Annotated in this window: 52 protein-coding genes (1 of these 52 only partly in view); 27 read left to right on the top strand and 25 right to left on the bottom strand. The window is 67.3% G+C overall.

What is annotated here, in order from left to right; genetic code table 11:
* The 5 genes from AC3WOB_RS23635 to AC3WOB_RS23615 form a co-directional block, all read left to right on the top strand.
* On the top strand, positions 1-1,692 hold the 3' portion of the coding sequence (locus AC3WOB_RS23635) for an ABC-F family ATP-binding cassette domain-containing protein (RefSeq protein WP_085947807.1). It extends 243 nt beyond the left edge of the window; only the last 1,692 of its 1,935 coding nucleotides appear in the window; its start codon lies off the left edge, out of view; the stop codon is at positions 1,690-1,692.
* Between the two features lie 123 nt (positions 1,693-1,815).
* Positions 1,816-2,304, top strand: a complete 489-nt coding sequence (locus AC3WOB_RS23630) for an RNA polymerase sigma factor (protein WP_013394701.1) — start codon at positions 1,816-1,818, stop codon at positions 2,302-2,304.
* 2 nt (positions 2,305-2,306) lie between these two features.
* Complete coding sequence (locus AC3WOB_RS23625; RefSeq protein ID WP_013394702.1) at positions 2,307-3,224, top strand: FecR family protein; 918 nt, start codon at positions 2,307-2,309, stop codon at positions 3,222-3,224.
* 117 nt (positions 3,225-3,341) lie between these two features.
* Positions 3,342-5,975 carry a TonB-dependent receptor plug domain-containing protein gene (locus tag AC3WOB_RS23620; RefSeq protein WP_492276350.1) on the top strand — a complete coding sequence of 878 codons (2,634 nt, stop codon included), beginning with the start codon at positions 3,342-3,344 and terminating at the stop codon, positions 5,973-5,975.
* The gene (locus AC3WOB_RS23615; protein ID WP_013394704.1) at positions 5,948-7,141 is read left to right on the top strand and encodes a cytochrome-c peroxidase; all 1,194 of its coding nucleotides are present in this window, start codon (positions 5,948-5,950) and stop codon (positions 7,139-7,141) included. Before AC3WOB_RS23620 ends, AC3WOB_RS23615 begins: the two co-directional genes overlap by 28 nt.
* Before the next feature lie 66 nt (positions 7,142-7,207).
* Here the strand turns inward: AC3WOB_RS23615 and AC3WOB_RS23610 are convergent, their stop codons facing one another.
* The 3 genes from AC3WOB_RS23610 to AC3WOB_RS23600 are packed head-to-tail and all read right to left on the bottom strand — an operon-like array spanning position 7,208 to position 11,018.
* Entirely contained in the window at positions 7,208-7,513 is a 306-nt protein-coding gene (locus AC3WOB_RS23610; RefSeq protein ID WP_013394705.1) for a chorismate mutase, read from the bottom strand.
* 5 nt (positions 7,514-7,518) lie between these two features.
* Entirely contained in the window at positions 7,519-9,813 is a 2,295-nt protein-coding gene (locus AC3WOB_RS23605; RefSeq protein WP_013394706.1) for a UvrD-helicase domain-containing protein, read from the bottom strand.
* Positions 9,810-11,018, bottom strand: a complete 1,209-nt coding sequence (locus AC3WOB_RS23600; protein WP_013394707.1) for a DesA family fatty acid desaturase — start codon at positions 11,016-11,018, stop codon at positions 9,810-9,812. Before AC3WOB_RS23600 ends, AC3WOB_RS23605 begins: the two co-directional genes overlap by 4 nt.
* 355 nt (positions 11,019-11,373) lie before the next feature.
* Here AC3WOB_RS23600 and AC3WOB_RS23595 point away from each other — a divergent pair, with 355 nt between their 5' ends.
* Positions 11,374-11,769: a hypothetical protein gene (locus tag AC3WOB_RS23595; protein ID WP_013394708.1), complete on the top strand. Its 396-nt coding sequence runs from the start codon at positions 11,374-11,376 to the stop codon at positions 11,767-11,769.
* Positions 11,770-11,783: 14 nt separating this feature from the next.
* Here AC3WOB_RS23595 and AC3WOB_RS23590 read toward each other — a convergent pair whose 3' ends face one another.
* Positions 11,784-13,154 carry an RsmB/NOP family class I SAM-dependent RNA methyltransferase gene (locus AC3WOB_RS23590; RefSeq protein WP_041655791.1) on the bottom strand — a complete coding sequence of 457 codons (1,371 nt, stop codon included), beginning with the start codon at positions 13,152-13,154 and terminating at the stop codon, positions 11,784-11,786.
* A gap of 1,117 nt (positions 13,155-14,271) precedes the next feature.
* The gene (purN, locus tag AC3WOB_RS23585; protein WP_085947881.1) at positions 14,272-14,928 is read right to left on the bottom strand and encodes a phosphoribosylglycinamide formyltransferase; all 657 of its coding nucleotides are present in this window, start codon (positions 14,926-14,928) and stop codon (positions 14,272-14,274) included.
* 134 nt (positions 14,929-15,062) lie between these two features.
* Here purN and AC3WOB_RS23580 point away from each other — a divergent pair, with 134 nt between their 5' ends.
* The 4 genes from AC3WOB_RS23580 to coaBC all read left to right on the top strand — a co-directional run bounded on the left by AC3WOB_RS23580 (position 15,063) and on the right by coaBC (position 20,789).
* Positions 15,063-16,028, top strand: a complete 966-nt coding sequence (locus AC3WOB_RS23580; RefSeq protein WP_013394711.1) for a bifunctional riboflavin kinase/FAD synthetase — start codon at positions 15,063-15,065, stop codon at positions 16,026-16,028.
* The gene (gene ileS, locus AC3WOB_RS23575) at positions 16,018-18,879 is read left to right on the top strand and encodes an isoleucine--tRNA ligase (protein WP_492276349.1); all 2,862 of its coding nucleotides are present in this window, start codon (positions 16,018-16,020) and stop codon (positions 18,877-18,879) included. The genes AC3WOB_RS23580 and ileS overlap by 11 nt, the downstream gene beginning before the upstream one ends.
* 2 nt (positions 18,880-18,881) lie before the next feature.
* A complete protein-coding gene (gene lspA, locus AC3WOB_RS23570; protein ID WP_013394713.1) occupies positions 18,882-19,421 on the top strand; it encodes a signal peptidase II in 540 nt (179 codons plus the stop codon).
* A 168-nt stretch (positions 19,422-19,589) separates the two neighbouring features.
* Entirely contained in the window at positions 19,590-20,789 is a 1,200-nt protein-coding gene (gene coaBC / locus AC3WOB_RS23565) for a bifunctional phosphopantothenoylcysteine decarboxylase/phosphopantothenate--cysteine ligase CoaBC (protein WP_492276348.1), read from the top strand.
* Between the two features lie 98 nt (positions 20,790-20,887).
* Here coaBC and AC3WOB_RS23560 read toward each other — a convergent pair whose 3' ends face one another.
* The 8 genes from AC3WOB_RS23560 to AC3WOB_RS23525 all read right to left on the bottom strand — a co-directional run bounded on the left by AC3WOB_RS23560 (position 20,888) and on the right by AC3WOB_RS23525 (position 27,614).
* Positions 20,888-21,781, bottom strand: a complete 894-nt coding sequence (locus tag AC3WOB_RS23560; protein ID WP_492276347.1) for a cation diffusion facilitator family transporter — start codon at positions 21,779-21,781, stop codon at positions 20,888-20,890.
* A 24-nt stretch (positions 21,782-21,805) separates the two neighbouring features.
* Positions 21,806-22,108 (bottom strand): double zinc ribbon domain-containing protein, encoded by a 303-nt coding sequence (locus AC3WOB_RS23555; protein WP_041654015.1) that lies wholly within the window; start codon positions 22,106-22,108, stop codon positions 21,806-21,808.
* A 136-nt stretch (positions 22,109-22,244) separates the two neighbouring features.
* Positions 22,245-23,234 carry a Bug family tripartite tricarboxylate transporter substrate binding protein gene (locus AC3WOB_RS23550; RefSeq protein ID WP_492276346.1) on the bottom strand — a complete coding sequence of 330 codons (990 nt, stop codon included), beginning with the start codon at positions 23,232-23,234 and terminating at the stop codon, positions 22,245-22,247.
* A 119-nt stretch (positions 23,235-23,353) separates the two neighbouring features.
* Positions 23,354-24,040 carry an AroM family protein gene (locus AC3WOB_RS23545; protein WP_492276345.1) on the bottom strand — a complete coding sequence of 229 codons (687 nt, stop codon included), beginning with the start codon at positions 24,038-24,040 and terminating at the stop codon, positions 23,354-23,356.
* Positions 24,037-24,966 carry a DUF1177 domain-containing protein gene (locus tag AC3WOB_RS23540; protein WP_492276344.1) on the bottom strand — a complete coding sequence of 310 codons (930 nt, stop codon included), beginning with the start codon at positions 24,964-24,966 and terminating at the stop codon, positions 24,037-24,039. The genes AC3WOB_RS23545 and AC3WOB_RS23540 overlap by 4 nt, the downstream gene beginning before the upstream one ends.
* Entirely contained in the window at positions 24,963-25,667 is a 705-nt protein-coding gene (pepE, locus tag AC3WOB_RS23535; RefSeq protein WP_492276343.1) for a dipeptidase PepE, read from the bottom strand. Before pepE ends, AC3WOB_RS23540 begins: the two co-directional genes overlap by 4 nt.
* A 75-nt stretch (positions 25,668-25,742) precedes the next feature.
* Positions 25,743-26,510 (bottom strand): IclR family transcriptional regulator, encoded by a 768-nt coding sequence (locus AC3WOB_RS23530; protein WP_013394720.1) that lies wholly within the window; start codon positions 26,508-26,510, stop codon positions 25,743-25,745.
* A 153-nt stretch (positions 26,511-26,663) separates the two neighbouring features.
* A complete protein-coding gene (locus tag AC3WOB_RS23525; RefSeq protein WP_492276342.1) occupies positions 26,664-27,614 on the bottom strand; it encodes a LysR family transcriptional regulator in 951 nt (316 codons plus the stop codon).
* Between the two features lie 137 nt (positions 27,615-27,751).
* On the opposite strand from AC3WOB_RS23525, the gene AC3WOB_RS23520 reads away from it, so the two are divergent.
* Complete coding sequence (locus AC3WOB_RS23520; RefSeq protein ID WP_492276341.1) at positions 27,752-28,744, top strand: Bug family tripartite tricarboxylate transporter substrate binding protein; 993 nt, start codon at positions 27,752-27,754, stop codon at positions 28,742-28,744.
* 16 nt (positions 28,745-28,760) lie between these two features.
* Complete coding sequence (locus tag AC3WOB_RS23515; protein WP_492276340.1) at positions 28,761-30,188, top strand: amidase; 1,428 nt, start codon at positions 28,761-28,763, stop codon at positions 30,186-30,188.
* Between the two features lie 13 nt (positions 30,189-30,201).
* Here the strand turns inward: AC3WOB_RS23515 and AC3WOB_RS23510 are convergent, their stop codons facing one another.
* Complete coding sequence (locus AC3WOB_RS23510) at positions 30,202-31,242, bottom strand: metal-dependent hydrolase (protein ID WP_492276339.1); 1,041 nt, start codon at positions 31,240-31,242, stop codon at positions 30,202-30,204.
* Between the two features lie 106 nt (positions 31,243-31,348).
* On the opposite strand from AC3WOB_RS23510, the gene AC3WOB_RS23505 reads away from it, so the two are divergent.
* The 6 genes from AC3WOB_RS23505 (at position 31,349) to AC3WOB_RS23480 (ending at position 35,683) form a co-directional block, all read left to right on the top strand.
* The gene (locus AC3WOB_RS23505) at positions 31,349-31,987 is read left to right on the top strand and encodes a DedA family protein (RefSeq protein WP_013394725.1); all 639 of its coding nucleotides are present in this window, start codon (positions 31,349-31,351) and stop codon (positions 31,985-31,987) included.
* Positions 31,988-32,003: 16 nt separating this feature from the next.
* A complete protein-coding gene (locus AC3WOB_RS23500) occupies positions 32,004-32,525 on the top strand; it encodes a hypothetical protein (RefSeq protein ID WP_013394726.1) in 522 nt (173 codons plus the stop codon).
* A gap of 69 nt (positions 32,526-32,594) precedes the next feature.
* Positions 32,595-33,281: a dUTPase gene (locus AC3WOB_RS23495; protein ID WP_013394727.1), complete on the top strand. Its 687-nt coding sequence runs from the start codon at positions 32,595-32,597 to the stop codon at positions 33,279-33,281.
* Between the two features lie 178 nt (positions 33,282-33,459).
* Entirely contained in the window at positions 33,460-34,182 is a 723-nt protein-coding gene (locus tag AC3WOB_RS23490) for a 2OG-Fe(II) oxygenase (protein WP_492276338.1), read from the top strand.
* Between the two features lie 50 nt (positions 34,183-34,232).
* Positions 34,233-34,937 carry a 2OG-Fe(II) oxygenase gene (locus AC3WOB_RS23485; protein ID WP_492276337.1) on the top strand — a complete coding sequence of 235 codons (705 nt, stop codon included), beginning with the start codon at positions 34,233-34,235 and terminating at the stop codon, positions 34,935-34,937.
* On the top strand, positions 34,937-35,683 hold the full coding sequence (locus AC3WOB_RS23480; protein WP_492276336.1) for a 2OG-Fe(II) oxygenase: 747 nt from the start codon (positions 34,937-34,939) through the stop codon (positions 35,681-35,683). The genes AC3WOB_RS23485 and AC3WOB_RS23480 overlap by 1 nt, the downstream gene beginning before the upstream one ends.
* A gap of 63 nt (positions 35,684-35,746) precedes the next feature.
* Here AC3WOB_RS23480 and AC3WOB_RS23475 read toward each other — a convergent pair whose 3' ends face one another.
* The gene (locus tag AC3WOB_RS23475) at positions 35,747-36,682 is read right to left on the bottom strand and encodes a LysR family transcriptional regulator (protein ID WP_013394731.1); all 936 of its coding nucleotides are present in this window, start codon (positions 36,680-36,682) and stop codon (positions 35,747-35,749) included.
* Between the two features lie 146 nt (positions 36,683-36,828).
* Between AC3WOB_RS23475 and AC3WOB_RS23470 the strand changes: the two genes are divergently transcribed.
* Together AC3WOB_RS23470 and AC3WOB_RS23465 are read left to right on the top strand one after the other, a co-directional pair.
* Positions 36,829-37,818: a tripartite tricarboxylate transporter substrate binding protein gene (locus AC3WOB_RS23470; RefSeq protein WP_492276335.1), complete on the top strand. Its 990-nt coding sequence runs from the start codon at positions 36,829-36,831 to the stop codon at positions 37,816-37,818.
* Positions 37,815-38,909 carry a maleylacetate reductase gene (locus AC3WOB_RS23465; protein ID WP_492276334.1) on the top strand — a complete coding sequence of 365 codons (1,095 nt, stop codon included), beginning with the start codon at positions 37,815-37,817 and terminating at the stop codon, positions 38,907-38,909. Before AC3WOB_RS23470 ends, AC3WOB_RS23465 begins: the two co-directional genes overlap by 4 nt.
* Before the next feature lie 42 nt (positions 38,910-38,951).
* Here AC3WOB_RS23465 and AC3WOB_RS23460 read toward each other — a convergent pair whose 3' ends face one another.
* The 6 genes from AC3WOB_RS23460 to AC3WOB_RS23435 form a co-directional block, all read right to left on the bottom strand.
* Positions 38,952-40,064 carry an NADH:flavin oxidoreductase/NADH oxidase gene (locus AC3WOB_RS23460; RefSeq protein ID WP_492276333.1) on the bottom strand — a complete coding sequence of 371 codons (1,113 nt, stop codon included), beginning with the start codon at positions 40,062-40,064 and terminating at the stop codon, positions 38,952-38,954.
* Positions 40,065-40,170: 106 nt separating this feature from the next.
* The gene (locus tag AC3WOB_RS23455) at positions 40,171-40,941 is read right to left on the bottom strand and encodes an amino acid ABC transporter ATP-binding protein (RefSeq protein WP_492276332.1); all 771 of its coding nucleotides are present in this window, start codon (positions 40,939-40,941) and stop codon (positions 40,171-40,173) included.
* Positions 40,938-41,609, bottom strand: coding sequence for an ectoine/hydroxyectoine ABC transporter permease subunit EhuD (gene ehuD, locus AC3WOB_RS23450; protein WP_013394736.1), 672 nt, complete (start codon positions 41,607-41,609; stop codon positions 40,938-40,940). Before ehuD ends, AC3WOB_RS23455 begins: the two co-directional genes overlap by 4 nt.
* Complete coding sequence (gene ehuC, locus AC3WOB_RS23445; RefSeq protein WP_013394737.1) at positions 41,606-42,259, bottom strand: ectoine/hydroxyectoine ABC transporter permease subunit EhuC; 654 nt, start codon at positions 42,257-42,259, stop codon at positions 41,606-41,608. Before ehuC ends, ehuD begins: the two co-directional genes overlap by 4 nt.
* A 10-nt stretch (positions 42,260-42,269) precedes the next feature.
* A complete protein-coding gene (gene ehuB, locus AC3WOB_RS23440) occupies positions 42,270-43,178 on the bottom strand; it encodes an ectoine/hydroxyectoine ABC transporter substrate-binding protein EhuB (RefSeq protein ID WP_013394738.1) in 909 nt (302 codons plus the stop codon).
* Between the two features lie 176 nt (positions 43,179-43,354).
* Positions 43,355-44,509 (bottom strand): ABC transporter substrate-binding protein, encoded by a 1,155-nt coding sequence (locus tag AC3WOB_RS23435; protein ID WP_492276331.1) that lies wholly within the window; start codon positions 44,507-44,509, stop codon positions 43,355-43,357.
* 272 nt (positions 44,510-44,781) lie between these two features.
* On the opposite strand from AC3WOB_RS23435, the gene AC3WOB_RS23430 reads away from it, so the two are divergent.
* Positions 44,782-45,207 carry an OsmC family protein gene (locus AC3WOB_RS23430; RefSeq protein WP_013394740.1) on the top strand — a complete coding sequence of 142 codons (426 nt, stop codon included), beginning with the start codon at positions 44,782-44,784 and terminating at the stop codon, positions 45,205-45,207.
* Between the two features lie 129 nt (positions 45,208-45,336).
* Positions 45,337-46,626 (top strand): Nramp family divalent metal transporter, encoded by a 1,290-nt coding sequence (locus AC3WOB_RS23425; protein ID WP_492276330.1) that lies wholly within the window; start codon positions 45,337-45,339, stop codon positions 46,624-46,626.
* On the opposite strand, the gene AC3WOB_RS23420 is transcribed toward AC3WOB_RS23425, so the two are convergent.
* Positions 46,599-47,558, bottom strand: a complete 960-nt coding sequence (locus tag AC3WOB_RS23420; protein ID WP_148260721.1) for a LysR family transcriptional regulator — start codon at positions 47,556-47,558, stop codon at positions 46,599-46,601. The genes AC3WOB_RS23425 and AC3WOB_RS23420 overlap by 28 nt on opposite strands.
* A 201-nt stretch (positions 47,559-47,759) precedes the next feature.
* Here AC3WOB_RS23420 and AC3WOB_RS23415 point away from each other — a divergent pair, with 201 nt between their 5' ends.
* Positions 47,760-48,665 (top strand): LysR substrate-binding domain-containing protein, encoded by a 906-nt coding sequence (locus AC3WOB_RS23415; RefSeq protein WP_492276329.1) that lies wholly within the window; start codon positions 47,760-47,762, stop codon positions 48,663-48,665.
* A 62-nt stretch (positions 48,666-48,727) separates the two neighbouring features.
* Here AC3WOB_RS23415 and AC3WOB_RS23410 read toward each other — a convergent pair whose 3' ends face one another.
* On the bottom strand, positions 48,728-48,949 hold the full coding sequence (locus tag AC3WOB_RS23410; protein ID WP_054455972.1) for a hypothetical protein: 222 nt from the start codon (positions 48,947-48,949) through the stop codon (positions 48,728-48,730).
* Between the two features lie 206 nt (positions 48,950-49,155).
* A complete protein-coding gene (locus AC3WOB_RS23405; RefSeq protein WP_492276328.1) occupies positions 49,156-49,764 on the bottom strand; it encodes a TetR/AcrR family transcriptional regulator in 609 nt (202 codons plus the stop codon).
* A gap of 103 nt (positions 49,765-49,867) precedes the next feature.
* Here AC3WOB_RS23405 and AC3WOB_RS23400 point away from each other — a divergent pair, with 103 nt between their 5' ends.
* Positions 49,868-51,151, top strand: coding sequence for an MFS transporter (locus AC3WOB_RS23400; RefSeq protein WP_013394746.1), 1,284 nt, complete (start codon positions 49,868-49,870; stop codon positions 51,149-51,151).
* A gap of 74 nt (positions 51,152-51,225) precedes the next feature.
* On the opposite strand, the gene AC3WOB_RS23395 is transcribed toward AC3WOB_RS23400, so the two are convergent.
* Entirely contained in the window at positions 51,226-51,927 is a 702-nt protein-coding gene (locus tag AC3WOB_RS23395; protein WP_148260620.1) for a GntR family transcriptional regulator, read from the bottom strand.
* A gap of 128 nt (positions 51,928-52,055) precedes the next feature.
* Here AC3WOB_RS23395 and AC3WOB_RS23390 point away from each other — a divergent pair, with 128 nt between their 5' ends.
* From AC3WOB_RS23390 to AC3WOB_RS23380, 3 genes are read left to right on the top strand one after another with little or no spacing between them, the layout of a single operon-like run.
* Positions 52,056-53,051 carry a Bug family tripartite tricarboxylate transporter substrate binding protein gene (locus tag AC3WOB_RS23390; RefSeq protein ID WP_492276327.1) on the top strand — a complete coding sequence of 332 codons (996 nt, stop codon included), beginning with the start codon at positions 52,056-52,058 and terminating at the stop codon, positions 53,049-53,051.
* Positions 53,052-53,102: 51 nt separating this feature from the next.
* Positions 53,103-53,903 carry an enoyl-CoA hydratase/isomerase family protein gene (locus tag AC3WOB_RS23385; RefSeq protein ID WP_013394749.1) on the top strand — a complete coding sequence of 267 codons (801 nt, stop codon included), beginning with the start codon at positions 53,103-53,105 and terminating at the stop codon, positions 53,901-53,903.
* Between the two features lie 20 nt (positions 53,904-53,923).
* Complete coding sequence (locus AC3WOB_RS23380; RefSeq protein ID WP_013394750.1) at positions 53,924-55,174, top strand: CaiB/BaiF CoA transferase family protein; 1,251 nt, start codon at positions 53,924-53,926, stop codon at positions 55,172-55,174.
* Positions 55,175-55,434: the final 260 nt, after the last annotated feature.

Genomic DNA, 55,434 nt, shown 5'->3' with positions numbered 1-55,434 from the left:
GAATTCGTCATCGACGGCGACACCCACCTGCGCGAACTGCAGGCGCGCCGCGCCGAACTGACGGACGAGCAAGGCACGCAGATCGCTGAAGTGGAAGCGGCGCTGGTGGAAGCCGGCGCCTGGAGCGCGGCCTCGCGCGCCGAGCAGCTGCTGGCCGGCCTGGGCTTCAAGCCCGCCGAATGGATGCAGCCGGTGGCGAGCTTTTCCGGCGGCTGGCGCATGCGCCTGGCCCTGGCCCGCGCGCTGATGGCGCCGTCCGAATTGCTGCTGCTGGACGAGCCCACCAACCACCTGGATCTCGACGCCATGCTGTGGCTGGAGAAATGGCTGGCTGCCTATCCCGGCACCGTCATGCTGATCTCCCACGATACCGAGTTCCTGGATGCGGTCGCCAAGTCCATCCTGCATTTCGACCACGCCAAGCTGGTGCGCTACCGCGGCGGCTATGGCGACTTCCTGACGCAACGCGCCGAGCGCCTGCGCCAGACCAATATCGCCTACGAGCGCCAGACCCGCGAAGCGGCCCGGCTGCAAGGCTTCATCGACCGCTTCAAGGCCAAGGCCTCCAAGGCCAAGCAGGCGCAAAGCCGCGTCAAGGCGCTGGCGCGCATGCAGGTGCTGGCGCCCTTGCATGCCGAAGCGGGCATCGATATCCGCATCCCCTCGCCCGATCAGGTGCCGGATCCGCTCTTGACCCTGGAGCACCTGTCGGCCGGCTACACGGACGCCGAAGGCAACGCCGTGCCCATCCTGCGCGACGTGACGCTGATGGTGCGCGCGGGCAGCCGCGTCGGCGTGCTGGGCGCCAACGGCGCCGGCAAGAGCACGCTGATCAAGACCCTGGCCGAAGAGCTGCCAGTGCAGGCAGGCGAACGCCGCGCCTCGCGCGGGCTGGCCATCGGCTATTTCCATCAGCACCAGCTGGACATGCTGGACGTGGACAGCACGCCCATCGCCCATCTGGCGCGCCTGGCCCCCGAGACCCGCGAACAGGAGCTGCGCAACTACCTGGGCGGCTTCGGTTTTTCCGGCGACACGGTGACCAGCAAGGTCGGCCCCATGTCCGGCGGCGAAAAGGCGCGCCTGGCGCTGTCCCTGATCGTCTGGCAAAAGCCCAACCTGCTGCTGCTGGACGAACCCAGCAACCACCTGGACGTGGAAACGCGCGAGGCCCTGGCCGCCGCGCTGGCGGACTTCGGCGGCAGCATGCTGCTCGTGTCCCACGACCGCCATCTGCTGCGCACCACGGTGGACAGCTTCTGGATCGTGGCCGACGGGGCGGTACAGGAGTTCGATGGCGACCTGGAGGACTACCGGGACTGGCTCGCCGCGCGCAACGCCGGTGAACGCGCCGAAGCGGCGCGCGAGAACGCCGAAGGCGGCGAACCGGTGGTGGACCGCAAGGCCCAGCGCCGCGCCGAAGCCGAACAGCGCCAACGCCTGTCCGCCCTGCGCAAGCCGCTGGAATCCAAGCTTGCCAAGATCGAGACCGAAATGGAGAAGCTGCGCGCCAAGCTGCATGCGCTGGACGCCGTCATCGCCGACCCGGACCTGTACTCGGACGCACGCCGCGCCGAACGCCAGAAGGTCATGGCCGAGCACGGCGAACACGGCAAGCGCATGGACGAGCTGGAAGAACAGTGGCTGGAAATCCAGGGCTCGCTGGAAGAGATCGAACAGTCCGAGGCCTGACGGCTTGCGGCGGGCGCCCTGCCCGCCGCCGCCTCACTGTTTCCGGTTAATCTAGAAATAGAAATCGTTATCATTTATACTCTGCCGCGAATTTGACTCTATCTGGCGCCCGGCGCCGGCGACATGTCTTCGCTCACGGATGTATTTCTCCGCCATTACCGAGAGGTGCTGGGTTTCCTCTCTTTGCGCACCGGCTCGCGCGACGTCGCGCAGGACTGCGCGCAGGACACCTGGATCAAGCTGGCGGAATTCAAGGACAGGACGCGTCCCGACAACGACCGCGCCTACGTGTTCCGCGTGGCCGCCAATATCGCCACCGACTGGCACCGGCGCCGCAGCCGCGAACTGGCGGCCACCGCCGATTACGCGGCCTCGCGGCCTCCTCAGCATGAACCCGACACCCTGGATGTCGCCGCCGCACGGCAGATGCTGCGCCGGCTGGAAACCGCCCTGCTTGCCCAACCCCGCCGCAGCCTGGATGTGTTCGTACTGCACCGGCACGAGGGCCTGAGCTATCGCGCCATTGCCGAACGTTTCGCGATCTCGGTCAGCGCGGTGGAAAAGCACATGATGCGCATCCTGCTGGCCTGCGACCAGGCACTGGCGTCCTGACCATGGCTGCCCCCCGTATCCGCAGCGCCCAGGAAGAAGCGTCGCGCTGGGTCGTGCGCCACAGCGGCCAGGGCATGGATGCGCAGGCCCAGGCGGAGTTCGAAGCCTGGTACCGGGCGGACGCCAGCCATGCCGACGCCTACGAGCGGCTGGCGCGCCTGTGGCGGCGGATGGGTGAAATCGAGCGCGGCAAGCTGGCGCCGCGGCGCGCGCGCAAGCGTGGCGCTGCAGCGGCGCTGGCGTTGCTGGCAGCCTGGCCGGCCTGGCAATTGCTGCGCACGGCCCATCCCGGCGCCGATTACACGAGTGGCGCCGACGTGCGCCGCGTGGCCCTGCCCGACGGCTCCAGCGCCACGCTGGATGCGGATTCGGCCATCGCCATCGACTTCGCACCGGGCAAGCGCGAGGTCAGGCTCCTGGCCGGACGGGCGCTGTTCACGGTCGCACCTCGCGCCCCCGGCGGCCCGGATTTCACGGTAGTGACGCCAGACGCCTCCGCCACCGCGTTGGGCACCCGCTACTCCGTCGCGCGCGAAGTCGACGGCTCGCGCGTGGTGGTCTACGAACATCGCGTGGCGGTCCAGTGCCTGACCTGCCAGGATGGGCAGAGCCTGGCGCTGGACGCGGGCCAGGGAGCTGCCGTGTCGGCAACAGGCATCCTGCGCCTCGCCGCTGCGCAAGAACCGGCGCCGGACTGGAGCCAGGGCCTGCTGGCATTCAACGATGTCGCCTTGCCCGAGGCCGCGGCCCGACTCTCCCGCTATGGCGGCAAGCACATCCTGGTGCTGGGTGAGGCAGCACGGAGTTTGCGCGTGTCAGGCACCGCCAGCATCGGCGATCCCAAGCGCGCCCTGGCGCTGCTGCTGGCGCAGGCCAAGGTCGGCATCACCGAACTGCCGGGCCTGCTGATCGTGCGATGAAGCTTATCTTCAATCGGTAAATGAGAATCGATATAAATTATTCATGAGCAATCCGATGAGGTAACCCGCGCCTGGATACGTCCTACGGCTGATATCAACACCCGCCTGGACGCATTCATGCAGTTTCACCCCTTCAACCGGCGCGTTCGCCGGTCCAGCGCTTCCGCAGCGCTGCTCATCGCCGCCTTGATCACGGTCTCGCCAAGCGCCGCCCAGCCCGCCGCGCGCGCCGCCTACGACATGCCGGCGCAACCGCTGGGCGAAGCGCTGCTGGCGCTGGGCCGGCAAGCCGGCCTGGAGATTTCGTTTCCGCCTGCGGCGGTGGCGGGCAAGACCTCGCCCCCGCTGCAGGGTGAGTATTCGCCGCTGCTCGCGCTGAACCACCTGCTGGCGGGGTCCGGCTTGGCTTTGCGCGCGGAGGGGCCGGGCCGCTACATCGTCTACGTAGACAAGACCAACCTGTTTTCCGCCCTGCGCCTGGACGCCGTACGGGTCTATGGCGAACAGATCGGCGAGCGCATCTATACCCGCGAGGACATCGCCGAGACGCCCAGTTCCAACCGCGACCTCAGCACGCTGGTGGCGACGCATCCGGCGGTACGCACCAACCCAGGCGCCGCCGGCTCGCAGAACCGCGGCTCGCTCAATGTGGAGGACATATCCTTCCACGGCTCCAGCCCCTACCAGAACCTGTTCCAGCTCGACGGCATGGACGCGACCAACCGCGTGGACCCGGCCAGCAAGAACCTGAACCTGCAGGTCGGCAATGTGCCCAGCAATCCGCAGTCGTACTTCGTCGACACGAGCTTGCTGGAGGAAGTGCGCGTACACGACAGCTTCGTACCCGTGGAGTACGGCCGCTTCACGGGCGGCGTGGTGGACGCCAGATTGCGCCGCTTTTCCGGCGAAAACCGCTTGAATCTGGACTACCGCTGGAACACTTCCAAAATGACGCGGCAGGAGGTGGCCGAGGGCGAACAAAACAGTTGGGCGCAGGGCAAGCCGGGCTATTCACCGGAATGGAAAAAGCGCTTCTACTCCGCCGTGGGCGACCTCGCCTTCAACGAAAAATCAGGCACCGTGCTGGCCATGTCGCGCCGCGAATCGGACATCACCCGCTGGAACATGGGCGTGGATGACAAGGGGCAGCCGGCGCCGGGCCAGGCGGCCTACAGCGACCGGATTGACAACTTTCTGGGCAAGTTCAGCGTGCGCGCCAGCGCCGATACCACGGCCGACCTGACGCTGAAATACAGCGACCGCAGCGAAACCCTGGCCAGCGACCTGTTCCGGCACACGCGCTGGGACAACAATCATGAGGCGCGCGGCATAGGCGTCAACGTAGACCACTACTTCCAGGGCGGCCGGCTTGCGCTGCAGGCGGGCTGGGACCGGTCGCTGAGCAACCGCGAATCCGTGGGTGACGAGCTGGTGACATTCAGCCCCTACCAGCTGCCGCGGTACACCGCGGGCGGCTTCGGCAAGGAGCAGACGCGCCAGGACACCTGGACGCTGAAGGGCCGGGTCGACCTGGATCCGGTGCGCACGGGCGTGTTCACGCACAGTCCATATGCAGGCGCGGAACTGAACCAGGTGCAGGCCAACTTCGAGCGTTTCCAGGAAAGCCACTCCTACCAGCGCGCCTACAACCGCGACGGCAGCTATCGGGATTTCAGTAAGGTCCGCTACCTGCCCGGCACCGTGGACGTGAACTACAACATGGCCAGCCTTTTTCTGTCGGACCGCATCGAATGGCAACGGCTGGCGCTGGACGCCGGCCTGCGCTACGACCGCGAGACCTTCCTCGGCAACAGCAACCTGTCGCCGCGCACGCGGCTGGATTGGGACATGTTCGGTTCGGGCGATACCCTGCTCAGCGCCGGCTGGTCGCGGTACTACGGGGCCGGCGTGCTGGAGACGGCGCTCAGAGAGGAACGTAGCCGCCTGCGACGCCAGGTGCTGGACAAGAACGGCAAGCCTGTGGCGGACGGCAGCAAGGAGTACTACGTCCAGTACAAGGGCCTGCGCATGCCCTATGACGACGAATGGGCGGTCTCGCTGCGCCAGCGCATGGCGGGCATGGAAGGCGTGCTGAGCTATGTACGCCGCAACGGCCGCGACCAGTGGAGCATGACCGGCAACGACAAGGACGGCTACCGCTACAGCAACGAAGGCCTGTCCACCACCGACGGCGTCAGCCTGTCGCTGCGCACGCTGGAGCCCTGGCGCCTGGGCGAAACGCGCTGGAACATGCAGGCAAGCTGGAGCTGGCAGAAGCGCAAGACCAACGCGGACCTGGTCGAAGGCTACAGCGGCGACGCGCGCGACCCCGGCGACTACGTGATCTACAACGGCTCGCGCCTGCGCGCCATCGATCTGCCGCCAAGCTCCTTCTACCAGCCGCAGATCGCCACGCTCAGCCTGACGGGCGCGTGGCCGCGCGCGGGCCTGACCTGGAGCAACATGATGAACTGGCGCAGCAAGCGCGACGCCACCGTCTATGTGGGAGTGGGCCCGCGGCCCGAGTATCTGGAGCGCTTCGAATCCGGCGAGATCCCGTCCTACTGGACCTGGGACACCAAGCTTTCCTGGAATCCCACGTTCGCGCGCAGCCTGGAATTCACGGTCGAAGTCCTGAACGTGCTGGACCGCCGACCTGCCCTGACGGCCAGCAATCCGAACGTCAAGACCGATCGCAGTACCTACCAGACGGGACGGGAACTATGGCTGCAAGTCGGTTATCGCTTCTGATCCTGGGCGCGGCGCTGGCGCTGGCGACGCCTTTGGTTCGCGGGGACGGCGGCCAGGCCCGGACGCCGGCCGCCGGCCCGTCCGGCTGCCACGGGCCGGCGGGCTGGGATGCGGCTTGCCTGCGGCCGCACTACTCGGGGCCACCCGCGTCCTGGCCCGCGCCTTCCATCGATCCCGGCGTGGCCTGGCACGAATGGAGTGCAGTGCCCCCTGCCACCAGCCCACCCCTGAGTTGGACCGCCGCCAATGCCGGCCAGCAGGAGTTGGCCGCCGACGTCGCGCGTCCGGCGGTCGTGACTCTGGGGCAGATGCTGTTCTTCGATACCGCGCTGTCGCGCAAGGGGCAGGTGTCCTGTGCTTCCTGTCACCTGCCGCAGCGCGCCTTCACGGACGGGCTCGCGCTGGCCGTGGGCGAAGACAGACTGATGGGCAGGCGGCGCTCAACCCCGCTGTACGCGGCTCCGTTCGCACCGCGGCTATTCTGGGACGGGCGCGCCGCCAGCCTGAAGGAGCAGGTGCTGGGCCCCATTCACGATCCCCGCGAAATGAACCATGACGCCGGCGGCGCCGTGGCGCGCCTGCTTGAAACCGAGCCATATCCGGCGCAGTTCCTGCTGGCGTTCGGCGCGGCCTCTGCGCCGCAACCGCCGGTGGACGCGGACCGCTTGGCGCGCGCGTTGGCGGCCTACGTCGCAACATTGCGTCCGGAGCCGACGCGCTTTGACGAATTCCTGGAAGGCCGTTCCCAGGCGCTGGACGATACCGAGTTGATCGGCATGCATCTGTTCCGCACGCAGGCGCGCTGTATGAATTGCCACAGCGGCCCGATGCTGACCGACCATCAATTCCACAACATCGGCCTGTCGTTCTATGGCCGCCGCAATCAGGACCTGGGCCGCTACGAAGCGACCCGCGACCCCGCCGACCTGGGTCAGTTCCGCACGCCCAGCCTGCGCAATGTGTCGCGCGCCGGCCCTTGGATGCACAACGGGCTGTTCGCGGACCTCAAGGGTTTACTGCGGATGTACAACGCCGGCATGGGCCGCGATCCGGCGCCCGCCGATCCGCCCGATCCGTACGCGCCGCGCAAGTCCGAGCACATCCGACCGCTGGAACTGAGCGCGGACGAAATCGACGCCTTGCTGGCGTTCATGCGGGTCTTGTAGGAAGAAAGGGAAAGGCGGCGCGCGGGATCTCTGCAGACGAAGATCCCCGGCGCCGCCGTCCTGGCATTACGAGTACGGACGCTCGCGCAGGCGGGTGTGGTGGTCGACCACGGTGTCGATCACTTCACGCAGGATGGTTTCGGCAAGGGCGGGCGGCACGCCCGCCTCTTGCGCCAGGCGACGGATGCGCTCGACTTGCTGTTCCTCGCGCTGGGGATCGACCAGGTCCATGCCCAGGTCGCGCTTGAGCTCACCTATCATATCCGTGCAACGGAACCGCACGCCCAGCAGCAGCATGATCTGCTGGTCGATTTCATCGACCTCGGCGCGCAGCGACGCCAACTCGGCTTTGGGAGAATCGTTGTTGGCCATGTGTGTCAACCCTGAACAATATCGAGTTTGGCGATGCCCAGCGCCAAGGTCTTGGCGCCCACGTCGCGGAACTGGATTTCAGCCTGGGCGTCCTGCCCTGCTCCGCTCAGGCTCACGATCGTGCCATCGCCGAACCGCGCGTGATGCACGCCCTGCCCCACACGATACTGCTTGTCGCCCACCGTGACACCGGTAGCGACGCCACGCGGTTGACGCGGCGCAATGGTATTGGTGGGCTTGCGTCCGAAAGCGTCGCCACGATTGCCGCCACCCCAGCCCGCGCCCGTGCCGCCGACCTGGGCCAGACCGGCCTTGGGCGACAGCCACTTCAGGTGCTGTTCCGGAATTTCGTCCAGGAAGCGAGAACGCATCGCGTAGCGCGTCTGGCCATGCAGCATCCGGCTTTGTGCCAGGCTGATGTACAGGCGCTGGCGCGCGCGCGTAATGGCCACGTACATGAGGCGGCGCTCTTCTTCCAGTCCGGAAGCTTCCAGGACGCTGTTCTCGTGCGGGAACAGCCCCTCTTCCAGGCCGGTGATGAACACGGCGTCAAACTCCAGGCCCTTGGCCGCGTGCACGGTCATGAGTTGCACGGCGTCCTGGCCCTGTTGGGCCTGGTTGTCGCCGGCTTCCAGCGCCGCATGCGACAGGAACGCCGCCAGCGGCGTCAGGCCGTCGGACGCCACAATGGGCGCGTCCACCACGCCCGCATTGAGCGTGGAGGCCGTGTCCTGTTCGGGCACCACGCCAGCGGGCATGCCGTCGTAGTTTTCCTCGGACGCGAACACGGCCGCGGCCGTGATCAGTTCATTCAAGTTTTCCAGACGTTCCGCGCCTTCGCGTTCGGCCTTGTAGTGCGCGTTCAGGCCGCTGGCCTCGAGCATGTGCTCGACCATTTCCGGCAGCGGCAGGTCGCGGGTCTCTTCGATCAGGCGATGGATCAGCTGCGCGAACTGCGCCAAGTTGGAACCGCCCTTGCCCGGCACCAGAGCCACGGCCGCGTACAGGCTGGTGTCGTGCGCGCGCGCGGCGTCGCCCAATTGCTCCAGCGTGCGCGCGCCGATGCCGCGCGTGGGAAAGTTGACGACCCGCATCCAGGAGGTATCGTCGTGCGGGTTGGCCATCAGGCGCAGGTAGGCCAGCGCGTGCTTGATTTCCTGGCGCTCGAAAAAGCGCAGGCCGCCGTAGACCTTGTAGGGAATGCCGGCGGAAAAGATGGCGTGTTCCAGCACGCGCGACTGCGCGTTGCTGCGGTAGAGCACGGCGATCTCGCGGCGCAGGCTGCCTTCGCGGATCAGGGAGCGGATCTCGTCCACGATCCACTGCGCTTCCATGCCGTCGGACGGCTGCTCGATGACGCGCACCGGCTCGCCGTCGCCCTGCTCGGTCCAGAGATTCTTGCCCAGCCGGCCGGTGTTGTGACCGATCAGCGCGTTGGCCGAATCCAGGATGTGGCCAAAGGAACGGTAGTTCTGCTCCAGGCGGATCACGGTGCCGCGCGCGTAATCGCGCTCGAAGTCGGCCATGTTGCCGACGTTGGCGCCGCGGAACGCGTAGATGGACTGGTCGTCGTCGCCCACCGCGAAGATCGCGGCGCCACCGCCGGCCAACAGACGCAGCCACTTGTATTGCAGCGTGTTGGTGTCCTGGAACTCGTCGACCAGGATGTGGCGGAAACGGCGCTGGTAGTGCTCGCGCACGGGCGCGTTGCGCGACAGCAGTTCGTAGGCGCGCAGCAGCAGCTCGGCGAAGTCCACCACGCCCTCGCGCAGGCACTGGGCCTCGTAGAGTTGGTAGATCTCGATCAGGCGGCGGCGATGGGCGTCGTAGGCTTCGACGTCGGCGGGACGCAGGCCCTCTTCCTTGGCGCCGTTGATGAAGCGCTGCACATCGCGGGGAGGATACTTTTCGTCGTCGACGCCGTTGGCCTTCATCAGCCGCTTGATCGCCGCGAGCTGGTCGGTGACGTCCAGGATCTGGAAGCTCTGCGGCAGGCCGGCATCGCGGTGATGCGCGCGCAGCATGCGGTTGCACAGACCGTGGAAGGTACCGATCCACAGGCCGCGCGTATCGATCGGCAGGATGGCCGACATGCGCGCGAGCATCTCGCGCGCCGCCTTGTTGGTGAACGTGACCGCCAGCAGCCCAAAAGGCGAGGCCTGGCCGGTTTGAATCAGCCAGGCCATGCGGGTGGTGAGCACCCGGGTCTTGCCGCTGCCCGCCCCGGCCAAGACCAGGGCGTGCTGCGGTTCTAACGTTACTGCGGCGCGTTGTTCAGGATTGAGCTTCTCTAGCATCATGCCGCGTAGCGGCGCAGACGTTGAGCGAATTGCTCGAGCCCGGCGATGCCGCTTTGCTGGGCGCGCTGGCACCAGGCCTGCAGGTCATGAAGAAGCTGTTCGCTGCTGGCGCTGGAGCTTTCCCAGATGCGGCCGAGTTCGCGGCGCATCTGTACCAGCGTGGCCAGCGACTTGTTCTGGGCGATGGCCTGGTCCACGGCGGCAACCTGTTCGGGCTGGAGGATGTCCTCGTTGCGGTGGATGGCGCGGCGCACGCTGTGCAGCTTGGTCCAGTCGCACTCGGCGCTGCCCTTGTTGCGCGAATCCTTCAGCTTGGCCAGCTCTTCGCGGGCCGCGCTCTTGATCACGTCCGCATAGCGGGCCATGACTTCGTAGCGGTGCGTGATCACGCCTTGCAGGGTGCGCAGGTCGATGCCGGTCTTGCTGTCGTCCAGCTTGAGCTTGGGCGCAACCTTCTTGATCTTGGCCAGGCCGAAGAACTTCAGGATGTTGATGTAGCACCAGCCGATGTCGAACTCGTACCACTTGGCCGAGAACTTGGCCGACGTGCCGTGGGCGTGGTGGTTGTTGTGCAGTTCTTCGCCGCCGATCACGATGCCCCAGGGGAACACGTTGGTGCTGGTGTCCGGGCTGTTGTAGTTGCGGTAGCCCCAGTAGTGGCCGATGCCGTTGACGACGCCGGCGGCCCAGAAGGGAATCCAGGCCATCTGCACGGCCCACACCGTGACGCCGATGGCGCCGAACAGGGCGACGTCGATGGCGAGCATGCTCAGCACGCCCCACAGGCTGTGCTTGCTGTAGACGTTGCGCTCGAGCCAGTCGTCAGGCGTGCCGTGGCCGAACTTGGCCATGGTTTCCTTGTTGTTCGATTCTTCGCGGTACAGTTCCGCGCCGCGGAACAGCACCTTCCAGATGCCGAACAGGATAGGCGAATGGGGATCGCCTTCCTTTTCGCACTTGGCGTGGTGCTTGCGGTGAATGGCCACCCATTCCTTGGTGACCATGCCGGTCGTCATCCAGAGCCAGAAGCGGAAGAAGTGCATGACGGCCGGATGCAGATCCAGACCCCGGTGCGCTTGGCTGCGATGGAGGAAGACCGTGACCGCCACAATCGTGATGTGCGTCACAACCAGAGTGAACACGACGACCTGCCACCAAGTAGCTTGGGTCAGACCGCCGGCAATGAAGGAAAGGATGTAATCCATAAAGCTGTTAGGAGCCTCGCTAGAGAAGTGCCTGGAGTTTAGCTTACCTTGACCGACTTATGACAAGGTAGTTTCAAAATAGTTTTTGAGCGAAATCAAGGACTAAGCCTCGGTTTTTCAGGGCAAAAAACCACTCTCGCCGCCAGAAACGAAGGTTGCGAGGCCGAGCCTTGCGGCACGCGGCGCTAGGGCCGTCCTCCCCAGGGAACGTGGGGGGCATACGCGAAGGCGCAAGGTTTGGGCTGGATTTCGTCGTTAAAGTTCCTGTCAGCTGGGCATCCGGTCTTGAAGCAGACTCGCGGCTGGCGCACACTGCGGGTGCTTTGCTGACCAAACTGTCTCTTTTGCCCAACTGATGTTGCTGAAAAAAATACGTCCCCAATTATTTTGTACCGTGGCCGCGCTGGCAGCCGCCCTGCCTGCCTCCGTTCCCGCACAGACGGTGAAGTCGGGCGACGTCGCCGTGTTGGCCTCGTACTACGAGATCCGCGGCGCGGACTGCCTGGCGCTGCGCGCGCCGCGGGTATCGCTGACCATGATGCCGCGCCTGGGCAAGGCCAACATCATGCAGACGCGCGGCCAGTCCAGCGATTCCGGCCGCTGCGCCTACCAGGCCGTGCCGGTATCCCAGGTGGTCTACCAGGCGGACCAGCCCGGCAATGACAGCCTGGCCTGGGAAGTGAAGTACCAGAACAAGACGCTCGGCACGCGGCGCTACAGCGCCACGGTGGTGGTGACGCCGGGTCCCTGACCCGGCGTTCCCGTTCAGGCCGGCTGATCCTGCGGGCCGGCCGCGGTTTCCTTGGCCGGCGTTTCCGCCGATGCTTCGGTCGACGTTTCAGCGGGGACATCGTCGGCGTTCGCTACCTCGGCGTTCTCAGCCCCGGCTGCCGCGCCCTTCTTCCTGCGTTCGAACACCGCGGCAAAGAAGCCGTCGGTGCCGTGCACGTCAGGGCGCAGTTGGACGTAGGGTCCGTCCAGCTTCAGGGTTTCGCAGCGGGCGGCCAGAATTTCGGCGGCGTCCAGGCGCTCGAAATCGGGGTGGCTGGCCAGGAAGCGCTCGGCCTGCACCTCGTTTTCCTCGGCCAGCAGGCTGCAGGTGGCGTAAACCAGGCGGCCGCCCGGCGCGACGCAGCGCGCCGCACTGTTGAGAATGCGTTCCTGCAACTGGCCCAGTTCGGCCAGCGCCTCTGGGTGCTGGCGCCATTTCAGGTCCGGATTACGGCGCAGGGTGCCGATGCCGCTGCACGGGGCGTCGACCAGCACGCGCTGGGCCTTGCCGGCCAGGCGCTTGACGCGGGCATCGTTTTCGCTGTCGATGACCACGGGTACCACGTTGGACAAGCCGCTGCGGGCGAAGCGCGGCTTGGCGCGCGCCAGGCGGGCCGCCGACACGTCGAAGGCGTACAGGCGGCCGGTGGAGCGCATCAGCGCGCCCAGCAGCAGCGTCTTGCCGCCCGCGCCAGCGCAGAAGTCGATGATCATTTCGCCGCGGCGCGGCGCCACCAGCAGGGCCAGCAGTTGGCTGCCTTCGTCCTGGACCTCGATGCTGCCGTTCTCGAACTGCGGCCAGCGGTTGATGGCCGGGCGGCCTTCCATGCGGATGCCCCAGGGCGAATAAGGCATCGCGACCGGTTCGTAGCGGCCGGCGCCCTGCTGCAATTCCGTCAGCATGGCGTCGCGCTCGACCTTCAGCGGGTTGACGCGCAAGTCCAGGCTGGCCTGGCGGTTGAGCGCCTCGATCAGGGTTTCGGGGCTGTCCATGGCGCCCAGGCGCTCGTCCAGCCAGTCAGGAATGCTGCCGCGCACGGCGCGCGGCAGCGTCGCCAGATCGATCTGCGACACGCGTTGCAACCATTCGGCTTCAGCGGCGTCCATGCCTTCGGTCAGGGCCTCGGCGCCCAGCGTCGCGGCCAGGCCCAGGATGGCCAGGCGGCGCGAGGCCGGACCGACACCGCTTTCGCCGAATTGGCGGTAGCGGCGCAGATGGCGCAGCACGTCATAGACGGCTTCGGCGACTTCGGAACGGTCGCGCGCGCCCAGATTGGGGTGATGGCGCAGCCAGTGCGACAGGGCCGCGTCGGCCGGATAGGTCCACTGCAGGATTTCGCCCAGGACGCGCTGGACCTGGTCGATACGGATGGCCGCATGCGACTGGCGCGGGCGGTTGAACTGGGGCTTGGGCGGGCGGTCCTGGCCGCCGTCGCTGCCGCCGCCGCGCGGGCCGCCATACTGGCCCCGCTCGCCACCGCGATCATCGCCTCGCGGCGCGCCGTAGGACGGACGCGAGTCCGAGCGGCCTTCGCGACGGTCCGAACCATAGGAGGACGCGCGTTCGCCGCCACGGCCTTCACCGCGCGGGGCGTCATAGGACGGACGCGAGTCCGGACGACCTTCGCGGCGTTCCGAACCATAGGAAGCGCGTTCGCCGCCACGGCCTTCGCCGCGCGGAGCGTCATAGGATGGGCGCGGACCCGGACGGCCTTCGCGACGCTCCGAACCATAGGACGCGCGTTCGCCGCCGCGGCCTTCGCCACGCGGAGCGTCATAGGATGGGCGTGGACCCGGACGGCCTTCGCGGCGCTCCGAACCATAGGAAGCGCGTTCGCCGCCACGGCCTTCGCCGCGCGGAGCATCATAGGACGGACGCGGGCCCGGACGGCCTTCGCGACGTTCCGAACCATAGGAAGCGCGTTCGCCGCCACGGCCTTCGCCACGCGGGGCGTCATAGGACGGGCGCGGGCCCGGACGGCCTTCGCGGCGCTCCGAACCGTAAGGGGCGCGCTCGCCGCCACGGTTTTCACCGCGCGGGGCGTCATAAGAAGGACGCGGCGCCGGACGGCCTTCGCGACGCTCCGAACCGTAGGAGGCGCGTTCGCCGCCACGGTTTTCGCCACGCGGGGCGTCATAAGACGGACGCGGGCCCGGACGGCCTTCGCGGCGTTCCGAACCATAGGAGCCGCGCTCGCCGCCACGGTTTTCACCGCGCGGGGCGTCATAGGAAGGACGCGGCGCCGGACGACCACTGGCGCGCTCGTCGCGGCTGCCGCCCGAACGATCGTCACGGGCGCTGTCGCGCGCGACCTGCGTGCGCGCATCGCCCTTAGGGCGCGAGAAGAAGGACCGACCGTCGCGGCCTTCGGAGGCGGCCCTGGCGGCGCCTGCCGGACGGGAACGCGGAGATTGGGGTTTGCTCATGGTGTATTCCAATGGGGCGGAGGGCTTCCGCCCGAAAAATGCGATTCGGGGCCGCTCAGGCGGCCGGCGACCAGGCGAACAGGCGGTCGGGATCGCCTTGCACGTTCACCCGGTGGTCACTGGTCAGGGTAACCCGGCCTTCAGCCAGCCAGCGCACCGCCGCCGGAAAAGCGCGGTGCTCCACCGCCAGCACGCGCTCGGCCAGGGCTTCGGGCGTATCGCCCGCCAGGACCGGGACGCAGCCCTGGGCGATGATGGGGCCATGGTCCAGCACCGGCGTGACGAAATGCACAGTGCAGCCATGCACGCGCACGCCGGTAGCCAGCGCCTGGGCGTGCGTGTGCAGTCCCGGGAAAGCCGGCAGCAGCGAGGGATGGATGTTCACCAGCCGGCCGGCATAGTGATTGACGAAGCCCGGCGTCAGCACGCGCATGAAGCCCGCCAGGATGACGTAATCGGGTTCGTAGCGGTCGATTTCGGCGGCCAGCGCGGCGTCGAAGGCTTCGCGGCTGGCGTAGTCCTTGTGGTACAGCGCACCAGTGGGGATGCCCTGGTGGGCTGCCCATTCCAGGCCCGCGGCGTCGGGCTTGCTGGCGATGACGGCGGCGACTTCGGCAGGCCAGCCCTCATTGCGGCAGGCTTCGGCCAATGCCTGCATGTTGCTGCCGCGTCCCGAGATCAGGATGACGATGCGGCGCTTGATGGTAGATATTTCCGGCAAGATAAGGAATTCCAAGGGAAATCGGGCCCGTCCGCCCTCCAGAATCCCGCGTGCGGCAACAGCCTGGACGCGCGTCAGGAGGAAACAGGAACAAACCCGGAATCCAAAATTGTAAACTCTCGCTCGTGAAACCATCGCTGCGCATCTACCGATCCCTGCCCCCGCCCGACCGGCGCGCCCCTTGCGCGCTGACGATCGGCAACTTCGACGGCGTCCACCGCGGACACCAGGCCATGCTGGCGCGCGTCTGCCAGGTCGCGCGCGACCGCAACCTGACGCCCGCCGTGATGACCTTCGAGCCGCATCCGCGGGAGTATTTCGCCACCCTGAACCAACGCCCGGAACTGGCGCCCACCCGCATTTCGGGTTTGCGCGACAAACTGGCCGCGCTGGCGCGCTACGGCATCTCCCAGGTCGTGGTGGAGCGCTTCAACGCCCGCCTGGCTGAAATGTCGGCCAACGCCTTCATCGAACAACTGCTGGTCCAGGGCCTGCACGCCAAATGGCTGCTGGTGGGCGAGGATTTCCGCTTCGGCCACAAGCGCAGCGGCGACATCGACCTGCTGCGCGAGGCCGGCCTGCGCCATGGCTTCGAAGTGCAGACGCTGGCGGACGTGACCGACCAGCAAGGCCACCGGATCTCCAGTTCCGAAGTGCGCACCGCGCTGGCTGTGGGCGATCTGGAACGCGCCCGCCACCTGCTGGGCCACCCGTACCACATCAGCGGCCACGTGATCCACGGCCAGAAGCTGGGCCGCACACTGGGCTTCCCCACCATGAACCTGCGCGTGGCGGAGCGCTGCGCCGCGCGCTCCGGTATCTACGTGGTGCAAGTCTACGGCCTGGCCGACCGTCCGTTGCCGGCGGTCGCCAGCCTGGGCGTGCGCCCCACCGTCGAAGACCGCGGCCGCGTGCTGCTGGAGTCACACCTGCTCGACGAGACCATCGACGCTTACGGTAAACTCGTACGCGTCGAATTCCTGCAAAAGCTGCGGGACGAAGAAAAATTTCCTGACCTCCCTTCCCTGACTGCCGCCATCGCCGAAGACGCGCGAAACGCGCGCGCCTATTTTGCCGTTCATGGACTATAAAAAGACCCTCAACCTGCCCGATACCTCCTTCCCCATGCGGGGCGACCTCGCCAAGCGCGAGCCCGCCTGGATTTCGCAGTGGGAGGAAAACCACGTCTACCAGGCAATCCGCGCCGCCAGCCGCGGCCGGCCGCGCTTCGTGCTGCACGACGGCCCGCCCTACGCCAACGGCGACATCCACATCGGCCACGCGGTCAACAAGATCCTGAAGGACATCATCGTCAAGAGCCGCAACATGGCCGGCTATGACGCGCATTACGTGCCGGGCTGGGACTGTCACGGCATGCCGATCGAAATCCAGATCGAAAAGAAATACGGCAAGCACCTGCCCGTGGCCGAAGTGCAGTCCAAGGCCCGCGCCTACGCGCTCGAACAGATCGACCGCCAGCGCAAGGACTTCAAGCGCCTGGGCGTGCTGGGCGAGTGGGATCGTCCCTACATGACGATGAACTTCAGCAATGAAGCCGACGAAATCCGCGCGCTGGGCCGCATCCTGGACAAGGGCTACGTGTTCCGCGGCCTGAAGCCCGTGAACTGGTGCTTCGACTGCGGCTCGGCCCTGGCCGAAGCCGAGGTCGAATACGCCGACCGCGTCGACCCGGCGGTGGACGTGGCCTTCCCGTTCGCCGAACACGCCAAGCTGGCCAGCGCCTTCGGCCTGGACTCGGTCGACGATGGCGCCATCGTCATCTGGACCACCACGCCCTGGACCATCCCGTCCAACCAGGCGCTGAACCTGCATCCCGAGATCGAATACGCGCTGGTGCGCGTGTCGCCCGCGCCCAAGTTCGGCCCCCTGCTGCTGATCGCCAAAGAGCGCGTCGAAGCCTGCCTGAAGGCCTGGAACCTGGAAGGCGAAGTCATCGCCACCGCTCCGGGCGCGGCGCTGTCGGGCATCGAGTTCCGCCATCCGCTGGCGCAGTTCAATGCCGCCTACGACCGCAAGTCGCCCGCCTACCTGGGCGACTACGTGACGGCCGACTCCGGCACCGGCGTGGTGCACTCGGCGCCGGCCTACGGCATCGAGGACTTCGTGTCGTGCAAGGAGCACGGCATGAAGGACACCGACTTCATCAGCCCGGTCATGGGCGACGGCAAGTACGTGGACAGCCTGGCGCTGTTCGGCGGCCTGTCCATCTGGGACGCCAACCCCAAGATCGTCGAGGCGCTGCAGGAAGCCGGCGCGCTGATGCACGTGGAAAAGCACAAGCACAGCTACATGCACTGCTGGCGCCACAAGACTCCGATCATCTACCGCGCCACCAGCCAATGGTTCGCCGGCATGGACGTGAAGCCCAAGGACGGCAGCCCGACCCTGCGCGAATCGGCGCTGGCCGGCATCGACGCCACGGCCTTCTATCCGGCCTGGGGCCGCGCCCGCCTGCACGCCATGATCGCCAACCGTCCGGACTGGACCCTGTCGCGCCAGCGCCAGTGGGGCACGCCGATGGCCTTCTTCGTGCACAAGGAAACCGGCGCGCTGCATCCGCGCACGTCCGAACTGCTGGAACAGGTGGCGCAGCGCGTCGAGCAAGGCGGCATCGAAGCCTGGCAGACGCTGGATCCGCGCGAGCTGCTGGGCGACGAAGCCGACCAGTACGAAAAGAATCGCGACACGCTCGACGTGTGGTTCGACTCGGGCAGCACCCACGCCACCGTGCTGGGCGGCAAGGACGGCGACTTCGCCGGTTCGCACGGCGCTGAACTCGCCTGGCCCGCCGACCTGTACCTGGAAGGCTCGGACCAGCACCGCGGCTGGTTCCATTCGTCGCTCCTGACCGGCTGCATGCTTTACGGCCAGCCGCCCTACAAGGCGCTGCTCACGCACGGCTTCGTGGTGGACGGCCAGGGCCGCAAGATGAGCAAGTCGGTGGGCAACGTGATTGCCCCGCAGAAGGTATCCGACTCGCTGGGCGCGGAAATCCTGCGCCTGTGGGTGGCCTCCACCGACTACTCGGGCGAACTGTCCATCTCGGACGAGATTCTCAAGCGCGTGGTCGAAGGCTACCGCCGCATCCGCAACACGCTGCGCTTCCTGCTGGCCAACCTGGCCGACTTCGACGCCGTGACGCAGGCCGTGCCCTACGGCGAACTCTTCGAGATCGACCGCTACGCGCTGGCCATGACGGCGCAGATGCAGGCGGAAGTCCAGGCCAACTACGAACGCTACGACTTCCACCCGGCGGTCTCGCGCCTGCAGACGTTCTGCTCGGAAGACCTGGGCGCGTTCTACCTGGACATCCTGAAGGACCGCCTGTACACCTCGGCCGTGGACAGCCGCGCGCGCCGCTCGGCCCAGACGGCCCTGCTGGACATCACGCAGACGCTGCTCAAGCTGATGGCGCCGATCCTGTCCTTCACCGCCGAAGAAGCCTGGAAGGAACTGGTCAACTCGGCCCTGAAGAATCAGGCCGACGCCGCCCGCACCACCATCTTCACCGAGGTCTACCACGCCCTGCCGCCGTTCGCGGACGCGGACGCCTTGTCGGCCAAGTGGACCCGTCTACGCGCCATCCGCGCCGAAGTCCAGCGCAAGCTGGAAGAAGTGCGCACGGCTGGCGACATCGGTTCCTCGCTGCAGGCCGAAGTCGATCTGTACGCCAACGGCGCCGACCAGGAACTGCTGGCCAGCCTGGGCGACGACCTGCGCTTCGTGCTGATCGTCTCGCGCGCCACCGTGCATGCAGGCGAAGGCGAGACCCGCATCGAGGTCACGCCGTCGTCGCACAAGAAGTGCGAGCGCTGCTGGCACTGGCGCCTGGACGTGGGCCAGGACGCTGACCACCCCGAGATCTGCGGCCGCTGCGTGTCCAATCTGTTCGGCTCGGGCGAAGCCCGCGACAAGGCTTGAGCATGGCCCGCCCCTCCGAACCCGGAGTGACGGGCGCCACCGCCCCCGCCCGCGCCGCGCCGGCGCGCGTGGGCGGCTGGCTGGCGCTGGCATTGCTCATCATCGTGCTGGACCAGCTGACCAAGGTCTACTTCAACACCTCGTTCCAGTACGGCGAGCGCGTCAACGTGCTGCCGGTCTTCGACTTCACGCTGATGTACAACCGGGGCGCTGCGTTCAGCTTCCTGGCTTCCGAGGAAGGCTGGCAGCGCTGGCTGTTCACCGGCCTGGGCTGCGTGGCGGCGGTGGTCATCACCATCATCCTGCGCCGCACTCACGGCCAGCCGCGCTTCAGCCTGGCACTGACCCTGATCCTGGGCGGCGCCATCGGCAACGTCATCGACCGCGTGGTCTATGGCCACGTGGTGGACTTCCTGTTGTTCTACTGGAACGACTCCTACTTCCCCGCCTTCAACCTGGCGGACGTGGGCATCAGCTGCGGCGCCGTGCTGCTGGTGCTGGACGAGCTCCTGCGAGGCCGCAAGGCCAAGACCCAGGCCTGAAAACGGCCCGGCCGGGGCGCCGCCATGCCCCGGCCTCCCCCCTCTTTCTCACGGTTTTTGTCCTGCTTGATGCCCCCTGAACGCATCGCGAACGGCGCAATGCCGCAATGCAGAATAAAATCACTGTCCGTTCCTCGTTTACACGGCGCTGAACCCGCCGCCTCCCTCATGCTCGACCTCGCCCGCAAACGCATCGTCCTCGGCCTGACCGGCGGCATCGCCTGCTACAAAATCGCTGAACTGGTGCGGCGCATGACCGAACAAGGCGCCACCGTCGACGTGGTGATGACCGAGGCGGCCACGCACTTCATCACCCCGGTCACCATGCAGGCCCTGTCGGGCCGCCCGGTGTTCGTGGACGCGTGGGACGCCCGCGTGCCCAACAACATGGCGCACATCGACCTGACGCGCGGCGCGGACGCGGTGCTGATCGCGCCCGCCAGCGCCGACTTCATGGCCAAGCTGGCCCATGGCATGGCCGACGACCTGCTGTCCACGCTATGCCTGGCACGTGCCTGTCCCTTGCTGGTGGCGCCCGCCATGAACCGCGAGATGTGGGCCAACCCGGCCACGCAGCGCAACGTCGAACAACTGCGCGCCGACGGCATCAGCGTGCTGGGACCCTCCGCCGGCGAACAGGCTTGCGGCGAAACCGGCGACGGCCGCATGCTGGAAGCGCATGAGCTGCTGACCGACCTGATCGCCTTCTTCCAGCCCAAGCTGCTGGCCGGCCGCCACGTGCTGCTGACCGCGGGCCCCACGTCCGAACCGGTGGACCCGGTGCGTGTGCTGAGCAACCGCTCTTCCGGTAAGACCGGCTACGCGCTGGCGCGCGCCGCGCGCGAGGCCGGCGCCCGCGTCACGCTGATCACCGGCGCCACCTTCTTGCAAGTCCCGCGCGGCGTCACCGCGCTGTCGGTCACCACCGCGCGCCAGATGCACGACGCCGTGATGGCCAGCGCGGCCGACGCCGACATCTTCATTGCCGTGGCCGCCGTGGCGGACTGGCGCGTCAAGAACGTCAGCAACCAAAAGCTAAAGAAGACCAGCGAAGGCGGCGGCGCGCCCGTGATGGAATTCGAACCCAATCCGGACATCCTGGCTGAAGTCGCCAAGCTGCCCAATGGCCCCTGGTGCGTGGGCTTCGCCGCCGAAACCGAAAAGCTGGCGGAACATGCCGAAGCCAAGCGCACGCGCAAGGGCATTCCGCTGCTGGTGGGCAACCTGGCGCACAAGGTCATGGACGCGGACACCACTGAACTGGTGCTGTTCGACGAACAAGGCACCCACCCCCTGCCCGCCGGCGACAAGCTGGACGCGGCGCGGCGCCTGATCGCCGAGATTGCCGCGAGAGTGCCCGCCAAATAAAAAACCAGGCCTCGCGGCGCGGCCTGGCTGCTGATGAACCCCTGTTTTCCGGCAGGGGTTTTTCTTTGCCTGCGGGCTTGCCAGGAACCCAAGCGTCCTCAGTGGATGTGTTCCTCTGCCGAGCGGTCCTCGCGCTCCATTTGCAGCGTCGTATGGTGCAGGTCGAAATCCGCCTGCAAGCGGGCTTCGATGGCGCAGCGCACCTGTTCGCCATCCGCCCCGGGCGCCAGCACCACATGGCCCGTCAGCATCGGATTGCTCTGCGTCACCGCCCACAGATGGATGTCATGGATGGCGGCCACGCCGGCCGTGCCAGCGATGGCATCGCGCACGGCCTGCAGGCTCATGCCCGGCGGCACGCCTTCGAGCAGGATGTTCACGCACTCGCGCAGCAGCACCCACGTGCGCGGGAACACCATGAAGCCTATGCCTACCGCCAGCGCGGAATCCACCCAGCGCCAGCCCGTGAACCAGATGAGCACGGCGCCGACGATCACGCCGATCGAGCCCAGCATGTCGGCCCATACCTCCAGGTAGGCGCCCTTCACGTTCAGGCTTTCGTCCTTCGCACTGGCCAACAGGCGCATTGAGATCAGGTTGACGACCAGTCCAACCACGGCGACGGCCAGCATGCCCAGCGACTGGATTTCCTGCGGCGCCGACAAGCGCTGGTAGGCTTCGTACAGGATGTAGAACGCCACGCCCAGCAGCACCAGCGCATTGACCGCCGCCGCCAGGATCTCGAAGCGGGCGTAGCCGTAGGTGCGCATCAGGTCCGCCGCCTTGCGGCCCGCGCGTATCGCCACCAGCGCCAGCAGTAAAGCCATAGCGTCGGTCAGCATGTGCATGGCATCGGAAATCAATGCCAGGCTGCCTGTGATCATCCCGCCCGCGATCTCGACCAGCATGAACGTGCCGGTCAATGCAAAGGCGATCCAGAGGCGGGATTCGGGCAAGGCGCGCACGTCGCCGTGCTGATGGCTATCGCTCATGGCTGTCCTGGTCGTGGAGGGAAATCAAGGCTGAACCGTGCGCGCGACCGCGGTGCCGCACTGTCCGCAGAAACTCGCTCCTGGGGCAAGCGCGGTACGGCACTGGGGACATGCAGCCGCCGCGAGCGAGGCGCCGCATTGCGAACAATACCGGCTGCCCGCAGGCTGCGCCGCGCCGCAACTATTGCAGGCCACGCCTGCCGCATGCGAGGAAGCGCTTTGCGGCGGATTGCCGTGGGAGCCCCCCCGATGGCCATCGTAGCCATGACGGCCGCCGTAACCATGGCGGCTGCCCTGTCCGCCCAGCAGATGCTTCAGTATGCCCATTTCAGACTCCGAATCGCCGTTCCGGCGTATTGCCAGGCCCCATGAAAAAGCCTGAAGTAACTTCAGAGTCAAGCTCGGTAGCGTGGACCATAAAAAAACCCTCCGTGTTACTGGAGGGTCTTTGGGGCAACCTGGCTTACTGTTCCAGGCTGATGTTGGCCGCCTTGACGATGTCGGCCCATTGCTGGCGGTCCTTCTCCAGGAATTGGCTGAACTGCTCAGGCGTCATGCCGGTGACCGGCTCGGAACCCAGGCCGGCCATCTTCTCGACCAGCGCGGGCTGCTTCAGCACGTCCTGCATGGCCGCGTAATAGGCAGCCAGCACGTCGGCGGGCAGGCCGGCGGGCGCGAACACGCCCTGCCAGGTCGGCATATCGAAACCCTTCAGGCCTTGCTCATCCAACGTCGGCACGTTGGGCAATTGCGGCGCGCGCTTGATCGACGCCACGGCGATGGCCTTGACCTTGCCTTGCGAGGCCAGCGGCGCGGCGGTGGAGATGTTGTCCATCGTCATGGCGATGTGGCCGCCCAGCAGATCGGTGATGACGGGCGCGGCGCCGCGATAGGCGGCGTGCGGCACCTTCACGCCCAGCTTGTACAGCATGGTCTCGGCGATCAGGTGGTTGGAAATGCCCACGCCAGCAGTGCCGTAGGTGGCGGTCGGCGTCTTCTGGAAATACTCCTTCAGTTCGGCCAGGTTGTTGGCCGGCACGTCCTTGTTGACGATAACCACGTTGGGCTGCACCGCGGCCAGCGTGATGGGCGTGAAATCCGCCGGCTTGTAGTTGGTGCCCTTGGGATTCAGGACATGGGTAATGGCCATGGAACCGGCGGCGGCAATGCCGATGGTGTAGCCGTCGGCCGGGGACTGCGCCAGGCGGTAGGCCATGATGTTGCCGCCGGCGCCGGCCAGGTTTTCGACCACGACGGGCTGGCCCAGGCGCTGCGACAGCGGCTCGGCCAGGAGGCGCGCCAGGGTGTCGGCGGAACCGCCGGGCGCGAAGCCCACCAAGAGGCGCACCGGCTTGGCGGGTTTCCAGGCGTCGGCGGCATAGGCCGGCGCGGCCGTCAGGGTGGTGACGGCGAACAGTGCGCCAGCGGCGCGATGCAGATTACGGCTGAACATGAAAAACACTCCCAACAATTGATTGACGAAGCCCGCTTCGTCTCCTCTCGCCGCTCGTCCGCCCCGGCCGCGCCGCGCGTTCCGATGCGCGGCCAGGCTGCGGGACGGTACCCGCGGCGTTATTCCAATATTTGCGCGAGCGTCTGCGCCACCATGCGGTTGGATAACAGCACCGGCCGGCCCGAGGCTTGCGCCACCGCCTGGCGCATGCGCTCGGCGTAGCCCATGCAATGCATGACGATCAGGTCGCAGGACGCGAGTTCGCGGCCCGCCTGCTCGAAGTTGCGCGCGGCCTGCGCCGCGTCGGCTTCGTAGGGCGAGGCATGCACGACCAGGGTCTCGCAGGACAGCGGCACGACCATGTGGAAGGCGTCGACCTGCGCCTCCAGCGGCACTACGAGCCCCACCTTGCGGCAATGCTCGGCCAGGCCGGCGACCAGGTGGTCCACCACCTGCTGCGGCTCCACCACCAGCGTGCGCATCGGCGCGATCGCGGTGCCAGTGCACAGAGGCACCAGCACGTCGTAGCCCGCCGCGTCGGCCTGGCGCATGACCTCGGCCAGGCGCACCTCGGCGGCGGCCGCGTCCAGTTCGATCTGCGCGCCGTCGCGCATGCGGGTGGCGAAGCGGTACTCGCCCGGCTTGGGCGCCAGCGCGGCCAGGCCGGCAGCATCCAGGCCGTCCAGCGCGCCGAACTCGTCGATGCGCACCTGCTCGCCCAGGAGCGGCGCCATCTCGGGCACCACGTCGCTGCGCGGCGACTGGCCGATGGTGAAGAACGCCACGCGGCGCGGCTGCGCGCTCATGCCGCGCCCGCGTCGACGCGGCCCACCGTCTGCAGATGCGCCATCGAGCCGTAGCGGCTTTGCAGCGCGGCCCATTCGGCTTCATCCACGAAGCTCATCGCGCCCTGTCCGTAGAGCTTGGCGATCTCGATGCAGAAGCGCATGGCGACGTCGGCGTCCACGGCGTTGGTGACGCCCGTGGCGCAGCCCGGCACCGTGGTCTGCGCGGTCAGCGCCACGCCCACCACCGGCGCGCCGGTAACGATCGTGGGCTGCATCAGCGAGTTCACATGCCACAGGCCGTTTTCGTAGGGCGTGATGTCCTGCGTGGTCAGCGGCAGAGTCACCGGCAGTTCGCCGCTGACCCAGCCCATGACGTCCAGCATGGTTTCGGGAATGCGCAGCAGATAGCCCTGGCGCGCGACCGGCGTCAGCGCCACGCCACGGTGGTTGACCAGGCGGTTGCCGCGTGTGGTGTCGACCGACAGGATCGCGTCCATGCGCGGGTCGACTTCATGCGACATCATCTCGCGCATGGGGAACGGCGAGCGCATCATCGGCACCGGATGGTGCGGCCGCGTGCCGGCGCGGGGGCAAATGTGGGTGCGGATACGCACCGTGCCCGGCAGGGCGTCTCCCTGGCGGGCCATGGCCATCAGCTTGAAGGCCGCGGCGATGGCGACCACCGCGCCGTCGCTGTCGGACACCAGGCCGGTGACCGCGGGACGCGCGCCGATGCCGCCCAGGCGGCCAACTATGCCGAGTTGCGGCGCGGCGTCATCAAGGCCGGGAATCACGATGGACAGGAATTCGGTGGCGGCGCCGTCGCGCTCCAGCCGGGTCACCTCGACCTCGCAGTTGCCGGCCGCGCGCAGTTGCCCGGCCACGGCCTCGCCGGTGATGTGGGCGGAGGACAGCAGTTCGATGGTATCGATGACGTGCTTCATGCCGGAATCTCCACAGGGCCGGGGCGGAACACGCGGGGCTCTTCGCGGCCGATGAACAGCGGCGCATCGTGCGGGCCGATCAGGTCGATCTGGCTACCGCGCACGCGCAGGGCCGAGCCTTCCGGCAGGCCGAGGACGGGCATCTGCGGGTTCAGCATGCAGAATTCGGCCAGGCGCTGGGCGCGGGTTTCGCCGCGATGTCCGGGCGGATGCGCGTTGGTGTAGTGCGGGTTGATCTGGAACGACAGCAAGCCCAGGGCGTCGAAGCCTTGCGGGTCGGTGATGGGCATGTCGTTGGTGGTGCAGATGCTGGGGCAGCTCAGGTTGGAGCCGGCGCTCCAGCCCAGATAGGCCGCGCCCTCGCGCACGCGGCGCGCCACGACGTCAAGCAAGCCCAGGCGGCGCAGCTGGCCGAGCAGGTTGAAGGTGTTGCCGCCGCCCACGATGATGGCCGCGGCGCCTGCCAGCGCGGCCGCGGGATCCTCGGCGCGATGCAGCCCCTGGATGTCCAGGCCGGTATCCGCCAGCGCCGACGCCACCAGCGCGGTGTAGTCGTCCCAGTCGCGCGTGACGCCGGCGTACGGCACGAAGACGGCCGGCGCGCCTTGCGGCAGCGATGCGATCAGTTCGCGGATGTCGGGCAGCGCGTGGACCAGATAGCCGGCATCGCTGCTGGAGTTGCTGAGGAGCAGTAGGTTCATGTGGAGGATTTCCGTAAGGGATTTTCTGGGTGCCCGGCAGCGCGGACGCATCTGTATTTGTGAGCCTGCAAGCGTTCAGGCCAGCCAATAGGGATCGTTCAGTTCGCGCCCCAGCGCCCCGACCTGCCGCAGCACGGACTCGCGCAAGCGCGCGACGCGGTCGGCATCGGCCTGGAAGGAAACGAAGGACAGGCACAGGCCGCGCAGTTCGCCGGTGGCGGGGTCGCGCACGGCGGCGGCCACCGCGCCTATGCCCGGCATGGCCTGGTCGATGGCCACGCCGCAATGGTCCGCGCGGGTCTGCGCCACCAGGCGGACCAGGTCGCCGACCGTGGCGGGACAATCGCGGCCTTCGGTGGGCAGCGGCTGATCGGGATCGGTGCCGTACAGCGCCTGGAACTCCGTTTCGCTCAGGCGCGACAACAGCGCCCGGCCCATGGCGGTGCCCGAAGCGGCGCGACGCGAGCCGGGCGGCGACAGCACCTGCACCGGGTGCGAGCCGTTCAGGCGTTGCAGCACCACGGTTTCGCGCTGGTTCAGGGTAGAGAGATAGGCGGTCAGGCCGCTGTCGTCGGACAGCCGGGTCAACACGGCGCGGCAGGCATCGTCCAGCGGCGTGGCCGCCATGCCGGCGCGCACGGCCTGGGCCAGCATGGTCCCGGCGCGATAGCGGCGCGTGGCGGCGTCCTGGTCGAGCAGGCCGTAATGCTGCATCTGGTTGAGCAGGCGCGACGCGCTGCTCTTGGGCATGGACAGGCGAGCCGCCACTTCGGTGAAGCTCAGCTCCGACGCGCCTTCCGCGTACAGCCCCAGCACGCGCTGGACGCCATCGAGAATACTCATGCTTGTTCCAATAAACGGAACTTATGTTCCTTTAAGTTGAACAAGAATAATGCAGGGGCTGGATGGCGGTCAATACGGAAACGCCATGAAAAAGCCCCCGGGTCACCGGGGGCAGAAATCCGTCGGATCAGCCAGTCGAGAGGAATGGAACCCTTACTCGATCGTCTTCCCGTCCTGCGGCGCACCGCAGAATTGCAGAAACCGATGGAGCGGAGGATGCCGTTCGGCGGCGCGCTGCCAAGCGATGATCGTGGGCGGATTGTGTTCGTGCAGGTCGACCGGCAGGATGACAGCCTCGGCTGCTCGGGTCAGACGTTGCGCCGCCGCCAGCGGCAGCATGACCAGATAATCCGTGCTGCGGATGAACTCGTCGGTAAGCAGCAGATCGCTCACCTGGATACCACGCAGCGGCAGGCTCAAATCCGCCCCCAGAAACAGCGCGGTCAGCTTGTCATGCATCATCGTGCCCGGACGCGGCTTGCACCAGGGCTGCGCGTGCAGATCCTTCAGCGTGTGGCGCCGCCGCGCCGCCAGCGGCGATAACCGCGCATTGGCGACAACCACCAAGGGCTGCGGCGCCACCAGCCGCAAGCGGCCCAAGCCGGGTGCGATCAGCTCGGGTGCGTCGTAACACACCAGCGCATCCAGCTTGTCGTCCAGCAGCAGATCCGCCATGGCGCGATACCCGCCAGCCTGCACGTCGAGGGCAACGCCCGGCTGCGCCTGGTTGAAGGCATGGATCAACGGCGCCAGGCTCAGTTTGCCCATATCCGTGGCCACGCCGATCCGTAGCTCGCCTTGGTGGCCGCCGCGCACGTCCATGACTGTCTGGGCCAGCCCGCGCGCCTGCGCCACCACGGCTTCCATCATGGGCAGGACCTGGCGGCCCATTTCCGTCGGACGCTTGGCATTGCCCATGCGCTCGAACAACTTGAATCCCAACTGCGATTCCAGTTCAGCCAGGGTTTTCGAGACCGCCGATTCGCTCACGTTCGCGGCCACGGCGACCTCCTTGGCCGAGGGCGCATCGCGCAAGGCCAGCGCAATCTGCAAATGCCGCAGCTTGAGGCGGGAGGCTAGGGACTCCAGGGATGGCTTGAGCATTTCCTCAATACCTTGAGCAAATAATTCACTATACGGTAAAGCCAGGCGATCCGATCATAGTGGCATAGCGCGTGGCCATGGGCCGATCCGAGGGCATCAGATCCGCGGACGTGAAGCCGCGCCGACAGGAGACCGACTTGCTGGACCGCACCCGACTACTTGCCTTCATCCTTGCCGCCGCGACGACGGCCTGCCTGCCACCCAGCGCCATGGCCCAGGAGCCGGCCGGCGGCGACAAGGTCGTACGCCTGATAGTCGGCTACGCAGCGGGCGGCGCGGCCGACGCCGTGGCCCGCGCCTACGCCGAACAGCTGCAGACAGCGGGGTATGCCAATGTCATCGTCGAGAATCGTCCCGGCGCATCGGGACGGCTGGGTTTCGATGTGGTGAAGCGGGCCAAGGCAGACGGCCTGACCTTGTATCTCGGCTCGTCGCCAATGTTCGTGATCTTTCCCCTGACCTACAAGAAGCTGGGGTACGACCCGGATCACGACTTGCGCCCCGTCGCTCTGGTGGCGGACGTGCCTACCGGCGCTGTGACGGGCGCCGCCCAACCGTATGGCAGCATGGCTGAATACGTGCAATGGGCCAAGCAGGCAGGCGCCAAGGCGACCTTGGGCCTGGCGACGCAAGGCAGTCCCGGCCAGCTTGGAACCATAGAGATGGGCAGCCAGAACGGCCTCGAAGTCGTGCCGGTGCTCTACCGCGGCGCGGCGCCCATGCTGGTGGACGTGGCCGGCGGCGAGGTATCGATGGGCTGGGACGCCGTCGCCAGCATGCTGCCGCTGTACAACGCCGGCAAGGTGAAATTCCTGGGCGTGGCCGGCAGCCGCCGCCTGCCCACGCTGCCCAATGTGCCGACGCTGCTGGAACAGGGCTACCCGCAGTACCAGCATGCCGCCAGCTGGTATGGCGTGTACGCGCCCGCAGCCACGCCGGACGCCACCATCGCCCAGCTGGAACAGGCTTTCATCGCGGCCGGCAAGCGGCCGGCGCTGGTGGAAAAACTGCAGACTGCGGGCTTCCTGGTCGAACCCCAGGACGCACAGGCCGCCAAGCGCCGCATCGGCGTCGAGCGCGCGCACTGGGCCCCCATCGTCAAAGCCGCCGGCATTTCCTTCGACGAATAGGCGGAACGTGGCTTCGATGAGCGATTCTCTTTGCGAGCTGAGCGCGGTCGAGGCCGCGCGCCTGGTCCGAACCAAGGCCGTGTCCCCGGTAGAGCTGGTACGCGCCTCGCTGGACCGGGCCGAGCGACTGCAACCCGTCCTGAACTGTTTCATCACCTTGTGCGCCGACCAGGCTATCGCCGAGGCCAGGCTTGCCGAAGCCGCGCTGATGCGCGGCGATGCGGCGGGCCTCTTGCATGGCCTGCCCTACACGGTGAAGGACCTGGTCAATACCGCGGGCGTGCGGACCACCTTCGGCGCCGTGCCGTTCAGCGCGAACGTGCCGGCCGAAGACGCCGTGGCGGTGGCGCGGCTGCGCCAGCATGGCGCCATCCTGATCGGCAAGACCACGACGCCTGAGTTCGGCTCCAAGTCGATGACCGATTCCCCGCTGTTCGGCCATACCCGCAACGCCTGGAACCTGGAACGCACCTGCGGCGGTTCGAGCGGCGGCGCCGCCGCGGCGACGGCCGCCGGCATCACGGCGCTGGCGGTGGCCAGCGATGGCGGCGGCTCCACCCGCATTCCCGCCGCGTGCAACGGCGTGGTGGGATTCAAGCAAAGCCTGGGCGCGATACCGCACAGCCAGGCGCAGGACGCCATCGGCAACCAGACCTATGTGACGCCGACCACGCGCAGCGTGGCCGATACCCGTTTGATGATGGCGGCCATGGCCGGCCCGCATGATTGCGATCCGTGGTCCCTGGGCGTGCCCCGCGCCGACTACGCCGGCGCGGCGGCCTCCCACGAAACGCTGCGCGGCAAGCGCATACGCTACTGCGCCGCCCCGCCCGGCCGCCCCGTGGCTGCCGACGTGCGCCGCGCATTCGAGGCGGCACTGGCGCGCCTGGCCGATCTGGGCGCGGAAGTCGAGCCGTTCGACGGCGCGGGCTTCGATGTCGAGCCGATCTGGCGCGTCATCAACCACACCGTCTGGCGCACCCGCTTCCTGCCCCTGATCGAGCGCGAGCCCGACGCCTACAGCGCCACCTTCCGGCGGCAGATCGCCACCGCCGCGGCGTTCAGCGCCCAGCAATACCAGGAAGCCATGTTTGCCCGCACCGCGCTCTATCGCAAGGTGCAGGCGCTGTTCGATCAGGCCGACCTGCTGGCCATGCCGACCATGTCCCGCACCGCCTTGCCGCTGGGCACGGACATCTTCGACACCATCGACATCGACGGCCGCTCGTACGGCGACATCCGCGCCCATTGGTATCCGTGGACCATGCTGTTCAACCTGACCGGCCACCCCGCCGTCAGCGTGCCTTGCGGACTGGGCCAGGATGGCCTGCCGCTGGGCTTGCAACTGGTTGGCCCCTGCCACGGCGACCTGCAGCTGCTGCTGGCCGCCGAGGCCTACGAGCAGGCCTGCGCGCCGCCACCGCGGCCGCCGGTCATGGCATAGTCCGCGTCCCGGCCTATCGCGTCGACAGCTCCGACCACTGCGCCAGCGGCAAGGGCGGCTGCGCATGCAGGATGCGGCCCAGCACCAGCTTCAGCTCAGCCCAGCCGCCGCGCTCGCTGGGCCAGATGGAAGGCGTCACCGCCTGCCAGCTGCCGTCCGCCGCGCGTTCCGCCATCTTGAAGCGGAACGTGTAGTGGCCCGCCATGCCCATGCGCAGGTCCGTCACCACCAGCGCGTTGCCGATGACGTCGTAGCGCAGCCAGTCGTCCGTGAACCAGCGCAGGCGCTGGTGCAGCGGCGCGTCCGCCAGCGCCTGCGCCACGTCCAGATTGAGCGGCTGGCGCAGCCATTCCGGTGGATCCCGGTCGAACAGGCTGCTGACCGACTCGTAATAGTGGCCGTCGGGCGTCTTGGCGATGACGCGCCACACCAGCGTGTTGAAAGGCATGGGCACGGCACGCAGTTCGCTGACGGCAATGCCCTGCGCCTGCATCGCCTCGCGCACGCGGTCCTCGGCGGCAATGCGCGCGGCCAACCCGAATCCCAGGTAGGCCGTGCTGAAGACCAGCGCGGCGGCCAGCAGCCTGCGCGCGGTGCGCGTCATGCCGAAGCCGACGGCGAACAGCACCGCCAGCAACAACGGCACGGTATAGACCGGGTCGATGATGAACACGGCGGCCCAGCTTTCAGGAATGAGCGCCAGCGGCCAGAATAGCTGCGTCCCGTAGACCGTGAAGGCGTCCAGCACGGGATGGGTCACCAGCACCAGCCATAAGGTCAGGAACAGCCGGCGTCCGCTGTACGGCGCCTGCGGCCAGTATTTGCGGATCAGCCAGGTCAGGAAGACCGCCAGGCCGGTCAGCACGAAGACCGAATGCGAGAAACCGCGGTGGTAGGTCATGAGCGACACCGGGTCCGGGTAGCTCATCAGCACGTCCAGGTCCGGCACTGTCGCCAGCGCCGCGCCGTAGATCAGCGCCCGGCGCCCCTGCACCCGTCCCAACAGGGCGCCCTGTATGCCCGCGCCCAGCACCGCCTGCGTAACCGAATCCATAACTCTCCAACATTTAGCTTCATCCAGACGGACTATACGGCGCACCGGCAGTTCCGCAGGCGTTAACATACCCGATTGCGTTCAGCTAAATTTCAACTTTGTATCCATGGACCAATACGTCGACCAGATCGCGATGTTCATCGAGGCCAACCAGGCCTGGGCGGGCCCGATTACCTTCCTGCTCACCCTCGGCGAATCGATGGTGCTGCTGGGCCTGTTCATCCCGGCCACGGCCCTGATGCTGCTGACCGGCGGCCTGATCGGCGCGGGCACCCTGAACCCCTGGAGCATCATCGCCTGGGGCATCGCCGGCGCCATCGTGGGCGACGCCCTGTCCTACTGGCTGGGCCGCTGGGCCGGTCCCGGCGTCCTGCGCCGCTGGCCGCTGAAGCAACAGCGCAGCGGCGTGGCTCGCGCCCGCCTGTTCTTCTACCGCTACGGCTTCGCTTCCGTGCTGATCGGCCGCTTTCTGGGGCCTATCCGCTCCACCATCCCCACGGTCGCCGGCGTGATGGGCATGGGACACAGCCGCTTCCAGCTGGCCAACGTCACGTCCGCCATCCTGTGGATGCCGTTGATGCTGGCGCCGGGCTACATCACGGCGCGCAGCCTGGGCACGGCGGACAATGCGCAACAGATTGCCATGATGATCGGCGCGGGACTCTCGGTGCTGCTAGGATGCGGGCTGTTGATAGCCATGCTGCGCAAGCGCCGGGTCCCGGCGCGCCAACGCCGCGGCAACTGAACCGGAGAGAGGGGCCATGGCCATAGATGGGGAGCCCAGGAATGGCGACTTCGCGCGCTATATCGAGAACCTGACGCGTGCCGGCGGCGTAACGCCGGGGCAGGTTCCCGACAAGCGGGCGCAATCCCGCCCGGCAGCTCCCCCGCCCCCTCCCGCGCCCCCGGCCTCTCCCTCTGAAACGCTATCCGGCGCGCCCTGGGGCAAGCCGGCCCCGCCGCCCCTGCAATCGCGGCAAGCGCCCGCGGCTCCGGGCCAGACAGATGCCGCCGAGGTATCGATGGCCCGCCAAGCCACCCAGCGCAAGATCGGCGTCATCCTGACGGTGGGCGGCATCCTGGCCGGCTGGGCCGGAGCGCGCATCATCTTCGAAGCCCTGCGCGGCCCCGGGTTCGACCTGGACGAGGCCATGCCCGCCGTCTTCCTGTTCTTCTTCGCCATGATGCTGTTCAAGGCCGCCCGCAACGCGCGCAATCCGCGCGGCAAGGCGCCGCTGCCTCCGCTCAAGCGCTCTTCTTACCGCAAGGACGGCGACGCCTGATTCCGCCACCGGGGCGGCCCGGCTCGGGCGGGCAATGGTGCTAACATTTCCGCCGCTGTCGAAAGACCCATGAACCACGGAGTAAAAGTGAATAACGTAGTCGGATTGAACCAGGCCCAGGCGGCCACGATGCTGAAGCTGCAGGGCCACTTGAACAGCATGATCAATCCGGATTGGGTCAACGGCGGAGCCCGCTTCCTGCGCGCCGCCTTCGTCGAATCCGCCGAGGCGCTGGAACACTACGGCTGGAAGTGGTGGAAGAAGCAGACCATCGACCTGCCGCAGGTGCAAATGGAACTGGTGGACATCCTGCACTTCTACCTGTCGCACACCATCGTGCAAGCCCGCGGCGACATCGGCGCCGCCGCCGGCGCGCTGGTCGCCGACCTGTCCGGCCCGGCCTCGGTCGCGCTGGACGGCAAGACCCACACGCTGGACCAGTTGAACGTGCCCGAGCTGCTGGAACTGATCGGCGGCCTGGCCGTGTGCGGCCGCGCCAGCTTCAAGGTGCTGGAACAGACCATGACGTCCTGCGACATGAGCTGGAACGACGCCTACACGCAATACGTGTCCAAGAACGTGCTGAACATCTTCCGCCAGCAGCATGGCTACAAGGAAGGCACTTACATCAAGATCTGGAACGGCGAGGAAGACAACGTCGTGCTGGCCCGCCTGCTGTCGCAGCTGGACCCCGCGCGCGAGGATTTCGCCGACCAGCTGCATCGCGAACTGGAGCAGGCGTACTCGCGCCTGTAAGCGCCCGCCTGCCCCGCCCGCCTGAAAGACGCCGCGCTCGCGGCGTTTTTTCATGGCGGAGCCGGCAGCGCCAGGCTCCCAGGGAAGCGCGCTTCCCAGCCAAGCGCAAGGAACGGAGTTTTAAAAGAGGCGTGAGTTTTTATACTGAACGGGTCTTCAAGCGCAGAGAGGATCCGGCATGCACGCCGCGGCAAGCGAGAACCAGGCGATGAACGCCGCCCGCTATGACTGGGTGACTGTGGAGCATGCCCTGGATGCCCATGGCAACGCCGTACTTCCCCGACTGCTGACGGCGCGGCAATGCCGCGGCCTTTCCGCTCTTTACCCGGACGAAGCGCGCTTCCGTTCGCGCATCATCATGGCGCGCCATGGATTCGGACGCGGCGAATACCAATACTTCGCGTACCCCTTGCCGCCGTTGCTCGACTGCCTGCGCCATGCGCTTTATGCCCGGCTCGCGCCGATAGCCAACCGCTGGAATCAACAACTGCGCAAGGATACGCAGTACCCGCCTGAACTGGTCGCCTTCCTGCAACGCTGCCATCGGGCGGGCCAGGCCCGCCCCACGCCATTGATGCTGCAATACGGCGAGGGCGACTACAACTGCCTGCACCAGGATCTCTATGGCGAGCATGTGTTTCCGCTGCAGGTCGCCATCCTGCTGTCCGAACCCGGCAAGGATTTCACCGGCGGCGAATTCGTCATGACCGAGCTTGGCGCCAATGGCCAGCGCGCCGACGTCGTGGCGCTGAACCAGGGCGACGCCGTGGTGTTCACCGTCAATCAACGGCCTGCGGCGGGCGCGCGCGGGCCGCGCAAGGTCGCCATGCGGCACGGCGTGAGCCGCGTGCGCGGCGGCCTGCGCCACACCGTGGGCCTTATCTTCCATGACGCAGCATGACGCCACGCTCGCTTCCGAACATCGATGAGAACCCTATGCATGACAGCGGCATGACCGCCCTCGAGACCCGCCTGGAGCGCCTGGACTGGGCAGACATCGGATCGCAGCTCGATACCGAAGGCTATGCCTTGCTGCCCGGATTGCTGGACACCGAGCTGGCGCGCAGCCTGGCGCGGCAGGTCGACGCGCCGCAAGCCAGGCGGGTAAGCCTGGAATCCAGCGGGCTGGGGCGCGGCGAGCTGTACTACTTCGACGCCGCCATGCCGGCGCCGCTGGAGCCGGTGCGCGCGTCGCTGTACCGCCGGCTGGCCGGCCATGCCAATCGCTGGAACGAGCGCATGGGCGCCAGCCTGCGCTACCCCGCCGAGCTGCCGGAATTCCTGGCGCGCAACCGGCAGGCGGGCCAGACCAGGGCGCGCTCTCACCTGAACCGACTCGGCGTCGACGACTACGTGGCGCTGCATCAGCGCAATGATGGCGAGCAGGTATTCCCCATGCAGGTAGTCGCGCTGCTGTCCGAACCGGGCGATGGCTTTCAGGGCGGCGAATTCGTGATGACGGAGCAGCGTCCGCGCATGCAGTCGCGTCCGATGGTGGCGCCGCTCAAGTTCGGCGACGCCGCCATCATCGCCACGGCGGAACGCCCCTTCTCAGGTTCCAAGGGCGACTATCGCGTCAATCTCAAGCATGCCGTCAGCCGCGTGCGCAAGGGCGAGCGCGTCGGCCTGGAACTGTATTTTCACGATGCGCCCTGATGCCAACCTGCACCATGCCGACAACGATCCTGCAACACGAGCCGCCTGAAGCCCGGATTGCGGCGGCCGACTGGCAGGCCGCCGAAGACGCGCTCGGCCGCGATGGCTACGCCGTCCTGCCCGCGCTGCTGACGTCCGCCCAGTGCAGGGAACTCGCGCGCAGCTACACCGACGAAGCGCGCTTTCGCAGCCGCATCGTGATGGAGCGCTATGCGTTCGGCCGGGGCGAGTACAAGTACTTCGGCTACCCGCTGCCCGACGCCGTCCAAGGCTTGCGGCAGTCGCTCTATCCTCGCCTGGCGCCCATCGCCAACCGCTGGCATGCCGCCATGCGGATCGAGGAACGTTTTCCCGCGAGCCACGACGAGTTCCGCGACATCTGCCATGCGGCGGGCCAACGGCGGCCCACGCCGCTGCTGCTGCGGTATCAGGTGAACGATTACTGCTGCCTGCATCAGGACTTGTACGGCGATCACGTCTTTCCGTTCCAGGTCATCTTCCTGCTGGACGAGCCAGGGCGCGACTTCGAAGGCGGCGAACTGCTGTTGGCCGAAAGCAACCCCAAGCAGCCTGGCCGGGCCGACGTGGTGCCGCTGCGGCAAGGCGATGCCGTGGTGCTTGCCGTCAACCACAAGCCGGTGCGTTCGGGGCGCGGCTATTACCGGGCCCATCTGCGGCACGGTGTCAGCCGGCTGCGCAAGGGCGAGCGGCACACGCTGGGGATCATTTTCCACGACGCCAAATAAGGCGCGGCGCCAGCGGGGCCGCCCAGCCGCGGATGACGACCGCGCAACCTGTTTCCAGGCGCGTCAGGCCGCGCGCGCCGTCTCGATGGCCGCGTCCCACACCAAAGGGGAGCCGATCTGCCGCCGCAACTGCTCGGTGAAAGCGCGGATACGCGCATTGGCGCGCGGCATGGCGCGCAGCAGATAAATGCCGCTTTCCGGCGGCGGACTGGCGTCCTCCAGCGTCAACTGCACCAGGCGCCCGGCGCCGATGTCCGCGCCCGCGGACCAGTTGGGCATGAGCGCGATGCCCAGCCCTTCCAGCGCCGCGAACCGGCGCGCGTCGCAATCGTCGCATTCCAGCACGAATCGGGCGTCCTGCGCCCACTGGCCATCGCCCAGCTCGCGCCAGCCGCGCACGCTGGTGCTGTGGCGCCGGTCGATCAGGCGATGGCGCGACAGGTCCGCCAGCGTGCGCGGCACGCCATGACGCTCCAGGTATGAGGGCGCGGCGCAGATCAGGTAGCGATGGCTGCCGATGCGCTGCCCGATCAGGCTGCTGTCGGGCTGCTGCCCCACCCGCACCACCACGTCCATGCGCTCCACCACCGGGTCCACCACGCGCTCGGTCAACTCCAGCTCCACCTGCAACTGCGGATGGCGTTCGCCCAGCTGCTGCAACATGGGCACCACGTAGCGCCGCGCGAACGCGGGCAGGCAACTGACGCGCAACAGGCCTTGCACGGTCTGCTCCAGAGATATGACTTCGGAGCGCGCCTCGGTCATGTCGTGCAGGATCTTCACGGCGCGCTCGTACAGCACCTCGCCGGCCTCGGTTGGCATCAGGGCGCGGGTGGAGCGCACGAACAGCGGCACCTTGAGTTCGGACTCCAGCGCGCCGATCTGCCGCGCCACGGACGAGGCCACCATGCCGCGGCGGCGGGCCACCTCGGAAAAGCTCTGGGCGCGGGCGACGTCGACGAAGATGGACAGGCTCTCGGCGAATTTGACGGTTTTCATTTGTGCGTATGGCGCAAAAGGCTTTGGCGTGCGACGCCAGCTTTCCTGGGGAATTTGCCAATTACGATACCGTGCATGGCCGCACTTTGGCAATTTTGACAAAGATAGACGGCCAGATACAACGACGATAAGCCCAGGAGACCCGCATGCCCCCTATTACCGCCCCCCGCCGCTCGCCCCGCGCCCTGCTGGCGACCGCCGCCCTCGCCGCAGGCGCCTGGGCCACCGCCCTGCCCGCGCTGGCGGATTCCTATCCCAGCAAGCCGGTGACGATCGTGGTGCCTTTTGCCGCGGGCGGCACCGTGGACCGGGTAGCGCGCCAGGTGCAGCAGGCGCTGCAGGACAAGCTGGGCCAGACGGTGGTCATCGACAACCGCGGCGGCGCCGGCGGCACCATAGGCACGGCGCTGGTCGCCAAGTCCGCGCCCGACGGCTACACCGTGGAAATGGTGTTCGATTCCTACGCCACCGAGCAGCACATCTACCCCAAGCTGCCCTATGACACGGCGCGCGACCTGACCGGCGTGTCGTACATGGTGCGTTCGCCCATGGTGCTGGCGGTGACGGCCAGTGGTCCCTACCAGACGCTGGCCGATTACGTGGCGGCCGGCAAGAAAGGCAGCGTGTCCTACGCCTCGGTCGGCGCGGGCAGTTCCAACCACCTGGCGGCCGAAATGTTCCACCAGGCCGCGGGCACCAGCGGCATCCATACGCCCTACCGGGGCGGCGGTCCGGCCGTGTCGGATCTGATGGGCGGACACGTGGAATCCATCATCGCCAGCCTGCCGCTGGTGCTGCCCCACATCCAGAGCGGCAAGCTGCGCGCGCTGGCGGTGACCGCGCCCAAGCGCGTCGCCGCCCTGCCGGACGTGCCCGCCATCGCCGAAAGCTATCCGGGATTCGAGATCTATTCCTGGGTGGGCATGGTGGCGCCGGCGCAAACGCCGGCGGCGACGCTGGACAAGCTGGCCGACGCCACCATCGCGGCGCTGCGCGACCCGGCCGTCGCCGGACGCATCACCGAATCCGGCTTCGAAGTGGTGGCCGGCGGCCGCGACGACATGAACCGGCTGGTGCAGGCCGAATCCCAACGCTGGGGCCAGCTCATCAAGAGCCGCGGAATCGTTGCACAATGACCGACATGCCGACCGGGAACGCCATGCAATCCTTCATCTACGCCAGCCGCGCCCAGCGCGTGGTCTTCGGGCCGGGCAGCCTGGGCGGCCTGGCGGCCGAACTCGATACGCTGGGGCTGCGGCGCGCGCTGGTGCTTTGCACGCCGCCGCAGCGCGCGCAGGCCGAACGGGTCGCAACCTTGCTGGGCGAGGCGCGCGTGGCCGGGATCTTCGACCAGGCCGTGATGCACGTGCCGATCGAGATCGCGCGCCAGGCGCGGGAGGCGGCGCGCGAGCTGGGCGCCGATTGCGCGGTGGCCGTGGGCGGCGGCTCCACCATCGGCCTGGGCAAGGCCATCGCCCTGGACTCCGGGCTGCCGGTCATCGCGGTGCCCACCACCTATGCGGGCTCGGAAATGACGCCGATCTACGGCATCACCGAGGCCGGCATGAAGAAGACCGGCAAGGATGACCGCGTCCTGCCGCGCAGCGTGGTGTACGACCCGGAACTGAGCCTGTCGCTGCCGGTATCGATGAGCGTGACCAGCGGCATCAATGCCATCGCCCACGCGGCCGAAGGCCTGTATGCGCGCGACGGCAATCCGATCATGGACCTGATGGCGCAGGAAGGCATACGCGCGCTGGCGCAGTCGCTGCCCGCCATCCACGCCGGCGCCGGCGGCGCGGATCTGCTGCAGGCGCGCAGCAACGCGCTCTACGGTGCGTGGCTGTGCGGAACGGTGCTGGGCAGCGTGGGCATGGCACTGCATCACAAGCTCTGCCACACGCTGGGAGGCAGCTTCAACCTGCCTCACGCCGAAGTCCACACCGTGGTGCTGCCCCACGCCCTGGCCTACAACGCCGCGGCCGCGCCGCAAGCCATGGAGCGCATCGCGGCGGCGCTGGGCGCGCCGGCTGCGGCGGCTGGCGTGTTCGACCTGGCCCGTTCGCTGGGCGCGCCCACCGCGCTGCGCGATATCGGCATGCGCGAGCAAGACCTGGACCGCGCCTGCGACATCGCCTTGCAAACGCCCTACCCCAATCCCCGCCCGCTGGAGCGCGAGGCCTTGCGGACCTTGCTGCAAAACGCCTACGACGGCACGCGGCCATAGGACGGGATTCAGGCAGGCCGCGGACCTGCCTGCCGCTTTCGCCTAGCGCTGGCCGAAGCGGGTTTCGCCGAACAGCGCCTTCTGATCCCGCGGCTGCGAGCGCCAGTATTGGCGCGGCGCGCTGACCTGGCCGCCCAATTGCGCCGCGGCATGCCAGGGCCAGCGCGGGTCGTACAGCATGCCGCGCGCCAGCGCGACCATGTCGGCCTGACCGTGCTCCAGGATGTCTTCCGCCTGTTGCGCCTCGGTGATCAGGCCCACCGCGATGGTGGGCATGCCCACCTTGCGCTTGATCTCGTCGGCGAACGGCACCTGATAATTCGGCCCGGCGGGGATCTTCTGCTGCGGCGAAACGCCGCCGCTGGAGACGTCGATGAACTCGCAGCCCCGTTCCTTCAAGGCCTGCGCCAACACCAGCGTCTGTTCCAGATCCCAGCCGCCCTCGACCCAATCGGTGGCGGATACGCGCACGCCCAGCGCCACGGACGGCGGCGTGAGCTCGCGCAGCGCCTGGAAGACTTCCAGCGGAAAACGCATGCGGTTCTCAAGCGAGCCGCCGTAGGCGTCGTCGCGCCGGTTCGACAAGGGCGACAGGAACTGGTGCAGCAGATAGCCGTGCGCAGCGTGCAGCTCGATCGCGTCGAAGCCCAGCCGGATAGCCCGTTTGGCGCTGGCCACAAAGGCATCGCGGATACGCGCCAGGCCTGCCGCGTCGAGCGCATGGGGCGCGGGTTCGGACGCGTTGTGCGGCAGCGCCGAGGGCGCCCAGCCCTGCCAGCCGCCAGCCTCGGGCGGGACCAGTTGGCCGCCGTTCCAGGGCGCGTCGCTGGAAGCCTTGCGGCCCGCGTGGGCGAGCTGTATGCCCAGCTTGATGGGCGCATAGCGGCGGATGGCGGCGACGACGCGGCCGATCGCCGCCTCGGTTTCGTCGGACCACAGGCCCAGATCTCCCGGGGTGATGCGGCCGTCGGGCTCCACGGCGGTGGCTTCCACGAACAGCAGCGCGGCGCCGGACAAGGCCAGGTGTCCCAGATGGATCATGTGCCAATCGGTCGCCAGGCCATTTTCAGCCGAGTACTCGCACATGGGCGCGATGACGATGCGGTTGGCCAGCTCCAGCTGGCCGATGGAGATGGGACTGAAAAGCAGGGACATGCTGGAGCCTCCGGGGCATGGGATGCGAAAGCATAGCGCCCCAACCCGGCTGGCGGCCTGAATACCGCAGGCCCGGGCGGGGTCAACCGCAGCCGCGAGCGATGCGCTACTGCCCTTCGATCACCGAATCCAGGAACTGGCGCGTGCGCGCCTCTTGGGGCTGGCTGAACAGCACCGACGATTCGGCGTCCTCGACGATATTGCCCTCGTCGAAGAACAGGGTCCGGTCCGAACTGCGTTCGGCGAACTTCATCTGGTGGGTCACGATGATCATCGTCATGCTGCGCCGGGCCGACAGGTCGCGCAGGATTTGCAGGATGCCGCCCACCAGTTCCGGGTCCAGCGCCGAGGTCACCTCGTCAAACAGCATGATGTCGGGGCACATGGCCAGCGCGCGCGCGATGCCCACGCGCTGCTTCTGCCCCCCCGACAACTGCGCCGGATAGACCTCCAGCTTGTCGCCCAGGCCGACCATTTCCAGGTATTCCACGGCGCGTTCGCGCGCCTGGATGCGCGACATGCCCAGCACGTGCAGCGGCGCCTCCATGGCGTTGGCCAGCGCCGTCATGTGCGGGAACAGGTTGAAGTGCTGGAACACCATGCCGATCTTGCCGCGGACCTTGCGCAGATGGTCCGAATTGGGCCCGGCGGGGCGGCCCTGGGCGTCGGTCCACATGGGCACGCCATCGATCTCGATGTCGCCGCTGGTGGGCCGGTCCAACGTCATCAGCACGCGCAGCAGGGTGGACTTGCCCGAGCCCGAAGGGCCGATCACGGCCACGGTCTGGCCCGACGGGATCTCCAGGTTGATGCCGCGCAGCACCTCCAGATCGCCGTACTGCTTGCGCAGGTTCTTGATGCTTACGCTGGCGCTCATCGCTTTCCTCCATATCGTTGCAGGCGGGCCTCCAGGCCGCGCACGCCCCAGGCCGCCACTAGGCTCAGCGCCAGGAACAGCAGGCCCACCAGGGTCAGGGGCTCGGTGTAGCGGAACGTCGCCGAGCCGATCATCTTGCTTTGCTGCAGCAGTTCCACCACGGTGATCGCCGACAGCAGCGGCGTGTCCTTGAACATGGCGACCAGGTAATTGCCCAGCGCCGGCACCACCGGCGGAATCGCCTGCGGCAGCACCACGCCCACCGCCGTGCGCCAGCGCGACATGTTCAGCGCGGTGGCAGCCTCCCATTGGCCGCGCGGCACCGCCTCGATGCCGGCACGGTAGACCTCGGCGCAATAGGTCGCGTAGTGCAGGCCCAGCGCGGCGATGCCGGTGGCCAGCGGCGACAGCCGCACGCCGGTCAGGGGCAGGACGTAGAACAGGAAGTACATCTGCACCAGCAAGGGCGTGCTGCGCACGAACTCGATCACGAAAGCCGTGGGCAGCGACACGATGCGCAGGCGCGAACGCCGCAACAGCGCCAGCGCCAGGCCGAGCGTGACGGCCACCAGCATGCCCAGCACGGTGGCCTGGATCGTGATGAGCAGCGCGGAGCCCAGCGTGGGCAGGATTTCCAGGGCGAAGGACCAATCGAATACCGGCTTCATCGCACGCGCACCTTGCGTTCCAGCAGCCGCACGCCGGCCGTGATCAGCAGGGCCACGGCAAAGTACATCAGCAGCATCAGGGTGAAGATCTCGGTGGTGCGCAAGGTCTCGCTGCGCAGTAACTGGCCGCGGAAAGTCAGGTCGGTGATGGTGATGAGGGACACCAGCGCGGTATTCTTCAGCAGTTCGATCAGCAGGTTGCCGGCCGGCGGCAGCATGGCCGGCACGGCCTGCGGCACCACGATGCGGCGCATGATCTGGCCGCGCGTCAGGTTCAGCGCGACGCCGGCTTCGCGCTGGCCCGGCGGCACCGCGCGGATCGCGCCGCGCACCACTTCCGCGCCATAGGCGCCGGCATTCAGCGCCAGCACCACGATGCCCACCAGCATGGCGGGCAGTTGCACGCCGAACAGCGGCAGCACGAAATAGAACCAGAACAGCTGCACCAGGGCCGAGGTGCCGCGGAACACCTCGACGTAGACCGCCGCGATCCAGCGCAAGGGACGCAGCGACGACAGGCGCCCGATGCCCGCGGCCAGCGCCAGCGGGACGGCCAGCACCACCGCGCCGGCCATGATCTCAAGCGTGACCGCCAGCCCTTGCAGCAGTGGCGGCACGAGCTCGGCGAAATGCTCGGATATCAACCGCATGCGCCCCCCCTTACTGGCCGGCGCACAGCTTGGCGGCCGTGACTCCCTTGGGCAGCTCCTGCGGGGTGAAGCCGAAGGGCGCCACCAGCTTCTGGTGTTCTTCGGTACCGATGAACTTGGCCAATTCAGCGTTGAAAGCGTCGGCAAAAGCCTTGTCGTCGGAACGGAAGGCATAGGCGCCATAGCCGCGCACGTCCTTGCCGTCGATGACGGGGTCCTTGAACGGATCGGCCTTCTCCAGGCCGCTGGCCGCGCTGGTCTTGCCCATCAAGTCGTTGACCGTGAGCGCCGTGGCCGCGTAGGCGTCGGCGCGCCCGGCCTGCACGCCGGACAGCGCGCTGACCGCGTCGGGAAACACCACCACTTGCGCCGGCGGCACCTTGATCTTGGAGGCGTACTCCGCTTCGATCGCGCCCACCACCACGCCCAGCTTGGCGTCGGGATTCTTCATCACGTCTTCGTAGCTGTGCAGATTCTTGGGATTGCCCTGCTTGACCAGGAAGGACTGGCCGACGCCGTAGGTGGGGTCGGAGAACGCCACCTGTTGGCAGCGTTCGGGGGTGACGTACATGCCCGCCGCGATGATGTCGAAACGCTTGGCCTGCAGACCCGGAATAAGGGAGCCGAACTCGGTCAGGACGCCCTCCACCTCGTTGATACCCATGCGCTTGAGTACCACGCGCGCGATCTCCACGGACTCGCCCGTGACCTTGGCTTCCTTGCTGTCCATGTAGGCGAAAGGCGCTTCGTTGGCGTAGCCGATGCGTATCTTGCCAGCGGCCTTGGCGGCCTCCAGGGTGGACGCCGCGGCGGGTGCGCTCGCGGCCGGCGCAGCCTTGTCGGACCCCGAGTCGGAACATGCCGCCAGCACCCCCAGGCTCAAGGCGGCAAGCAAACGTCTGGATCGGATCAGGCTCATGGCAGTTTCTCCTGTATTTATTTCGAGGTATATGAATTCACTAAAAATAATACGCTATTAAATGATTTCTATACGAATGATGTGTCCGAAAAAAAGCAGGCCGCAGCCTGCTTTTCGATCCGTCGCCCTATGAGAGGTCAGGACAAGTTACGAATGGTAGACGTCTATGTCCCCACTTACTCCGCGTAGGAAAAACGGCCGTTCTTGACGATGCCCATGACTCGGGCGCGCTCGTCGAAGCCTTGGTGGTTGTCCTTGGTGATATTCAGGACGCCATTGGGCACAACCAGATCACGCGTGTTTTCCAGGGCGTCGCGCAGCGCCGCGCGGAACTCCGGGGTGCCGGGCTTGGCGCCAGTTTTCAGCGCCCGCGCCACCGCCGAATCCAGCAGCATCCAGGCGCCATAGGCGTCGCCCGCGAACTGGGTCAGCGTGTTGGCGCCGTAGCGGGCTTCGTACTTGTCGGCGAAGGCCACCGCCACCTTCTTGACCGGGTTGTCGTCCGGCAGCTCGCGCGCCACCACGCCGGGGCCGGTGGGGAACAAGGTGCCTTCCACGTCCGCGCCCCCGACCTGCAGGAACTCCAGCGTGCCGATGCCATGCGTCTGGTAGATGGCGCCGGTGTAGCCGCGTTCCAGCAGCGTCTTCTGCGGCAAGGCGGAAGGCGTGCCGGCGCCGGCGATCAGCACGGCGTCGGGCTTGGCGGCGATGACCTTCAGCACCTGTCCCACCACCGACGCGTCGGTGCGCTGGAAGCGTTCCTGCGCCACGATCTTCAGGTCGGTCCCGGCGGCGGCGGTGAACTCCTTCCACCAACTGTCGCCGTAGGAATCCGCGAAGCCGATGAAGGCTACGTTCTTCAGGCCCTTCTTCTTCATGTCCGCGACCAGCGCGGTGGCCATCAACGAATCGTTCTGCGGCATCTTGAAGGCCCAGGCGCGTTTCGGATCCGACAGCGGCTCGACGATGACGCTGGACGCGGCCAGCGCGATCATGGGCGTGCCGGTCTCGGCCAGCACGTCCAGGCCCGCCAGTGCCGCAGCCGTGGTATTGGGGCCGACGATGGCGTCGACCTTGTCTTCCGAGGTCAGCTTGCGCATGTTCTTCACCGCCCTGCTGACGTCGGTGCCGTCGTCCAGCACCACGTAGCGGGCCGGCTCGCCGCCCAGCGTGGCGGGCCACAGGCGGATCGCGTTATTGGTCTGGATGCCGATGGCGGCGGCCGGGCCGGTCGTGGACACGTCCACGCCGATGACGATTTCGGCGTGGGCGGACAAGGCGGGGACGGCCAGCGCGACAGCGCAGGCGTAGCGGACGAGCTTGTAAGACATGACAGCAGTTCTCGGCGAAGTTTGAGCAGATGCCCGTATTTTGCCTGATGGGCGCGCGCCGCCTTGCGACGCGCATCAAGCAGTCGCGCTGCAAGACCAGCGGTTACATCGGCTTGCCGTTGCGTGCAGACGCTTTCCGCGCCTGGCGCCCGTGCCCGCCGTATCATCGGTCATGCCAACCCAGGCAATGCGCTCCGCCCCCAGCCGGCGGCCCGCGCCCTCCCACACCGGCCGCGCTCGCGACGGGCGCGGCCCTACTACAGGAGTCACGCATGAAGAAAACCGCAACCGCCCACTGGTCCGGCGACCTGAAGACCGGCAAGGGCACCATCTCCACGCAGAGCGGCGCGCTCAAGGAACAGGCCTACGGCTTCAATACCCGCTTCGGCGACACCCCGGGCACCAACCCCGAGGAGCTGCTGGGCGCGGCCCACGCCGGCTGCTTCACCATGGCCCTGTCGAACATCCTGGCGGAAGCAGGCATGGTCGCGCAAAGCCTGGACACCAAGGCCGAGGTCACGCTGGACAAGGTGGACGATGGCTTCTCGATCACTGCCGTCCACCTGACCGTGGAAGCCGTCATCCCCGGCGCCAGCGCCCAGGCCTTCGAGGACGCGGCCCGCAAGGCCGAAAAAGGATGCCCGGTGTCCAAGGTGCTGAACGCCAAGATCTCCATGGACGCGAAGCTCAAGTCCTGATCCCGCTGCGGCCCAGGGCCCGTCCGGCGAGGGCGGCGCCATTGGGCCAGCCTATCCCCTGCTTGCCCAAAATCAATTTGACGCTCCGCCCCTGCGAGAGGATGATGAGAATCATTCTCAGGAGCGAGCATGAGCCAATTCATCTACGCGATATCCGGCGGCAGGACCGCGCTGGCGCAGGACGTGCAGGTGTCGGCGGGACTGCGCCGCATCGCTGGCCCGGGCATCCTGGTGGCCGTGGGCTATATCGATCCGGGCAACTGGGCCACCGACATCGCCGGCGGCAGCGGCTTCGGCTATGGGCTGCTGCTGGTTGTGGTCATCTCGGCCCTGCTGGCGCTGGGCTTCCAGATCCTGGTGTCGCGCCTGGCGCTGGCTACCGGCCAGGACCTGGCCACGCTGACGGCCCGGCACCTGTCGCCGCGCCTGGCCAGGACGGCCTGGCTGGCCGGCGAGGCGGCAATCCTGGCAACTGCCCTTGCCGAGCTCATCGGCGGCGCGATCGCGCTGCGCCTGCTCTTCGGACTGCCGCTGATCGCGGGCGTCGCGGTCACCGGCGTTGGCACCTTCGCCGTGCTGGCGTTGACCCGCGGCAACGCCGATAAACATGAACGCTTCATCGCCCTGCTGCTGTCGGTGGTCGCCATGTCCTTCGTGTTCCTGCTGTTCAAGGCCAAGCCGGCCTGGACGGAAGTCGCGCATGGCGTCACCCAGACTGGCCGGGCGCTGCGCGACCCGCAGGGCTTCCTGATCGCGCTGGGCATACTCGGCGCCACCCTGATGCCGCACAACCTGTACCTGCATTCGGGCTCGCTGGCCCAGCGCGCGCAGCAACTGCCGCCCGCCGCGCGCGACCTGGCCATGCGCGTGGCGCGCAACGACACCATCGTGTCGCTGGGCCTGGCGATGCTGATCAACGCCGCCATCATGATCGTCGCCGCCGCATCGCTGTCGGGTTCGGGACTGATCGTCTCCAGCCTGGACGACGCGCATGCCGTGATCGGCCAGACGCTGGGCGTGGGCGCGGCCATTGTGTTCGCCGTGGCGCTGTATGCCGCGGGCCAAAGCTCCACCATCACCGGCGTGCTGGCCGGACGCATTCTGTCCAACGGTTTCCAGATCCGCCAGGGCTGGTCCGACCGGCGCCGCGCGCTTGCAACCCGGTTGCTGGCGGGCGCGGCGGCGGTCGGCCTGTTGGCGTTCACCGGCGGCCAGGACCCCGACAGCCTGCTGGTGCTGAGCCAGGTCATCCTGAGCCTGGCCCTGCCCTTTGCGCTCGGCCCGCTGGTGCTGCTGGCCTGCCGCAAGAGCCTGATGGGCAAGTACGTGTTGCGCGGCGCCTGGGCCTGGGCGGCGATTGCGGCCACGGTCGGTATCCTGCTGCTGGACGGCTATCTGGTGGCTGACATGCTGGTCTGAACCCAGGACTGGCCGGTGGCCTCGCCGCGCGGCGCCGCGCCGCGGCGGAGCTCGATGGCCTCCCGCAACATGCCGATGATGGCCCGGGTCTTCCGTGGCAACGGCCTTTGCGGCGGCGTCAGCGCGGTGACCGGCAGCGAACGCATCCGATGGTCGGACAGCAGGCGCACCAGCCTGCCGGACGCCAGCTCCGCAGCGCAAGCGGGCTGCTGCACGACTCCGATACCGCCCGCTCCCAGAATGATGTCGAACATCGCGCGCCAATGCGTGGTGGTGACGGCCGTGCGGATTGCCGCTGGCCGGCTTTCGCCCGCGGCATCCATCATGGGCAAGGCCTTGTTCTGGAAAGCGTCCTTGACGCGGATGAAGGGATGCCTGGCGAGATCCTGCCTGTTGAGGACCGGGCCGTACCGGTCTAGATATTCGGGCGTGGCCACCAGCACGTGGTCCACCTCTCCCAGCGGATAGGCAAGATAGCGCCCGTCGCCGGCGCTCCCCAGGCGAATCGAAAGATCGACCCCTTCGACGGCCGGATCCACGGCCGCGTCGTTGAGGATCAGATCCATCAGCAGGCCCGGGTGTTCGTTCCGCGCCGCGATCAACGTAGGAACCACAACCTTTTCGCCGTAGCAATGGGCGGCGGCGATCCGCAGCGTGCCGCCGATCTCCTGGCCCGTCGCCCAGACGGCCTCGGCCGCCTCGGCTGCCGAAGCCAGCAAGCCCTGGCTGCGTTCGTAGAAGATTCTGCCCGCTTCGGTGCACTTGAGCGCGCGTCCCGTGCGCAACAGCAAGGTGGCGCCCAGGAAGCGCTCGAGTTTCTCGATGCGTTCGCTCACCGCTGGCTGCCCCATGCCCAGGTCGCGGGCGGCGCCCGACATCGTCTCGCGTTCGACGACGCGGACGTAGATGCGCATCGCTGCCAAAAGATCCATACCCATCCCGAAATTCCACCCGCCGCCCCCCAACGTGCATGCATGCGCAAGCCGGGGACTTTGGAGTGCGCCCGCTTTCGCAATCCTGCGCAACCGCCGCAGCACTCCCAGGGCGCATTCTAGGGATGCCTACGTAAACCGAAAAGCCAAAATTCTCTTATCATCGTTTCCGTTTGGTTTACACATAAACGGCGGTGGTCCATGAAACCCAACCAGTTGCAGGCATTCGTCGCGGTCGCCACGCAACACAGCATCCGCGCTGCCGCCCGCAGCTTGGACGTTTCGGCGCCCGCCGTGACCAAGATCGTGCGCGAACTGGAGCGCGAACTCGGCGCCGCCCTGGTCGAACGCAGCGTCAAGGGCATCACGCTCACGGAATGCGGGGCGGCCCTGCTGCCCCGCGCGCAGCTGCTGCTGGATGACATGCGACGGGCGCGCGACGAGGTCGCTCAGTTGCGTGACGGCAATGCCGGCCAGGTGCGCGTGGCGGTCAGCGCCGCGTTCGCGCAGACCTTGTTCATCCCGACGTTCCGGCGGTTGCGGCAACGGCGCCCCGGCGTTTCGCTGCACGTCAGCGAAGCCGGCCTGGCAGGCATTCTGACGCGGCTGCGCGAGCCGCAGGTCGATTTCGCGGTCATGCATGCGGACCCGGAGCTGTTGCGGGACGAGTTCGAATGCCAGCCGCTATTCCCGGTACGGCTGGTGGTCGGCATGCGCAGGCAACATCCCCTGCGCAACCGGCGCTCAATGCACGAACTGCTCAACGCTGAATGGGCCTTGCCCGGCGATGGCGGCGATCCGCTATCGGCCACGACCCGACTGTTCGCGTCGTTGGGCATGCCGGTACCGCCGCGCGTGGTGCAAGGCGATTCGCTCACCGCGGCCCTGGCCCTGGTGTCGCAGACGGATCATCTGGGACTGTTCGTGGAGCCGCTGGCGGACGCGGTCTTCAAAAACCTGGGCATCCGGCGCCTGGAGCTTGACGATGCGCTGCCGGTCCTGCAGGTCTGCGTCATACAGCGCAAGGGCAGCGACCTGACGCCAGCCGCCCGGCAATTCATCGCCTGCCTGCGTGAAGTCCTGGACGAGACTCAACTGGCACCATGAAAAACGCCGGCAGATTGCCGGCGTTTTCGCTCGCGACGCTGCGCGCGTCGCTCCAGGGCACTTCAGTGATAGGCGGAAACCACGGGGTGTTGGCGGCGGCCAGCGTCCATGTCGTGGAGCACTTCACCCACGGCGCCGCCAAAGGCCGCCAGGCGCACTTTCAGGCGCAGCCAGCGCGAACCGGAGGCATGGCCGGACAGGCTTTCCGCGATGATGGCGTCATGAATCAGGGTACGTTCCAGCTCATCCGACATGCGGGCATTCTTCAGCGCGGTATCGCTCATGGTTCTCTCCTTGAGAAAGCGATGTGGAACAACACGAGTCCATCTTAGACCTGTGCTTGCTGCGTCGCAATAAATTTCTTAAGCATTTTTTTGTGCGTTGCGCAATGGGTACAAACACCAAAAATGGTGCACATGTGCACTGCTGCCTGCACCTTTCTTGTGCCATTGGTCCGTCGACCGCCCCCAATCGCCGCAAGCGCGCCGAATCAGGACTTTGCGAGATGTGCCTGAATCAGCATGTCCGCCATCCGTGCGACCCGCCCGGCAGGTCCGCCTTCGCCGAAAAGCTGACTGGAGACGAAGGCGCCCTCGAACAACAACAACAGGCCATCGCCCAGCGCGTCGGGATCGGCCGCCCCCATGTCCGCCGCCATGGCGGCCAAGCGCCTGCGCAGCTCCGCCTTGTGTTCCACCGCCACGGCGCGGGCAGGATGGCCGGCTTCGGGGTATTCCACCGCCGCGTTGGTCAGGCCGCAGCCCCGGTATCCGCTTTGCACCGCTCGCGCGCTCAAGCCGGTGAGGTAGGCCAGGACCTGGGCGCGCGGGTCGCCCGGATGCGCCGCGCAGGCGGCATCGAAACGCGCCCAGAATTCGGCGTCGTAGTCGCGCAGATAGGCCGCCGCCAACTCATCCTTGGACGAAAAGTTGCGGTACAGGCTGGGTTTGGTCACGCCCGCCTCGCTGACGATGGCGTCCACGCCCACCGCCCGGATGCCGTCCCGATAGAACATTTCGCGCGCGGTCTTGCGGATGCGATCGGCCGCCAGCGGCGGCTTGGATGCAGGCCGGTCGGCGGCGGTGGTCTTGCTGGCCATGGATGGGCTCCTTTTCCGGATGACGGACGCGACGAGAAATCGCTTGACTATGTTACTGACCGGTACGTACTATTCGCAACCCCATTACGTACCGGTCAGTAACATGAGTATAGCCCAGCCTCCCATTCCTTTCCGGCGCGCCGGCCAGAAGTACGCTTTCGTCGTCGTCGCAGTCATTTTCCTGGCCCTGCTGGTTTCCGCCGGCCTGCGTTCCTCGCCCAGCGTGCTACTGGTGCCGCTGGAAGAAACTTTTGGCTGGAGCCGCAGCACCATCTCCCTGGCCGCCGCGGTCGGCATCTTCCTGTATGGCATGGTCGGCCCCTTCGCCGCCGCGGCGATGGAGCGCTTCGGCTTGCGGCGGGTGCTGATCGGCGCCCTGGTCGTGATGGCAGCGTCCAGCGCGGCCAGCGCCTTCATGACCGAGTCCTGGCATCTGCTGCTGACCTGGGGCGTGTTCTCGGGCCTGGGTTCGGGCGCGGTGGCGGTGGTGCTGGGCGCGACCGTGGTCAACCGCTGGTTCACCAAGCACCGCGGCGTGATGATGGGATTATTGACCGCCAGTTCCGCTACCGGCACGCTGGTGTTCCTGCCGGTGCTGGCGGCGCTGGCCTCCTCCGGCGACTGGACCCGCGTGGTCTGGACCGTGGCGGCCGCGGCGGCGGCGCTGGTGCCGCTGGCCTGGTGGCTGGTGCCGGACCGCCCCGCCAGCGTCGGGCTGGTGCCGTTCGGCAGCGATCCGCATGCGCCGCCGGCGCCTGCCGCGCCGCGCACCGGCATGCTGGCCGCCACCTTCGGCGCGCTGGCGCGGGCCTCGCGCACCCGCACCTTCTGGTTCCTGTTCGCCACTTTCTTCGTTTGCGGCTTTACCACCAACGGTCTGGTGGGCACGCACCTGATCGCGCTTTGCGGCGACCATGGCATGCCCGAGGTGCAGGCCGCGGGCCTGCTGGCGCTGATGGGCATTTTCGACCTGATCGGCACCACGGCGTCCGGCTGGCTGACCGACCGCTACGATCCGCGCAAGCTGCTGTTCGTCTACTACGGCCTGCGCGGGCTGTCGCTGATCTACCTGCCCTATTCCGACTTCTCGTTCTACAGCCTGTCGATCTTCGCCATCTTCTTCGGCCTGGACTGGATAGCCACGGTGCCGCCCACGCTGCGCCTGACGACCGAAGCCTTCGGCGAGCGCGATGCCCCCATCGTGTTCGGCTGGATCGTCGCCGGCCACCAGTTGGGCGCCGCCAGCGCCGCCTGGATGGCGGGCGCCGTGCGCGAAGCGCAGGGCAGCTACCTGATGGCCTTCGTCATCTCCGGCATGACCGGCCTGATCGCCGCCGTCATCGCGCTGATGATAGGCAGGCAGCGCGCGGTGCCGCAGCCGGCCTGACTGCGACTGCGGGCGGACCGCCGGCCCCCGGCCGCGCGCCGCCCGCGCAAAATTACAGGCCTACACAGGCCTAGTCAGGCCTTGGCCGCGCCACCCGCGCGCCCGCGCAAGTTGTAGGTCTTCTTGCTGCCCACATGCTTGCGGATGAGCGACTCCGCAAGCTCGCCATCGCGCCGCATCAGCGCCTGGACGAAGGCCTCATGGTCGGCCACCGCCGCCGTCCATTCGTCGATATCGAAATTCGACTTGTAGCGCAGCGCCTGAACCTGCAGGTTGAACCTGTCATAGGAATGCGTCAGCGCCGGGTTGTGGGCGGCGCGGTTGATGGCGATGTGCGTGCCCATGCTGGCCGCGAAATACGCGCGGATGTCGCGCTGCTCATACCCCTGCAGCATCTGCGCGTGCAGTTGCGCGATGTGCGCCAGCTCCGCGTCCGTCGCGCGCTCGGCGGCGCTGCGCACCGCCAGGCCTTCCAGCACCGACAGCACATCGAAGATGTTTTCGACGTCATCGGCCGACAACTCGATCACCATCGCCCCGCGCTTGGGCTGCAAGGTCACCAGGCCATCAGAGGCCAGCATGCGGTAGGCCTCGCGCAGCGGCGTGCGCGAGATCTTCAACTGCTCGCACAGGTCCCGTTCGTTGAGCCAGGTGCCCGGCTTGAAGGTGCCGTCGATGATGAGCTGCCGCAGTTTTTCGGCCACCACGGCCGGCAGCGTGGGGTGATGGATGGCCAAATCGGGGACGGACTGGTCCATAACTTCAGGGTTAGCCATGAGTTGTTGCCACTCGCTAATTCGACTATTTTTGTATCTGGTATACCAAACACCAGCGGCATACCAACCTGACCCCATCATAGATCAAGCAACACGCGGGCAGGCTTACAACCACCAAGGAGACCCACATGCACAAGCACGCTCGCGCCTGGGCCGGCGCCCTGGCGTTGACCGCCAGCCTGGCCGCCGCCAGCCCCGCCCTGGCGCAGGACGCATCCAAATGGCCGGAACGGCCAGTACGCCTGATCGTCGGTTTCGTGCCCGGCGGCGGCACCGACGTGTCGGCCCGCATCCTGTCCGCGCGCCTGTCCACCCTCCTGGGCCAGCAGGTCGTGGTCGAGAACAAGCCCGGCGCATCCGGCCTGATCGCGGCCGACTTCGTGGCCAAGGCCGATCCGGACGGCTACACCCTGCTGCTCGCCAATATGCAGTCCACCGTCGCCGCGCCCTACGTGGTGCAGTCCAGCGTCGACCCGATCAAGGATTTCACGCCGGTGCGCTACATCGGCTCGGTGCCCAATGTGCTGGTGGTCAACCCGGCCAAGCACAGCTACGCCAGCGTGCAGAACCTGGTGGACGACGCCCGCGCCAAGCCCAAGCAGCTAACCTACGCGTCTTCCGGCATGGGCAGCCCGCAGCACCTGAGCGCCGCGCGCTTTTCGCAGATCGCGGGCGTGAGCATGGAACACGTGCCCTACAAGGGCAGCGGCCAGGCCATGACCGACCTGCTGGGCGGCAGCGTGGACATGAACTTCGACACCTTGCCCGGCGCCATCAACCAGATCCAGGCCGGCAAGCTGCGTCCGCTGGCCGTGACCAGCACGGAACGCAGCAAGCGCCTGCCCGACGTGCCCACGCTGGCGGAGTCCGGCATCAAGGGCCTGGACGTGGTGCAGTGGTACGCGGTGCTGGCCCCGGCCAAGCTGCCCAAGCCGGTCCTGGACAAGCTCGACCAGGCCCTGAGCCAGGCCCTGGCCGATCCCGAGATCAAGGCCAAGCTGGCCGACCAGGGCATGGAACTGGGCGGCGGCCCCAGCAATCCCGCGGCCTTCGCCAGCTACGTCCAGGATGAATGGAGCAAGTACGGCAAGCTCACCGCCAGCCTGGGCCTGACCAAGCAGTAAGCCCGCAGCAACCCGGCGGGGGTGCGCCCCCCGCCCAAGCAAAGGAACACCATGAGCGCTACCCCCAATTCCGATTCCTCCCCCATCCTGCGCCAGCGCGACGGTGACATCGTGACCGTAGTGCTGAACCGCCCGGAAAAGCTCAACGCCTTCACCATAGACAGCTGGCGGCTGCTGGGCGACACCTTCCTGGAGCTGGACGCCGACGACAGCGTGCGCTGCGTGCTGCTGCGCGGCGCGGGCGAGAAAGCCTTCTCTCCCGGCAACGACATCAGCGAATTCGAGACCGCCCGCAGCAACAAGCGTCAAGCCATCGAGTACGGCGCGGTCATGCGCCGGACCATAGAGGCCATCGGCAACTGCCGCCATCCCGTGGTGGCGCAGATACACGGCATCTGCGTGGGCGGGGGCATGGAGATCGCCAGCCTGGCCGACATCCGCATCTGCGGCGCGAGCTCGCGCTTCGGCGTGCCCATCAAGAACCTCGGGCTGGTGATGTCGTATTCGGAACTGGCGCCGCTGGTGCGCCTGGTCGGCCCGTCCGCTGCGCTGCAGGTGCTGCTGGAAGGCACCATCTTCGACGCCCAGGAAGCGTTGCGCCTGGGCGTGGTCACGCGCGTGGCGCCCGACGACCAGGTCGCCGCGGAAGCGCAGGCCGCCGCCCGCCGCATCGCCGACGGCGCGCCGCTGGTGGCGCGCTGGCACAAGAAATTCATCCGCAACCTGGTGGACGGCAAGACCTTGACCGACGCCGACCGCGACGAAGCCTTCGACTGCTTCGACACCGAGGATTTCCGCACGGGCTACCAGGCCTTCCTGGCCAAGGCCAAGCCGCAATTCAACGCCCGCTGAACCCCATGCAAGGAGGACTCATGCATAACGATACCCAGGGCGACACCCAGCGCCCCGCCGGCGCGCTCGCCGGCATGCGCGTGATCGAGCTGTCGCAGATCATGGCCGGCCCGACCTGCGGCATGATGCTGGCCGACATGGGCGCCGACGTCATCAAGGTCGAGAAGATCGACGGCGGCGACGACTCGCGCCAGTACCGCGACCCGCAGATCAACGGCATCTCGGCGCCCTACCTCATGCTCAACCGCAACAAGCGCGCCATCGCGCTGGACCTGAAGCACCCCGAGGGCAAGAAGGTGCTGCTGCGCATGATCCGCGATGCCGACGTGGTGACCGAGAACTTCCGCAAAGGCACGATGGAGAAACTGGGCCTGGGCTACGAACGGCTGCGCCAGGAGAACCCCGGCCTGATCTATTGCGCGGTATCGGGCTACGGCACCACCGGCCCCTATGCTGACAAGGGCGGTTTCGACCTGGTGGCGCAGGGCTTTTCCGGCCTGATGGCGATCACCGGCGAACCGGGCGGGCCGCCGCTGCGCACCGGCAATTCGGTCGCGGACATCAACGCCGGCCTGCTGGCGGCCTTCGGCGTGCTGGCGGCCTATCAGCACAAGCAGCGCACCGGCGAAGGCCAGATCGTGGAAACGTCGTTGCTCGAAGCCAGCTTGCAGCAACTGTACTGGCATGCCGCCATCTATTTCGGCAGCGGCGTGTCGCCCGGCCCCACCGGGTCGGCGCACGTGCTCAGTGCGCCGTACCAGGCGTTTCCCACTGCCACCGACTGGATCATCATCGGCGGCGCCAACGAGAAGAACTGGCAGCGCATCACTCAGGCGCTGGGCAAGCCGGAATGGGCCGAAGATCCGCGCTACGCGCGCAACCGCGACCGCATGCAGAACCGCGATCAGCTGGTGGAAGAAATGTCCGCCATCCTGAAGAGCCGCAGCGCGCAGGAATGGCTGGACGTTTTCGACGAGGCCGGCGTGCCTGCCGGACCGGTGCATTCGATCGCGCAGGCGTTGTCGCATCCGCAAACGCTGGCGCGCGGCATGGTGGTGGAACAGGATCACCCGGTGGCCGGCAAGGTGCGCACCGTGGGCATGCCCGTGAAGCTGTCGGCCACGCCCGCGCAATACCACCGCGCGGCGCCCAGGCTGGGCGAAGACACCATCGCGATCCTGGGAGAGTTCGGCTATGGCCAGCAGGAAATCGACGCACTGATCGAGGCTGGCGTGGTCACGGCTGTGGACCGTGAACGCGCATCGGTTTAGGGCATTTTTGGCGGAATTGCTGACGATCGGTTTTGTGAGGCGGGGTTCTTGAGTCGCCGGCGTCCGGACTGCGGGATTCCGATGCTCGCCCCGGTGGGGCTGCGCTTCGGATTCCTCCGCCCGGCCACCGGCTCACGGCATCTGCCCATGAACGGGGTCCGAAACCAACGCATTGGGCAATTTCCAGCCGAGGACCCCGGAGCCATCCGAAGCGCAGCCCCACCGGGGCGAGCATCGGAATGGCGCAGGGCAGCCTCGGC

The organism is Achromobacter sp. FW305-C-30-7, assembly GCF_058783105.1.
This window is presented reverse-complemented; position numbering and strand designations above follow the sequence as displayed.

Bases quoted from the DNA above. Each gene is read 5' to 3' on its own strand.
- AC3WOB_RS23550 (WP_492276346.1), bottom strand. From the start codon at position 23,234: ATGTTCAGCCGTAATCTGCATCGCGCCGCTGGCGCACTGTTCGCCGTC.
- AC3WOB_RS23430 (WP_013394740.1), top strand. From the start codon at position 44,782: ATGAAGAAAACCGCAACCGCCCACTGGTCCGGCGACCTGAAGACCGGC.
- AC3WOB_RS23470 (WP_492276335.1), top strand. From the start codon at position 36,829: ATGCCCCCTATTACCGCCCCCCGCCGCTCGCCCCGCGCCCTGCTGGCG.
- AC3WOB_RS23600 (WP_013394707.1), bottom strand. From the start codon at position 11,018: ATGGATTACATCCTTTCCTTCATTGCCGGCGGTCTGACCCAAGCTACT.
- AC3WOB_RS23555 (WP_041654015.1), bottom strand. From the start codon at position 22,108: ATGGGCATACTGAAGCATCTGCTGGGCGGACAGGGCAGCCGCCATGGT.
- AC3WOB_RS23505 (WP_013394725.1), top strand. From the start codon at position 31,349: ATGGACCAATACGTCGACCAGATCGCGATGTTCATCGAGGCCAACCAG.
- AC3WOB_RS23560 (WP_492276347.1), bottom strand. From the start codon at position 21,781: ATGAGCGATAGCCATCAGCACGGCGACGTGCGCGCCTTGCCCGAATCC.
- AC3WOB_RS23415 (WP_492276329.1), top strand. From the start codon at position 47,760: ATGAAACCCAACCAGTTGCAGGCATTCGTCGCGGTCGCCACGCAACAC.
- AC3WOB_RS23395 (WP_148260620.1), bottom strand. From the start codon at position 51,927: ATGGCTAACCCTGAAGTTATGGACCAGTCCGTCCCCGATTTGGCCATC.
- AC3WOB_RS23435 (WP_492276331.1), bottom strand. From the start codon at position 44,509: ATGTCTTACAAGCTCGTCCGCTACGCCTGCGCTGTCGCGCTGGCCGTC.
- AC3WOB_RS23500 (WP_013394726.1), top strand. From the start codon at position 32,004: ATGGCCATAGATGGGGAGCCCAGGAATGGCGACTTCGCGCGCTATATC.
- AC3WOB_RS23615 (WP_013394704.1), top strand. From the start codon at position 5,948: ATGGCTGCAAGTCGGTTATCGCTTCTGATCCTGGGCGCGGCGCTGGCG.
- AC3WOB_RS23515 (WP_492276340.1), top strand. From the start codon at position 28,761: ATGAGCGATTCTCTTTGCGAGCTGAGCGCGGTCGAGGCCGCGCGCCTG.
- AC3WOB_RS23480 (WP_492276336.1), top strand. From the start codon at position 34,937: ATGCCAACCTGCACCATGCCGACAACGATCCTGCAACACGAGCCGCCT.
- AC3WOB_RS23400 (WP_013394746.1), top strand. From the start codon at position 49,868: ATGAGTATAGCCCAGCCTCCCATTCCTTTCCGGCGCGCCGGCCAGAAG.
- ileS (WP_492276349.1), top strand. From the start codon at position 16,018: ATGGACTATAAAAAGACCCTCAACCTGCCCGATACCTCCTTCCCCATG.
- AC3WOB_RS23595 (WP_013394708.1), top strand. From the start codon at position 11,374: ATGTTGCTGAAAAAAATACGTCCCCAATTATTTTGTACCGTGGCCGCG.
- AC3WOB_RS23605 (WP_013394706.1), bottom strand. From the start codon at position 9,813: ATGATGCTAGAGAAGCTCAATCCTGAACAACGCGCCGCAGTAACGTTA.
- coaBC (WP_492276348.1), top strand. From the start codon at position 19,590: ATGCTCGACCTCGCCCGCAAACGCATCGTCCTCGGCCTGACCGGCGGC.
- AC3WOB_RS23610 (WP_013394705.1), bottom strand. From the start codon at position 7,513: ATGGCCAACAACGATTCTCCCAAAGCCGAGTTGGCGTCGCTGCGCGCC.
- AC3WOB_RS23510 (WP_492276339.1), bottom strand. From the start codon at position 31,242: ATGGATTCGGTTACGCAGGCGGTGCTGGGCGCGGGCATACAGGGCGCC.
- AC3WOB_RS23495 (WP_013394727.1), top strand. From the start codon at position 32,595: ATGAACCACGGAGTAAAAGTGAATAACGTAGTCGGATTGAACCAGGCC.
- AC3WOB_RS23625 (WP_013394702.1), top strand. From the start codon at position 2,307: ATGGCTGCCCCCCGTATCCGCAGCGCCCAGGAAGAAGCGTCGCGCTGG.
- AC3WOB_RS23410 (WP_054455972.1), bottom strand. From the start codon at position 48,949: ATGAGCGATACCGCGCTGAAGAATGCCCGCATGTCGGATGAGCTGGAA.
- AC3WOB_RS23475 (WP_013394731.1), bottom strand. From the start codon at position 36,682: ATGAAAACCGTCAAATTCGCCGAGAGCCTGTCCATCTTCGTCGACGTC.
- lspA (WP_013394713.1), top strand. From the start codon at position 18,882: ATGGCCCGCCCCTCCGAACCCGGAGTGACGGGCGCCACCGCCCCCGCC.
- AC3WOB_RS23485 (WP_492276337.1), top strand. From the start codon at position 34,233: ATGACCGCCCTCGAGACCCGCCTGGAGCGCCTGGACTGGGCAGACATC.
- pepE (WP_492276343.1), bottom strand. From the start codon at position 25,667: ATGAACCTACTGCTCCTCAGCAACTCCAGCAGCGATGCCGGCTATCTG.
- AC3WOB_RS23380 (WP_013394750.1), top strand. From the start codon at position 53,924: ATGCATAACGATACCCAGGGCGACACCCAGCGCCCCGCCGGCGCGCTC.
- AC3WOB_RS23465 (WP_492276334.1), top strand. From the start codon at position 37,815: ATGACCGACATGCCGACCGGGAACGCCATGCAATCCTTCATCTACGCC.
- AC3WOB_RS23490 (WP_492276338.1), top strand. From the start codon at position 33,460: ATGCACGCCGCGGCAAGCGAGAACCAGGCGATGAACGCCGCCCGCTAT.
- AC3WOB_RS23455 (WP_492276332.1), bottom strand. From the start codon at position 40,941: ATGAGCGCCAGCGTAAGCATCAAGAACCTGCGCAAGCAGTACGGCGAT.
- ehuD (WP_013394736.1), bottom strand. From the start codon at position 41,609: ATGAAGCCGGTATTCGATTGGTCCTTCGCCCTGGAAATCCTGCCCACG.
- ehuB (WP_013394738.1), bottom strand. From the start codon at position 43,178: ATGAGCCTGATCCGATCCAGACGTTTGCTTGCCGCCTTGAGCCTGGGG.
- AC3WOB_RS23540 (WP_492276344.1), bottom strand. From the start codon at position 24,966: ATGAAGCACGTCATCGATACCATCGAACTGCTGTCCTCCGCCCACATC.
- ehuC (WP_013394737.1), bottom strand. From the start codon at position 42,259: ATGCGGTTGATATCCGAGCATTTCGCCGAGCTCGTGCCGCCACTGCTG.
- AC3WOB_RS23385 (WP_013394749.1), top strand. From the start codon at position 53,103: ATGAGCGCTACCCCCAATTCCGATTCCTCCCCCATCCTGCGCCAGCGC.
- AC3WOB_RS23620 (WP_492276350.1), top strand. From the start codon at position 3,342: ATGCAGTTTCACCCCTTCAACCGGCGCGTTCGCCGGTCCAGCGCTTCC.
- AC3WOB_RS23530 (WP_013394720.1), bottom strand. From the start codon at position 26,510: ATGAGTATTCTCGATGGCGTCCAGCGCGTGCTGGGGCTGTACGCGGAA.
- AC3WOB_RS23545 (WP_492276345.1), bottom strand. From the start codon at position 24,040: ATGAGCGCGCAGCCGCGCCGCGTGGCGTTCTTCACCATCGGCCAGTCG.
- AC3WOB_RS23460 (WP_492276333.1), bottom strand. From the start codon at position 40,064: ATGTCCCTGCTTTTCAGTCCCATCTCCATCGGCCAGCTGGAGCTGGCC.
- AC3WOB_RS23405 (WP_492276328.1), bottom strand. From the start codon at position 49,764: ATGGCCAGCAAGACCACCGCCGCCGACCGGCCTGCATCCAAGCCGCCG.
- AC3WOB_RS23390 (WP_492276327.1), top strand. From the start codon at position 52,056: ATGCACAAGCACGCTCGCGCCTGGGCCGGCGCCCTGGCGTTGACCGCC.
- AC3WOB_RS23420 (WP_148260721.1), bottom strand. From the start codon at position 47,558: ATGGATCTTTTGGCAGCGATGCGCATCTACGTCCGCGTCGTCGAACGC.
- AC3WOB_RS23630 (WP_013394701.1), top strand. From the start codon at position 1,816: ATGTCTTCGCTCACGGATGTATTTCTCCGCCATTACCGAGAGGTGCTG.
- AC3WOB_RS23425 (WP_492276330.1), top strand. From the start codon at position 45,337: ATGAGCCAATTCATCTACGCGATATCCGGCGGCAGGACCGCGCTGGCG.
- AC3WOB_RS23525 (WP_492276342.1), bottom strand. From the start codon at position 27,614: ATGCTCAAGCCATCCCTGGAGTCCCTAGCCTCCCGCCTCAAGCTGCGG.